Below are 57,671 nucleotides of genomic sequence, written 5' to 3'. Positions count from 1 at the left end.
ATCCAAGCACGCTCAAACGTGCGCTCATAGGTTTTAGAGCTGTGTTGTTTCGAATGGTTCCAAAACCGGAGATGTAGCAGAAGCCGAAAGAGAAGCGTTTTAGAGCTGTGTTGTTTCGAATGGTTCCAAAACTTTCAGATGGTTCTGTAGTGGCTCCAGAAGGTTTTAGAGCTGTGTTGTTTCGAATGGTTCCAAAACGGAATGACATTAAATATTCAATTTGGTCTGGTTTTAGAGCTGTGTTGTTTCGAATGGTTCCAAAACAGCTGACAACACGGTTAATCATCAGATTAAGTTTTAGAGCTGTGTTGTTTCGAATGGTTCCAAAACTTATTCATTCACAGTTAGAGCGGATGGATTGTTTTAGAGCTGTGTTGTTTCGAATGGTTCCAACCCACATTAAAAGCTACTCATTTTTTAAGTAGCTTTTTTCTTATTCAAGTTTACATATTAGTCATTACAATCCCATTCCCCTGTAGAAAAGCAAAACTGCGAGTCCTACGAACAAGACTAACGCTACCAGTCTTTGACTAGCGCTATACATCCGTCTTTCTCCTCTAACTGGAAAGATAACTGCTAGAAATGCGCCACCAACTGCACCTCCGATATGACCTGCTAGACTGATTCCTGGAATCAGAACACTTCCAATAATGTTAACCACAAAAAGTGTCAGATAGGATTGCCCCAACTGCTGGATATAAGGATTACGCGTTGCATAGCGAAGAACAATAATTGCAGCAAATAGCCCATAGAGAGAAGTCGAGGCTCCTGCTGCTAAGGATTTGGGACTAAATACAAAAACAAAGAGATTGCCCATCATTCCAGATAAGAGATAGAGAAAGAAAAACTTCTTGGATCCGAAAATTTCCTCTACTTGCCTACCAAGGTAATAAAGCGAAAGCATATTAACAATGAAATGCTCCCACCCAATATGAACAAAAATAGCAGAGAAGAGACGCCAAATCTGCTCAGGAAAGAGGCGAATGGCAGGCCCGTACATGGCTCCAAATCGAAATAGGGTATCTGCCCTGTAAAAGTTTCCTCCTGTGGTCACCAACATTAGTAGAAATACCAAGGCCGTCACTAAGAGGAAGAAACTCGTCACAGGGTAACGCCTATCAAAGATTTCTTTCATCAATCAGTACCTCCTGAACAGGAATATCATGATTTTCAGGGCTAAAGTCCTGAATTTGACAAGGATATATCGTACTCAAAGTATGACCAGTAATATGTTTCAGATAGCGATCATAATAACCTCCACCGTATCCAATCCGATATCCTTCCGTCGTAAAAGCCAAGCCAGGAACATGAATCAAATCAATCTGAGAGGCATCCACCACTTCCAAATCTCCCTGTGGTTCCAGTAAGCCAAAGGAAGTTTTGGCTAGTTGTTGCGGATTATAGACTACAAAGTCCATGCGCCCCTTGGGATAAGTTTTGGGTATCAGAACCTTCTTGCCGTCCCTCAGCGCCTGGTCAATCAGTTCCTGAGTTTGAAACTCATGAGGAAAAGAGAGGTAGCTTGCGATGACCTTGGCTTCTTGGTAAAAGGGGTGTTGTAAAAGTCGCTCAGTTAAAGCTTGGTCTATAAACTGTTTTTGCTCTCGAGGGATAGCCTTCATTTCGTGCAAGACTTGCTTGCGTAATTCCGATTTCATAGACAAGCCCTCTACTCTACTGCCTTCTTTTTCAGGAAACTAGAGACCGCATCTACCCCAATGGCTAAGGCTTCTTCCTTAGGACTCATCTGAGGGTGATGAAGGGCGTAGGGACTATCTATACCAAGCCAGAACATAACGCCATCAACTTTTGAAAGGAGATAACCAAAGTCTTCACCTGTCATAGCAGGCTCGATATCAATCAACTCAATTCCGTCTTTTTCTTCAAAGAAATCCATCAGTTCACGCGCCAAAGCTGGATTATTCTCAACAGGCAGATAACCACCTTGCTTGAGTTCCACTTCGACTTCCATATCAAAGGCTGCTGCAACTCCTTCTGCAACTGTTTTGACCCTCTTTTGCACCAAGAGACTCATATCCTGTGTCAAAGCCCGAATGGTTCCATGCAAAAAGGCTGTGTCTGTGATAACATTGTTGGTTGTTCCAGCCTGAAAAACACCAAAGGTCACCACTGCTCCCTCGATTGGGTTAACATTGCGGCTGACAACTGACTGCACCTGGGTCACAAAGTAACTAGCAGCCACCAAGGCGTCATTAGCTTCATGTGGAAAAGCTGCGTGGCCACCTTTGCCTTTGAAACGAATCTTCACCTCGCAAGTTCCTGCAAAGAGAGTGTGTGTATTGGTCGCAATCTGACCAACCTTCAAATCTGGTCGAACATGGAGGCCATAAAACTGATCTGGCAACCAGTCTCCAAAAGCGCCATCCTCATACATGAGCATGCCACCAGCTTCATTTTCTTCAGCAGGCTGAAACAGAAAGAGCAGATTGTTCTTTGGTTGCTCCTCAAGGGCTCGCTCAAGACAGCCCAAAGCAATAGTCATGTGGAAATCATGGCCACAAGCATGCATACGACCTTGATGTTGAGAAGTGAAAGGAAGTCCTGTTTGTTCGACGATAGGCAGGCCATCAATATCTGTTCGCCAACCAATAGTACGTTCTGGCTGACTTCCCTGCAAATAAACCAAAATACCTGTCCGCCAAGTCCGAACTTGGACAAACTCCTTACCTTCAATCAATTTCTCAATCACATCCAACAGATAAGCCTGAGTCTTGAACTCCTCCAAGCCAATCTCTGGAATCTGGTGTAAATCTCGTCTAGTCTGAATCAAATCTAACATCTATCTGTCCTCCTATATAGCAGAAAGAGGCTGGAAGAAGGGTTCCGCCTCTTTATTACTTTTACAATTATAAGGTACGAAGCGCATCCTCTAGCGCTGTTTTTTGTTGGGTTTGGGCATCAATCTCTTTGATGATACGAGCTGGAACACCTGCTACCACCACGTTTTCTGGGACATCTTGGGTAACAATAGCTCCTGCTGCGACAACTGAACCACTACCGATTTGAACTCCTTCGATGACCACTGCATTAGCGCCGATAAGAACATTATCTCCAACACGGACTGGTTCTGCGCTAGCTGGCTCAATCACACCTGCAAGAACGGCACCTGCACCAACGTGACTGTTTTTCCCAACGATAGCACGGCCACCAAGGATAGCCCCCATGTCAATCATGGTTCCTGCACCGATTTCAGCACCGATATTGATAACGGCTCCCATCATGATAACAGCATTGTCACCAATTTCAACCTGATCACGGATAATAGCACCTGGCTCGATACGAGCGTTGATAGCACGTTTATCTAGCAAAGGAACTGCTGAATTACGAGCATCTTGTTCAACAACATAGTCTTGATTTTCTACCAAACCTTCGAGAAGCGGAGCAACGTCCTTCCAGTCTCCAAATAGGACATTTCCTAGTTTGACAACAGAGCTTGGTACAGCAGTTGCGAGTTCTCCTTCAAAGGTTACTTTAACACTGGTTTTCTTTTCAGCATTGGCGATAAATTGGATAATTTCTTGAGCGTTCATTTTTGTGGCAGTCATAGGCGCCTCCTAGTTCATTTTAATGATACCTATTCTACCAAAAAAGACCTCAAATTTGAAGCCTTTTTGTTTGTTTTTAGGTATGATTTTTAGGGATGTGAGATAAAACGTGCTGTCGGTAAAAGCAAGCCCCTACCGATACAACCTAAAAACACTCTTCACAACTATCTCCCCGTGTTTTATTGACTATTCTAGTATAGCACACTTTTAGAATTAAGAAAAGACTTTTTATTTACTTTCTTTCGCTTCTTCTATCGATAGGAAAATCATAGGCAAAATAATCAAGGCCATAGCTAGAAGAAGGGACCAATCCACTACCAATCCTAAAAACAAAACACTCAAAAGGGCAGAAGAGAGAGGTTCACTGGCACTGATAACGGAAACCACCAAGGGAGAAACCAAAGACACAGCCTTCATGGAAATGAAAAAGGCAAAAGCTGTACCGAAGAAAGCGATAATGAGGCAAATCAAGATACTCCAAATATCAAGAGTAAAGGAAAGCTGATAAATCGGAGAGAGGACATTGCTAAATAAACCGGCCAAAATCATCCCCCACCCAACCGTGGGTACAAAACCATAGCGCTTCGCAAAAGGCTGAGGCAAGATAACATTAAACATGACCCCCATGGCACTCAGCAGACCTGTTATAAGAGCTAGCGGTGTCATGGATAACTGAGAGAGATCCCCCTTTGTCGCCATCAGGCAAACACCCAGCATGGCAATCAAAACATAGAAAATAGCGCTTTTTGACGCTCGTTTTTTATAAACCAAGCGATTGTAAAAGAGGATAAAGACAGGACTGATAAACTGTAAAATAGTCGCTGTAGCAGCATTAGAAAATTCTACACAGAGATAGAAAAAATACTGGACTGAGAAAATTCCCAAAATAGCATAGGCCAAAAAGGGAAGGTAATTTTTCTTATCTCGCCAAATATCTAACACTTGCGATTTTAATTGCATTGCTGACCAAATGAGCACAAGACTCCCTGCCAGTGTCAAACGCATAGAGGTAATCCAGCCCGAAGACACCTGGTAATGAGTAAAGAAGTACTCTCCTAAAATCCCACAGATTCCCCATATCAAGCCGGATAGGAGCGAATAAATGGTTCCTTTAACAATCTTTTTCTGATACTGATTCATACCTTTATTGTAACACGAAAGGAAAAAAGAAAAAAGTGGCAATCAATTGATTAGCCACTTCATTTAGCACAATTTATAGAACTTATCGTCTCGTCCTTGAAGAAGAAGGTCTAGTAGCGCTTGAATTGCTACTGTTGTTAGAACTACTACTTGAACTGCTGGAGCTTGATGGAGTTGGTAGACTCCCCATAATGCTAGACCAAGCATTCTGATAATCCGCATCACTTCCACCAATAGCAAAGCGATAACTGGTCGTTGGCGCTCCTGCCTTATTAGCCCAATAGCTGGTAACAGTCGAACCTGTGACCTCTACCTCTTTTCCTTCAACAGAAACCTTCCCTGGTTTTTGACCTGTTGATTTCAAGACTTCGGATTTTACGACACTAGGATCTAAAGCGAAGCGCTCGTTCCCCCAAATGCTTGGGGAGGCTTGCTGAATCGCATTTACCAGATGAGCCATGTAATTAGAATTATTAGAATAACCTGCTCTACGTGACAGTGAATGATTATCATCATGCCCAATCCAGCCACCCAGAGTTAATCTAGGTGTCGAAAGCATGAGCCACATATTTTCGTCTTGGTTGGTTGTACCAGTCTTCCCAATCCAATCTGCATTAGCCAGAGTAGGATTTAAAGAAGTCAGATTCGTCTTGAAGGTTGTTGTCACACGAGAGGATAGAACTTCTCGCAGCAATCCCTGCATAATCGTCGCAGTAGCTTTTGAATAGACTTGAACTGGTTTATCCTGATATTCATACACCACTCTACCATCTGCTGCTTCAATTTTAGAAATCACATGTTTTTTATGATATAAACCATTATTTGCTAAGGTTTGATAGCCATTGGTATGCTGGGCAACTGTAACTTCAATACCACCACCCATTGGCAAGCTCTCAATACCGTACTCAGGAATCTCGTAACCCATCTTTTCCATATAACCCTTGACATCAACACCCTTCTCACGAAGCATACGATAGGTCCAGTAAGCAGGGATATTCCATGAATAGTTCAGAGCTTCTCCCAAAGTCATCATTCCTGTCCCCTTGCTATTAGCATACATAATCGGGTTGCCATTAGCAAAGTTTGTTGGATAGTTAGATAGAATCGTTTCACTTCCCATCAAGCCCTGGTCAATAGCAATACCATAGGCCAGCAAAGGCTTGGTAGTAGAAGCTGGCGAACGTTTGGTATCAAAGGCATGATTATTTTGATTTTCTTGATAATTACGACCACCTACAAAGCCTAGAATAGCACCTGTTTGGTTGTCCATCAGGACATTCCCTACTTCTACACGACCTGTTCCATCGTCTAAAAGATAGCCATAGTCAGCAACTGCATTTTGCATGGCAGAATGAATTTTCTGGTCTATGGTAGTAGTAATCTTATAACCACCATTTTCAATTTCCTTGGCTGCCAAATCGCGATAAAACTTCTGAGTTGCCTCATTTTTCAACTCCTTAGCGGAGACATTGTCTCTCTGAGCAAGGTAGTCATACATACGTTCTTGAGCTTCTCCCAAGGCTGTAAAGTATAAATAGCCGCGTGACACACCTGTGACTGTAGCTGAAGGGAGAAAGTCCTGTTTAAGATTGTAATCCTTATATTGAGAATACTCGTCTTTGCTTAAGGCACCTGTACGATACATACTGTAAAGAACTGCCTTAGCCCGTCTCAAGCCTATTTCTAAGTCTTCATCACTCTTCAACTCCCCAGTATTTTCATAAGGAGAATAGGTAATGGGACTCTGTGGAAGTCCCGCTAAAAATGCTGCTTGAGGAACCGTCAACTGACTGGCATCTACACCGAAAATCCCCTCAGCTGCCTGCTGAGCTCCTGCAATATTCTGCCCCTTATTATTTCGACCAAACGGAGCCACATTGAGATAGGTCGTTAAAATCTCATCTTTATTCATGGCGCGTTCCAAGGCAAGAGCATCCACAATCTCTGTCGCCTTACGAGCCAAAGTCGGTGCATCCCCAACCACCTGCTGTTTAATCAGTTGCTGGGTCAAAGTTGAACCCCCACTAGAGGAACCCAAACCTACAAATTTCCCCAAGGTCGCACGAATCACCGCCTTGGGCACTACACCCTTATGTTCTTTAAAGTGTTCGTCTTCCGTCGCAATGATAGCCTTCTTCAGATTTTCCGAAATTTGCTCAGATGAGATAGAAGTGCGCAACAAATCACTCTCTATGGAAGCAATCACCGTCCCATCCGCATAGGTAATCTCTGAAATAGAAGAGATGTCCTTGACCTGATGTACCAATTCTTCTGTCTGAGGCACCCGCACCTTGTCAAACAAGGCCACCCCGTACCCCAAAGCAATCCCAGCTCCCAACATTCCCCCTAGAAAACCGAGAATAAAGAGTAGATTAAAAATAGCCTTTATACTCAGTAAAATAGCTGGAAAAATGGCTGGCTTCTCTAAGGATTTAGATTTTTGGGCACTTGAGCCTTTCTTGCCAGATCTAGCTGATTTTTTATTTTTTTGTTTTTGCTGGAAAAATTCCAGCATTTTTCGTTTTAATTCATTTAATTGATTTTGCATGGATTTCCTCACTCTATCTATTATACCATAAAAAGGTAAACTTTCAATAAAATAGCCACTTTCTTCCCTATTCTACTAGGCTATTGCCCAAGTTTGTGATACAATAGTTAGAAACAATATTTTTAAAAAGGAGAAAAGACACATGCACATTTTTGATGAGCTAAAAGAGCGTGGTTTGATTTTTCAAACGACTGATGAAGAAGCTTTGCGTAAAGCCCTAGAAGAAGGTCAAGTTTCTTATTATACTGGCTACGATCCAACTGCTGACAGCCTTCACCTAGGCCACCTTGTCGCAATCTTGACAAGTCGTCGCTTGCAACTAGCAGGTCACAAACCTTATGCGCTCGTTGGCGGTGCTACAGGTCTCATCGGAGATCCGTCCTTCAAAGATGCTGAACGTAGTCTCCAAACAAAAGACACAGTAGATGGCTGGGTCAAGTCTATCCAAGGACAACTTTCTCGTTTTCTTGACTTTGAAAATGGCGAAAATAAAGCTGTCATGGTCAACAACTACGACTGGTTTGGCAGCATCAGCTTCATTGATTTCCTCCGTGATATCGGAAAATACTTTACTGTCAACTACATGATGAGCAAGGAGTCTGTGAAAAAACGGATCGAAACAGGAATTTCTTACACTGAGTTTGCTTACCAAATCATGCAAGGTTACGACTTCTTCGTCCTGAACCAAGACCACAATGTGACGCTACAAATCGGTGGTTCTGACCAGTGGGGAAATATGACAGCTGGTACTGAATTGCTTCGTCGTAAGGCTGATAAAACTGGTCACGTTATCACTGTTCCACTGATCACAGATGCAACTGGTAAGAAATTTGGTAAATCAGAAGGAAACGCAGTCTGGCTCAATCCTGAAAAGACTTCTCCATACGAAATGTACCAATTTTGGATGAACGTTATGGACGCTGACGCTGTTCGCTTCTTGAAAATCTTTACTTTCTTGTCACTTGATGAGATTGAAGACATCCGTAAACAATTTGAAGCAGCGCCACACGAACGCTTAGCTCAAAAAATCCTCGCTCGTGAAGTCGTCACACTTGTTCACGGAGAAGAAGCCTACAAAGAAGCCCTCAACATCACTGAGCAACTCTTTGCAGGGAACATCAAAAACCTTTCTGTCAAAGAGCTCAAACAAGGACTTCGTGGAGTACCAAACTACCAAGTACAAGCAGACGAAAACCACAATATCGTGGAACTGCTCGTCTCATCTGGTGTGGTTAACTCAAAACGCCAAGCCCGTGAAGACATCCAAAACGGAGCTATCTACGTCAACGGCGACCGTATCCAAGACCTTGACTATGTCTTGAGTGACGCAGATAAGTTAGAGAACGAACTGACTGTTATCCGTCGTGGTAAGAAAAAATACTTTGTATTGACTTACTAAATTATTCAATATTTACCTATAAACAAAGGAGTTAACCTCGAGAAAGGTAACTCCTTTTTGCTGTGAATAGTCCCCCACCTATCCCTTAATAGACAGGCTACGCAGTACAATACGTAAGGTTGTTAGATTATGTAAGATAGAGAGATTTGAAGGACTGAGCCAATTAAACAAGCCAAAGCCAATCAAACTACTATTTACGACAACGGTATCTTGAATATTCTTCTTGATGAGTGTTTGCAAAGATGATGATAGCGAATCCAACTCTTGGAAGAAATCCAAGCGATTATCTAACAATAAGATATCACTCATCTGCTTAGAAATATCTGCACTCTCATTCATCACCACACCGATATCTGATAGGGTTAGAGCAGCTGAGTCATTCAATCCATCCCCAACCATCAAAATAGTGTGACCTGCTTTCTGTAGTTCCTCTACTAACTCAAATTTCCCATCAGGTTTCAAGTCTGTATAGACCTGATCAAAGGGCAAATCTTTGACTAATTCCTCTGTTCTAACCAAGGTGTCCCCTGTTGCCAGAATCAATTTTTTCCCTTGTGCCTTAAGTTTCTCCAAGGCTGCTTTTGCTTCTTTTCTCAAAGGAGTATGAATGCAGAACATTCCAATTAATTCATTCTGGTAGGCTAAGAATAAGAGATTGTAGTGACTCTTGTACTCTTCAATTAAAGCATTTTGTTCTGAACTGATATGAATTTGCTCATCCTGCATCAAAACATAATTCCCAATAAAAACTGGTTGCCCATCTATATGAGATTTGATCCCCTTGCTTGCGATATATTGGAGCTTCCCATGCATTTCCTCATGTTCAATTCCCTCTATCTCAGCTTGCTTGACGATGGCATTAGCGATAGGATGATAGATGTGTTCCTCAAGACAGGCACTGATTCTGAGAATATCTTCCTCACTATAGTCTCCAAAAGGTAACACCTTTTCAACTATCGGATAGCTAGTTGTGATTGTTCCCGTCTTATCAAACAAGAAAGTATCAATTTCCAGATATTTCTCTAGAACATCTCCATCCTTAATCACCATTTCACGGTTCAACCCCTCCTTGATAGCTGTCAAATAAGCTACAGGAGTAGAGATTTTCAAAGCGCAGGAGAAATCGACTAATAGGAAAGAAATAGCCTTAGAAAAAGAACCTGTTAATAGGTAAGTCAGACCAGCCCCCAAGAAATTATATTTGACGACCTTGTCCGCCATCTTGATGAAATAGCGTTGTTTCGTTTTCTTGTTTTCTTCAGATTTCTTCATCAACTCAATCAGTTGTAAAACCCGGCTGTTCATCTGATTATCGGTTACACGAATGCGTAACTCTCCAGTTTCTAATACTGTATTTGCACAAACCAAATCAGACTCTCTTTTTTCAACCGGAAAACTCTCTCCCGTCAAGGAACTTTCGTTGACCATACCTAAACCTGAAACTACTTGTCCATCAAACAGAATTTCATTTCCTTGAGATAGGACCAAGACATCTCCTATTTGAACATCGGAACTCTTGATACTAACGACCGTATCGCCCTGTACTAGGAATACATCGTTCTCTTTTGCAAGAAGACTCTGTTCTAAATCTGTTGCCGTTTTTTTCAAGGACCACTGATCTAAATGATTCCCCAAATCAAGCATAAACATGATATTGCTAGCTGTCTTGGATTGGTTCATAAACAAGGACAATAAAATCGCCGAACAGTCCAAGACTTCCATCGTTAGTTCCTTACGCGCTAGTGTTTGATAGGCTTCTCTAATATAGCCAAAAGCCTGATAACAAGTCCATATATAGCGAATAGGATACGGCACAAAACTACGAAAAAGCACACGCTTAATCGCTGCACCTGAAACAATAGAATAAGCACTCTCTTCTCTACGAATGGGAAGAGTCATCAACTCAGAAACTTTCCCTTTATCAATTTTTTTTAAAAAGGCTTCTGCATTATCTAATACAGAAAAGCCTTCTTTTATGCGTAGAGTAAAGTGCTGTTGATCCATGTAAAACTGGATGGACTCAATCCCCTTTTCATCTCTCGCCAAGGAACGAAGATAGTCTTGAATATCCAAGGTGAGTGAAAAAGAAGATGATAGTCGGATATGTTGGTATCCTCTATGTAGCACTTTAAAAGACATATTATTCTCCTATAAGGCTATCTAATTGCTCTTCTTTTTTCTCTTGCTCGTACAAATATTTGGCATCTTGCAAGACATCGTCTCCATGTTGTTTCACAACAGAAACAGATGCATCTAGCTCGTCTTTCAACTTGTAAGCCTTAGCCAAAGCTTTAGAATAACCTTTTTTAGCTTCCTTACTTGCTAAGATTTTCAAACCAAGGGTACCAAATGCGACACCACCCAAAAAGAGTGATGATTTTTTCGCAACTTTTGCAACGGTTAGTACTTCTTTTAACATACTTATTTCCTCCTTATCATTATTATATAGCAATTTAGATATAAAAGCAATTTCATTCCATAAATTGGAGAATTAGTTTTATTTCTACTGAATCTCCCATCTACTTATTCCTAAAGTTGCTTTCATTTGCCTCTTTTGATACACTTAAACTATGAATACAAACCTCAAACCCAAACTCCAACGCTTTGCTTCTGCGGCTGCCTTTGCCTGTCCTATCTGTCAAGAAAATCTGACTCTGGTAGAGAGCAGTCTCAAGTGCTGTAATCGCCATTCTTTTGACTTGGCTAAATTTGGCTATGTCAATCTGGCACCTCAAATCAAGCAATCTGCTAACTACGACAAGGAAAATTTTCAAAACCGCCAACAAATCCTAGAAGCTGGCTTTTACCAAGCTATCTTAGATGCTGTATCTGACTTGCTTGCAAGCTCAAAAACTACCACAACAATCTTGGATATTGGTTGTGGTGAAGGTTTCTATTCTCGTAAACTCCAAGAAATCCATCCTGACAAAACCTTCTATGCCTTTGACATCTCCAAAGATTCAGTCCAAATCGCTGCCAAGAGCGAACCCAACTGGGCAGTCAATTGGTTCGTTGGTGACTTGGCTCGTCTTCCTATAAAAGACGCCAGCATGGACATCCTGCTTGATATCTTTTCGCCTGCCAACTATGGAGAATTTCGTCGCGTTTTATCCAAAGACGGTATCTTGATAAAGGTTATCCCAACTGAAAATCATCTCAAAGAAATCCGTCAAAGGGTACAGAACCAGCTGACAAACAAGGATTATTCTAACCAAGATATCAAGGAGCATTTCCAGGAACACTTTACCATCCTATCTAACAAAACTGCCTCTCTGACTAAGACTATCACAGCAGAACAACTCCAAGCCCTACTCAGCATGACGCCCCTACTCTTTCACATCGACCAGACTAAGATTGACTGGAGCCAACTGACAGAGATTACCATTGAGGCAGAGATTCTGGTTGGGAAAGCATTCTAAACCAGACTTCCCAAAGGTACAAAACTTACCGAAAATCTTCAATATTACGAAAACGCATAAGAACAGGTACTCAAAAACCTTAATCTTATGCGTTTTGTTATGCAAAAATCACTGGAGTTTCTATACACATTAAGTGGAAATCTTTGAAACTAGTTCTTTTAATAACCATTGAATACCATATATTACATTTACCCCAAATATGATATAGGCCGTATAAATCAAGTATTTCGATTTCTTCTGCCTCAAAGAATAGATTTTGTACAAGATAAACAAATTTAAAATAATAAATAATAGAGACAAAATCTTCCCCCAAAAATCAATCTTAAAAGTACACAGTCAAGCATAGCTCTAAACTTTATTTTCGATTCGAGATAACAAACTTATCAATAAACAGTAAGTGATATAAGGCCAGTACCAAACCCCAAATGCTACCACGAAAAGAGATTTCTTGATGATTGAGAGGAAGCAAATCGTGGTTACCTATATAGAGGCAGGTCAAAATAACAAATAGTATCCAAAATAAATCCGTCCATTTATATTTTGAAAAATATTTTTTCCACATAAAAACACCTTCTTTCCTACAATCATATTATAATACTTTGTGTAAGCGAATACAAGGGATATGAGGTAATCAACTAAAGAAGAAGCATGAGACAGAAAAATAGTAAAAACCAGCATTTAAAGCCTTCACTGTATCTAGGATTTCCCTATTTTTAGACAAAATTGATCCAAATCCACAGCATTCAAAAAAAAAAGCGAATTTCAATCGAAACTCGCTTTTTTACAAAATGTATTAATATAAACTTGTATCTTAGTTCAAGTGCCAGATATCTTCGTTATACTGAGCGATTGTACGGTCAGATGAGAAGAATCCTGCTTTAGAAATGTTAACGATAACTTTGTCCAACCATGCGTCACGGTCTTCATAGTCAGCCAACATTTGCTCTTTGACTTTGATGTAGTCTTCCAAGTCAAGAAGAGTCATGAACCAGTCTTTGTTGATCAATTCATTGTAAAGACGTTCCAAACGCTCTTTGTTTCCAGCTGCAAGAACTGCATCGCTAACGATGAAGTCAACCAATGGTTTGATAGCTTTACGAGCGTAGAATTCGCTTGATTTGTAAGCTGCTTTTGCGTAAAGGTCGATAACAGTTTCTGAATCTTCACCAAAGATGTAGATATTTTCGTCTCCAACCAACTCAGCGATTTCCACGTTAGCGCCGTCCATAGTACCAAGAGTCAAAGCTCCGTTCAACATGAATTTCATGTTACCAGTACCTGAAGCTTCTTTAGAAGCAAGTGAAATTTGTTCTGAGATATCACATGCTGGGATAAGGAAGCTTGCTGCAGTAACGTTATAGTTTTCAACCATAACTACTTGCAAGTGTGGAGCTACTGCTGGATCGTTAGCAATAACTTCTGACATGCAAAGGATTAAGTGGATGATGTCTTGAGCGATTGTATAGGCTGGAGCTGCCTTACCACCAAAGAAGATTGTGATTGGACGAGCAGGGATGTTACCAGCTTTGATGTCAAGGTATTTGTGGATCACGTACAAGGCGTTCATTTGTTGGCGTTTGTACTCGTGAAGACGTTTGATTTGGATATCAAAGATAGAGTTTGGATTGATTTCTACACCTTGGTGTTCTTTCAAGTGACGAGCCAATTTACGTTTGTTGTGAGCCTTGATGCTTTCCAATTTTTCTTTGACAGCTGCTTTGTCTTCATAAGACAAGAGTTTTTCAAGCTCATCTGCTTCATGGTGCCAACCTTCTCCAAGAATCTCATCCAAGTAGTGAGACAATCGTGGGTTAGCATGCATGAGCCAACGACGGAAAGTAATACCGTTTGTTTTGTTGTTGAATTTTTCTGGGTAAAGGTCGTAGAAGGCTTTCAACTCAGAGTTCTTCAAGATTTCAGTGTGGAGTGCCGCTACCCCGTTAACACTGTATCCGTAGTGGATATCCATGTGAGCCATGTGAACACGTCCGCTCTCATCGATAATTTGAACAGCTGGATCTTTGTATTCTGCTTTCACGCGACGGTCCAATTCTTCGATGATTGGTACCAAGTGAGGAACCACTTCTTGCAAGAATTCAAGAGGCCATTTTTCAAGGGCTTCAGCAAGGATTGTGTGGTTAGTGTAGGCAGTCATGCTACGAACGATTGAGATTGCTTCGTCAAGCTCGATACCACGTGCAGTCAAAAGACGGATCAATTCAGGGATAACCATTGATGGGTGAGTATCGTTGATTTGTACAACTGCGTAATCAGCAAGGTCATGCAAGTTGCTTCCTTTTTCGATTGCTTCGTCGATGATCAATTGCGCACCGTTTGAAACCATGAAGTATTGTTGGAAGATACGGAGCAATTCACCTTGACGGTCACTATCATCTGGGTAAAGGAAGAGAGTCAAGTTGCGAGCGATATCTGTCTTGTCAAAGTTGATACCATCTTTAATAATAGAAGAATCAACTGAATCCAAGTCAAACAAACGCAAGCGGTTTTTAGTTGCTGTTTCATAACCAGTAACATCAATATCGTAAAGAGTTGATGTCAAAGTAAAATCTGCAAATGGTACTTGGTAGCTACGGCTTGAGCGAACCAACCAGTTTTGCTCTGTCAACCATGCATTTGGAATTGTTTCTTGTTGGTTGTTTTTAAGAACTTGTTGGAAAAGACCAAAGTGGTAGTTAAGACCAACACCGTCACCATTCAAACCAAGAGTCGCAATTGAGTCGATAAAGCAGGCAGCCAAACGTCCCAAACCACCATTACCAAGAGATGGTTCCAATTCAACTTCTTCGACTTCGATCAAGTCTTTACCTGCAGCTGCAAGTTCTTTTTTGACATCGTCGTAAAGACCAAGGTTGATCAAGTTGTTTGACAAGAGTTTACCAATCAAGAACTCAGCTGAGATGTAGTAAACTTTTTTCTTACCAGTGTTAACTGGTTTTTGGCTGCTTGCAAGCTTGCTGTAGTTAAGAAGAGCAAGGTAAAGCTCTTCATTGCTACATTCTGCAATGGTTTTATTGTAACGATTTTGTACAAATTCTTGTAGTGATAACATGTTTAAGGTGTCTCCTGATATTGTATTATTTCTTTAATTCTACCAAATTTTCATTGATTCGGCGATAGATTGTTGTCAAGTCAAGCAAACCTTCCTCGACAGCTGGTGTCAATTGATCTTCAGTCATACGCCAAGACCAGTTTCCACCAAGGGTAGATGGGAAGTTCATACGAGCTGTCTCATCCAATTCAAGCAAATCTTGCATAGTTGCAATTGCCATGAAGCTAACTGATGAAAAGACTGTACGAAGCATAGCGTGTGGCACTGTTTCGTATTCTTTACGGTTCGTGTAGCGAGCCATGTACTCACGAGTCGCATCATCGATCTCGTTACGGTACCAACCAAGGACCGTGTTGTTATCGTGTGTTCCTGTGTACATAACTGAGTTAGCAGGTGCCAAGTGTGGGCTATCGATACTTTCGTCTTCTGGGTTGAAGGCAAATTGAAGAATCTTCATTCCTGGGAATCCAGTACGTTCACGCAACTCAATAACTTCATCTGTCATGAAGCCAAGGTCTTCAGCGATGATGTTTAGCTCACCAAGTTCTTCCTTAACGGCTGCAAAAAGCTTGTAGCCAGGACCTTTGACCCACTCACCAGGTGCTGCCGTATCGGAACCAGCAGGGATTTCCCAGTAAGATTCGAAACCACGGAAGTGGTCGATACGAACGATGTCGTAGATTTTGAAGCTTTCACGCAAGCGTTCAATCCACCATTTGTAACCATCTTTGTCCATTGCTTCCCAGTCATAGATTGGGTTACCCCAAAGCTGACCAGTTGCAGAAAACTCATCTGGTGGGCATCCTGCGATGCAAGTTGCCTTACCGTTGACATCTGTCTTGAAGAGATGTGGATTTGCCCACATATCGCTTGAATCTTCCGCTACGTAGATTGGCATGTCTCCAACGATTTCGATGTGGTTGTCGTTAGCGTAAGCTTTCAATTTCAACCATTGTTGGAAGAAGAAGTATTGAGTCACACGGTGGTAAACCAACTTGTCTGCCAATTTCTCACGATAGCTTTCAAGTGCTGAAGCTTTACGAACGCGAGCATCAGCATCTGGCCATTCAGTCCAAGCAAGATTGTCAAAATGCTCTTTGATAGCCATATACTCAGCAAAGAGCTCAAGCCATGATTGGTTGTCTTGAGCAAATTTCTCAAAATCTTTAACATCTCCGACTTCAAAGAAACGTTTCACCGCTTTTTCTAAAAGAGGACGACGTGCATAGTAAATCTTAGCATAGTCAACTTCAGACGCATCGCTACCAAAGTCAACTCCTTCAAGGTCACTTGCTTCCAACAAACCTTGCTCCACCAAGATATCCAAATCGATAAAGTGAGTGTTTCCCGCGAAGGCTGAGAAAGATTGGTAAGGAGAATCCCCGTAACTAGTTGTTCCTAGCGGAAGGATTTGCCAGTAACGTTGTTTTGTACGGACCAAGAAATCAACGAAGTCGTAAGCACTTTGACCAAATGATCCGATTCCGTAGGCTCCTGGAAGAGAAGAGATGTGCATCAACACACCACTTTGACGTTTTTTCATAAACAACACCTCGTGTATTTGTAGTTTAAATTTTCATTTTTGGGCGCAAACGTTTGCGTTAAGATAATTATAGCGTATTTCCCCGACAATTGCAAGCGTTTTTAAAAAACTTTTTGATTATTTTTTTAAAAAAAGTTGTCCTTCTTTATGTATACATATACATTTTCCTTTTCTATTTACAAAATCTTCTTCAACTACAAATAGAAGGCCCAACTTAGCTTACTTTTGGTCTAGAGCAATTTATTTTTTGCTCAAAATTTAGGCAATCGTTTCCCTAAATAATTTCAGTAAAATCATGAAAATATATTTTCCGACTTTTCTTCTATTATAAACAAATAAAACGCTTACCATTCTCGTGAAATTTTTTTAAAATTTTTACAAAAAACACTTGCAACCGTTTTCTATTTGTGCTATACTAGTCCCATAAAGGAAAACGTTTGCGTTTCCTCATTATAAAATTTGTTATTCTTTAGGAGGAATACACTATGTCATCTAAATTCATGAAGAGCGCTGCTGTGCTTGGAACTGCTACACTTGCTAGCTTGCTTTTGGTAGCTTGCGGAAGCAAAACTGCTGATAAACCTGCTGATTCTGGTTCATCTGAAGCGAAAGAAATCACTCTTTACGTTGAGGACCAATACAAAGCTTATGCTGAAACAGTAGCTAAAGCTTATAAAGAACAATCAGGAACAACAGTTAACATCAAATCTGGTGACCAAATGGGTGGGCTTGACAAACTTTCTCTTGACAACCAATCAGGTCAAGCTCCTGACGTTATGATGGCTCCATACGACCGTGTAGGTAGCCTTGGTACTGACGGACAACTTTCAGAAGTGAAATTGAGCGACGGTGCTAAAACAGATGATAAAACTAAATCTCTTGTAACAGCTGCTGACGGTAAAGTTTACGGTGCTCCTGCCGTTATCGAGTCACTTGTTATGTACTACAACAAAGACTTGGTAAAAGAAGCTCCAAAAACATTTGCTGACTTGGAAAACCTTGCTAAAGATAGCAAATACGCATTCGCTGGAGAAGATGGAAAAACTTCTGCTTTCCTAGCTGACTGGACAAACTTCTACTTTGCATACGGACTTCTTGCTGGTAACGGCGGTTACGTATTCGGACAAAACGGTAAAGACGCTAAAGACATCGGTCTTGCAAACGACGGCGCTATCAAAGGTGTAGAATACGCTAAAACTTGGTATGAAAAATGGCCTAAAGGTATGCAAGATACTGAAGGAGCTGGAAACCTAATCCAAACTCAATTCCAAGAAGGTAAAACAGCTGCTATCATCGATGGACCTTGGAAAGCTCAAGCCTTCAAAGACGCTAAAGTAAACTACGGTGTTGCAACTATCCCAACTCTTCCAAACGGAAAAGACTACGCAGCATTTGGTGGTGGTAAAGCTTGGATCATCCCATCAAGCACTAAGAACCTTGAAGCTGCTCAAAAATTTGTAGACTTCCTTGTTTCAACTGAACAACAAAAAGCCTTCTACGATAAAACTAATGAAATCCCAGCTAACACTGAAGCTCGTTCATACGCTGAAGGTAAAAATGATGAGTTGACAACAGCTGTTATCAAACAGTTCAAGAACGCTCAACCAATGCCAAACATCTCTCAAATGTCAGCTGTTTGGGACCCAGCTAAAACAATGTTGTTTGAAGCTGTAAGTGGTAAGAAAGATGCTAAAACAGCTGCTAACGATGCTGTAACATTGATCAAAGAAACAATCAAACAAAAATTTGGTGAATAAGAAATTTGTTCAAGGGGGGTGGAAATCAAATCCCCCTTTGAATTTATCAACAAAAACACAAATAGTTTAGGTTTTATCTAGAAACCAGTATCCTATGAAAGGAGTTATTATGGAAAAGCAACAACCTAGTAAAGCAGCTCTGCTGTCTATCATTCCTGGGTTAGGACAGATTTACAATAAACAAAAAGCCAAAGGTTTTATCTTCCTTGGTGTAACCATCGTATTTGTCCTTTATTTCCTAGCACTTGCAGCCCCTGAATTGAGCAATCTCATCACTCTTGGTGACAAGCCAGGTCGTGATAATTCCCTCTTTATGCTGATTCGTGGTGCCTTCCATTTAATCTTTGTAGTCGTTTATGTACTCTTTTATTTCTCAAATATTAAAGATGCACATACAACTGCTAAACACATTAACAATGGTATTCCAGTAGCACTTACCTTTAAAGAAATGATCAAAGGAATCTATGAAAATGGCTTCCCTTACCTCTTGATCATTCCATCTTACATTGCTATGACCTTTGCAATCATCTTCCCAGTTATCGTAACCTTGATGATCGCTTTTACCAACTACGACTTCCAACACTTGCCACCAAACAAATTGTTGGACTGGGTTGGTTTGACAAACTTTACAAACATTTGGAGCTTGAGTACCTTCCGTTCTGCCTTTGGTTCTGTTCTTTCTTGGACTATCATCTGGGCTTTATCTGCCTCAACTTTACAGATCGTGATTGGTATCTTTACAGCTATCATTGCTAACCAGCCATTTATCAAAGGAAAACGTATCTTTGGTGTTATTTTCCTTCTTCCTTGGGCTGTCCCAGCCTTCATCACTATCTTGACATTCTCAAACATGTTTAATGATAGTGTCGGTGCTATCAACACCCAAGTCTTGCCGATCTTTGCTAAATTCCTTCCTTTCCTTGATGGTGCTCTTATTCCTTGGAAAACAGACCCTACTTGGACAAAGGTTGCCTTGATTATGATGCAAGGTTGGCTTGGATTCCCATACATCTACGTTTTGACTTTAGGTATCTTACAATCTATTCCTAACGACCTTTACGAAGCAGCTTATATTGACGGTGCTAATGCTTGGCAAAAATTCCGCAACATCACTTTCCCAATGATCTTGGCTGTTGCAGCACCTACTTTGATTAGCCAATACACCTTCAACTTTAACAACTTCTCTATCATGTACCTCTTCAATGGTGGAGGACCTGGTAGTGTCGGAGGGGGAGCTGGTTCAACCGATATCTTGATCTCATGGATCTACCGTTTGACAACAGGTACATCTCCTCAATACTCAATGGCGGCAGCTGTTACCTTGATTATCTCTATCATTGTCATCTCAATCTCTATGATCGCATTCAAGAAACTACACGCATTTGATATGGAGGATGTCTAAGATGAATAACTCAATTAAACTCAAACGTAGACTGACTCAAACCCTTACTTACCTCTACTTAATTGGCCTATCAATCGTTATTATCTATCCACTTTTGATTACTATCATGTCAGCCTTTAAAGCAGGTAACGTCTCAGCCTTTAAACTAGATACTAATATCGACCTCAATTTTGATAACTTTAAAGGCCTCTTCACTGAAACCTTGTACGGTACTTGGTACCTCAATACTTTGATTATAGCCTTGATTACTATGGTTGTTCAAACAAGTATCATCGTACTTGCTGGTTATGCCTACAGCCGTTACAACTTCTTGGCTCGTAAACAAAGTTTGGTCTTCTTCTTGATTATCCAAATGGTGCCAACCATGGCCGCTTTGACAGCCTTCTTCGTTATGGCACTTATGTTGAACGCCCTTAACCACAGCTGGTTCCTCATCTTCCTCTACGTTGGTGGAGGTATCCCGATGAATGCTTGGCTCATGAAAGGCTACTTCGATACAGTGCCAATGTCTCTAGACGAATCTGCAAAACTAGACGGTGCAGGACACTTCCGTCGCTTCTGGCAAATTGTTCTTCCACTTGTTCGCCCAATGGTTGCCGTACAAGCTCTCTGGGCCTTCATGGGACCTTTCGGGGACTACATCCTCTCTAGTTTCTTGCTTCGTGAGAAAGAATACTTTACTGTTGCCGTAGGTCTCCAAACCTTCGTTAGCAATGTGAAAAACATGAAGATCGCCTACTTCTCAGCAGGTGCTATCCTCATCGCCCTTCCAATCTGTATTCTCTTCTTCTTCCTACAAAAGAACTTTGTTTCAGGACTTACAAGTGGTGGCGACAAGGGATAATTTATCCCCGCCACCCTTTTTTCATTTTATACTCTTCGAAAATCTCTTCAAACCACATCAGCTTTTATCTGCAACCTCAAAGCTGTTCTTTGAGTAGCCTACGGCTAGCTTCCTAGTTTGCTCTTTGATTTTCATTGAGTATTAGCGATTGTTACTGTAAGTAATATCCTTACAACAAGCAATTTTTCTCCTAGACTTGAAATAAAGCGCATTTCTCTATATAATAATACTCATATAGAAAACACCTTTTAGAAAGATACCTATGCTTCCATATCCATTTTCCTATTTTTCAAGTATTTGGGGATTTCGTAAGCCCCTGTCCAAACGTTTCGGGCTCAACTGGTTTCAACTTCTCTTTACCAGTATCTTCCTTATTAGCTTGTCTATGGTACCAATTGCCATTCAAAACAGCTCCCAGGAGACTTATCCGCTAGAAACCTTTATCGATAATGTCTATGAACCATTGACAAATGAGGTTGTTCAGGACCTCTCTGAACACGCTACAATTGTTGATGGCAAATTAACTTATACTGGAACAGCTAGTCAAGCCCCTTCTCTTTTAATCGGTCCAAGTCAAAGCAAGGAATTACCTAAGGACTTGCAACTGCATTTCGATACGAATGAGCTCGTCATCAGCAAGGAAAGCAAGGAACTGACTCGTATCTCTTACCGGGCGATTGAGACTGAGAGTTTCAAAAGCAAAGACAGCTTGACCCAAGCGATTTCTAAAGACTGGTACCAACAAAATCGTGTCTATATCAGTCTCTTCCTAGTTCTCGGTGCCAGCTTCCTCTTTGGTTTGAATTTCTTTATCGTCTCTCTAGGGGCTAGTCTTCTCCTTTATATCACTAAGAAATCACGCCTCTTTTCATTTAAAACCTTTAAAGAGTGCTACCATTTTATCTTGAACTGTTTAGGATTGCCGACTCTGATTACGCTTATTTTGGGATTGTTTGGCCAAAATATGTCAAACCTCATCACTATACAAAATATTCTTTTTGTCCTTTATCTGGTCACTATCTTTTATAAAACGCATTTTCGTGATCCAGATTACCATAAATAGGAGATTTTTATGCCCGTTACGATTAAAGACGTGGCCAAGGCTGCTGGTGTTTCGCCTTCAACCGTAACCCGTGTTATTCAAAATAAATCAACCATTAGCGACGAAACTAAAAAACGCGTTCGCAAGGCGATGAAGGAGCTCAATTACCACCCCAACCTCAATGCTCGCAGTTTGGTAAGCAGTTATACGCAAGTTATCGGCTTAGTGCTTCCTGATGACTCAGACGCCTTCTATCAAAATCCTTTCTTCCCATCTGTCCTCCGTGGTATCGCTCAAGTTGCTTCTGAAAACCACTACGCTATTCAGATTGCAACAGGTAAAGATGCCAAAGAGCGTCTTAAAGCTATTTCTCAGATGGTCTATGGTAAGCGTGTAGATGGTTTGATTTTCCTCTATGCCCAAGAAGAGGACCCTTTGGTTAAGTTAGTAGCAGACGAGCAATTTCCTTTCCTTATCTTAGGTAAATCTCTATCTCCCTTCATTCCACTTGTCGATAATGACAATGTCCAAGCTGGTTTTGATGCGACAGAGTATTTCATCAAAAAAGGATGCAAGCGAATTGCCTTTATCGGAGGGACTAAGCGACTCTTCGTAACACAAGACCGTCTGACAGGTTACGAGCTAGCTCTAAAACAACACCAACTTCCTCTCGATACTAATCTGACTTACTTTGCTACTGAATTTCTTGAAGATAATGGTTATCGCTTTAGTAGACTTCTCTTCAAACACGATCCAAATATTGATGCTATTATTACCATTGATAGTCTCCTTGCTGCAGGGGTCTGTGATTACATCGCAAAACACCAACTGGATGTCCCTGTCCTCAGCTTCGACTCAGTCAATCCCAAGCTCAACTTGGCAGCCTATGTCGATATCAATAGTTTGGAGCTTGGTCGTGTTTCCTTTGAAACTATTCTCCAGATTATCAGCGATGCTAAAAGCAATAAACAAATTTGTTACCGTCAGTTAATCGCCCACAAAATTATTGAAAAATAAAAACCAGCTCGCGCTGGTTTTTTTATCACTAATTTTCTGTTTCAACGAATCGTCCCAAAATATGAACATTCTCAGATACAGAGACAAAGGCACCTGGATCCACTTGTGTCATAATCTGTTTAAATTCATTAAACTCTGCACGTGTAATGACAGTAATTAAAACTGCCTTTCTCTCGTGATTATAGGTTCCTTCTGCATCGTGGATCATGGTTGCTCCGCGGTGCAATTTTTTATGGATTTTCTCAATTACCTTATCTGGATGATTGGTCACAATCATGGCCTGCATGCGTTTTTGCTTGGTAAAGACCGCATCTGTCACACGGCTAGAGACAAAGATGGTAATCATAGAGTAGAGAGCGTATTTCCAACCAAAGGTCAAACCTGCTATCAGCATGATGGTCCCATTTACCAAGAAAGAAATACTACCGACATTCTTACCTGTTTTCTTGCGAATGGTCAAACTGACGATATCCGTCCCACCACTGGAGATATTGTTGCGAAGAGCAAAACCAATCCCCAAGCCCATAACAACGCCCCCAAAAAGGGCATTGATAATGGGATCCTCCGTCAAGGTTGCCACAGGGACAAACTGGATAAAGAAGGAACTCATGGACACCGTGATAAAGGTAAAGACAGTGAATTTATGACCAATCTGATACCAAGCTAAGACCATCAAAGGGAAGTTAATGGCGTAGAAGGTTAGCGAAATCGGAATATGAAAACCAAACCAGTGATTACTCAAGGCAGAGATAATCTGTGCCAGACCTGTCGCACCACTCGAATACACATGCCCTGGTTGGAAAAAGAAATTGACCGCTACTGCTGATAGAAATCCATAGACCAGAGAGGCCGAAATCTTCTCATCATATTTTTCGCGAGAGATGCTTTGTAAGACACGTAAAATTTTTATCTGATGAGCAAAGCGGCGCAGATAATAGCGCCACCGCTTAATTCGTTTTGCTTGTTTCATCTTCTTCTACTTGTAAGCTGAGTTCCTCTAGTTGTTTAAGAGCGACTGTTGATGGAGCTTGTGTCATTGGGTCAGTTGCCTTGTTGTTCTTAGGAAAGGCAATAACTTCACGGATATTTTCTTCTCCTGCAAGCAACATAACAAATCGGTCAAGTCCGATAGCCAAGCCACCGTGTGGTGGGAAACCATAGTCCATGGCTTCAAGAAGGAAACCAAACTGATCATTAGCTTCTTCAGCTGAGAAACCAAGAGCCTTGAACATGCGTTCTTGAAGGTCTTTTTGGTTGATACGAAGGCTACCACCACCAAGCTCATAACCGTTCAAGACGATATCGTAAGCAATGGCACGAACCTTAGCCAAATCACCTTCTAATTCGTGAGCAGTCTCTTCCTGTGGAAGTGTGAATGGATGGTGGGCGCTCATGTAGCGACCTTCTTCTTCAGACCATTCAAACATTGGCCAGTCAACCACCCAAAGGAAGTTAAATTTATTGTTATCAATCAAGCCAAGCTCTTTGGCAATACGTCCACGAAGGGCACCAAGAGTTGCATTGGCCACTTCAAGCGTATCCGCCACAAAGAGAACCAAGTCCTTATCTTCAAGAGCAAGTGCTGTTGTCAATTCTGCTTGAATGCTAGTCAAGAACTTGGCAACTGGTCCGTTTAATTCTCCATCAACGACCTTGACCCAAGCAAGACCCTTGGCACCATACTGCTTGGCTACTTCAGTCATCTTGTCGATGTCTTTACGTGAATAGTTGTCCGCAGCTCCTTTGACCACAATCGCTTTCACAGCAGGTGCTTCTGAAAAGACTTTGAAGTCTACACCTTTGACCACTGCTGTCAAATCCTGAAGCAACATGTCAAAACGCGTATCAGGTTTATCAGAACCGTAAAGAGCCATAGCGTCATCGTATTTCATACGAGGGAATGGAAGCGTCACTTCGATGCCTTTAGTTTCCTTCATCACGCGCGCAATCAAGCCTTCTGTGATGTCTTGGATTTCTTGCTCAGTAAGGAAGGATGTTTCCAAGTCGACCTGAGTAAACTCCGGCTGGCGGTCTCCGCGCAAGTCCTCATCACGGAAACATTTAACGATTTGGTAATAACGGTCAAAACCAGCATTCATCAAGAGCTGTTTCGTGATTTGTGGACTTTGAGGAAGAGCGTAAAAATGCCCTTTATTGACACGAGATGGCACCAAATAGTCACGCGCACCTTCTGGTGTTGACTTAGAAAGGAATGGTGTCTCCACATCGATAAACTCCAACTCATCCAAATAATTACGGATAGAGTGGGTCACCTTAGCACGAAGTTTAAGATTTTCCAACATTTCTGGACGGCGAAGGTCAAGGTAACGGTAACGCAAACGTGTATCGTCATTGGCCTCAATGCCATCCTTAATCTCAAATGGTGTTGTTTTAGCTGTATTGAGCACTGTCAAAGCTGTTACATTTAACTCAACTGCACCTGTTGACAACTTATCATTGGCTTGTTCACGCGCAACGACTTGTCCAGTCACCTCGATGACAAACTCACTACGAAGGCTTTCAGCTGTTGCCATGACCTCTGCAGATACTTTTTCAGGGTTGATAACCAACTGCATGATCCCTTCACGGTCACGAAGGTCGATAAAGATCAAACCACCAAGGTCACGACGACGGCTAACCCATCCTTTCAAGGTAATTTCTTGTCCGATGTGTTCCTCACGAACACGACCAGCATACATACTACGTTTCATTGTTTCTCTCCTCTTTTATTCTGTTACTATTTTACCATAAAAGCGCAGGCTCTTCATGAAAATCATCAGAAAAGTTTGCCTGTCTTTAAAAATCAAATGAAGGCTCTAAAAATTAGCGCTAATACTCTTCGAAAATCTCTTCAAACCACGTCAACGTCGCCTTGCCGTAAGTATATGTTACTGACTTCGTCAGTTCTATCTCCAACCTCAAAGCTGTGCTTTGAGCAACCTGCGGCTAGTTTCCTAGTTTGCTCTTTGATTTTCATTGAGTATAATACAAAAATCCGATGAACTTCATCGGACTCTCTTATTTTGAATTTTTGCCTGCTTTACGCTTTTCAGCAATTTCGGCTGCCTTTCGAGGCAAGACGATTTCCGTTGTGTAAGCTGTCCCAAAACGCCAGATACCGGCAATAGGGGCAAAGACCACTGCTAAATGGCTATAGAAGAAATCTCCCTTAAAGGCATAAGCTAGCGCTCCAATGATGAAAAATAGAACAACTGCTTGAATCACTGCTAATAAAATTACTCGTTTCATGTGACCTCCTGACTCTATTATAGCATGAGAATCATCAAAAAGCTGACTAAATTATTCAAAGCGTGGAGAGAAATACTGTAGATCAGACCTTTTCGGCTTACATAAGCCAGACCCAAACTCAATCCTAGACTAGCATAAACTAAAAACTGTTGCAAAGTTCCTGGAGAATGAATCAAGGCAAATAGAACACTAGATACCAGAAGAAACAGAACCTGTTTGCTCTTGTCCTGCTTAGGAAAGAGATAACGTGCCAGCATCCCTCTAAAGATAAGTTCTTCCGTCAAAGGAGCAAAGACCACCACCATAAAGAAACCAAATGCAGGCTGTTCCACTGTCAGTTGAGATACGATTTGTTGACTGACCGACGGATCTTCTGGTAAAAAGAACTGGGCTGTAATAGCCACTAGCAAAACCAGAGTAGGCAACCAGATATGACGATTAAAAGCAGTCGTCTGGATGCTAACCTTTTCTGTCTGATACCATCTGTAAATTCCATAAACATAGGCTCCTGACAGGACGACATAAAGTGGTAAAACTCCATATATCGAAGCCCCTAGTCCAAGAGCTGACAGAGCCATACTCTGAACCAGACCATAGCCAAAGAAAAAGGATAGAATGGCTAGAAGAAACCAGCCAATGTTTTTAAGTAGTTTCATATAAATCTCCTATCTTGCTTTATAGCTATTTTTCAATACAAAGAGGTTTGCTATTCCTAACACAAGTACCCAGGCAAGTAACATGCCGATATTAGAAAAAGATATTTCCCCACCTTTTTTATTTAAAAGATTTACAATAGGACCGATGAACGAATAATCCAACACTTTTTGAGCCGTATCATTTTGAAGAGCAATCATAGGTAAAAAAGAGACAATTAACATAGGGAAGATACTATAAACTTGCGCTTTAGATTGAGTATCTGATACCGCACCGATTAGAAGGTTGAGAAAAATAATACAAATCGTTGCTAGGAGCAAATAGATAGCATAGGCAAATAAATAACCAGATACATCTACTTTAAGATAGATGGGAAGTACAATCATAGCAACCAACATTATCAAAATAGGAAGAACGAGCATACTGAAAGTATATTCTGTTGCTGTCACACCACTTAGAATGAGTGATTTAAGATTTCGTTTTTCCTTATCTTCTGCCATCATAATCGATACCATATAACCACTTCCCATGCTCAAGACCATCGTCAAGCTAGCAGATAGTAAAAATAGGCTCAATTGTCCATTCTTATTTGAAAATTCATTATATAGAACAGCAATACCAAAAGGCATCAATAAAGTTGCTAACAAACTTGAATTGCTAATAAGAACTTGTAATCTTAACCATAGTAGGGCATTTAATTTTCTAAACATCTAACTTTTCTCCTGTTAATCTGATAAAGATTTCTTCTAGTGTCGGCTCACAAGAGTGAACCACCATCAAATCTGTCGTGTCTAAATGTGGCAATTCTTCAAATGGAACTATCTGTTCTCGTCCATCGTTATAAACCACATGTACTTTCTTATCCACATGATACTTCTGGATAATATCTTGTGGACTTCCATACTCTATTAAGTTTCCCTTATTTAAAAGAGATAAGCGATCACAAAGCAGAGTTGCTTCATTCATATCATGCGTGGTCAGAAAGATAGTTGTCCCCGCCTGCTTTAATTCTTGAAGTAGGGTATGAATCATCTTAGATGTTGTAGGGTCTAAGCCACTGGTTGGCTCATCTAGAAAGAGAATCTTAGGAGCATTCAGAAGGGCACGAGCCAAGAACATTCGTTGTTTCATTCCTGTAGATAGTTTTTCTGCGATAATATCTCTAGCATCTGCCAATCCAACCTGTTGGAGCACCTGATGTACTCTATCTGCCTTGAGGCCATATAACTTAGCGTAAATGAGCAGATTTTTGTAAAGACTCATCTTTTCATAAAAACCACTGCCATCACTAACAATGCCAATTTGTTCCAAATCATTTGAGGTTAAATCTTGAGAATTCTTGCCTAACAAAACTGTTTTACCTTGATCTGCAGCCAACTGACCTGTCAAGACATTGATCATGGTTGTTTTACCTGAGCCAGAAGGGCCAAGAAAACCAAAGATTTCACCCTCCTTAATTTCAAAAGAAATCTGATGAAGAGCTTTTTTGCTCCCAAAACTTTTGCTTACATTTTCAACACGAATCATAGAAACTCCTTTATTTGAAATAACGTTTCACCATAGGTAACTGCATCACATTAATATAAATATGGATGGCTCCTACAAGCAAGAAGGCTAGTAGCTGAATCTCTCCTGTCAGCAAAGAAAAGAGAGCAATCAGAAAGTAGAGACCTGGCAAGACATAGTTATTTAATTGGAATAAAATCCGAAAACTCTGTTCCAAATTAGCCTTGCGCTCCCCTTCATCGTAAGAATCGAAATGCTCCAAGATATCCTTTGGTGTAGAGAAAAACACCAAACTAATCTGACGAACAATCGCAATAGTCTTAAAAAGATAATTTTGAGCATTGAAAACCAACACTAATCCCAAAAAGGAAAGGGATAAGGTTATATGGCTTATATCGAGTACAATTACTTCACTTCCTGAAATGAAGAGAGCCAATAAAATCGCTACGCTTGCACTATTAAAAGCAATAGTTCCAAACTCGAGATTCCGATACATCTGCACATAATAGGTTTCGTTCAGATCATCATCAATTTCCTCTTGATACAAGGAGTGAAATTTTCTGCTTTTCTTTAGGAAATTGAAAGTCAAAAGAAGACTAATGAAACCTATCAGTAAACAAATACCTGATATCCATGGTATCAAGACTTTCACATCTAACATAATTTCGTGGGATTCAGTACGTGCCTTAAACATCCCTACAAACATGCCCAAGAAACCTCCCAAGACAACAGACATTAAAAATAACAATCCACGTTTCTTATTCTTTTTCATATTCAACCTCTTTCTAAACCAATCCAACTAACCACTGACCAAAGGCTTTACCTGATTCATAAATTGCTGTCAAACCCTCTGTTCCAAGTGATACTAAAATCAAACAAACAGCAAACAAGAGAATAGCTTGGTTTCTTGCTTTTTTCGCCCCTTCTCCTAAAGGATCTCTCCCAAGCCAGCCTGCTAGATAAGCATATAGGATGACTGTTAAAATCCCAAACTCTGTTGACGAAAGAAACAGCAAAATTGCTACTAAACGGATGACGTTAGTCTTGATATTAAAATAATTTCCTAAACCTGCACAGACACCTGCAAGTTCTTTGTTCTCAGTATCTACTTGAAAACCTGCTAAAAACTCTTTCATATTCATTCTCCTTTTTCACTTGCTAGATTTTTTGATTTCTTTTCAATCCATTCAATTACTGGTATGAGGGCAAAATAGGCCCAAACAAATTTGTCACTTTGATAGGGACTAAACCAGCCTAGGTCCATCCCAATCAGTAGAAACACGCTGACTAATAGAGCTATGGCAACTACATAATAGATTACTTTATACTTGTTCATCATCTTTCTCCTTTTTCTTCAACCGATTGAAAATGGACAAGAGGACTAAGTTAATCCAAAACAAATACTTACTTTCAACAAAATAGAACCAACCCAGTAATGTTCCAATCATAGCCAAGGCATTCACAATAAGGGCAAGAACACTCATATAATAAACCACTCTATACATGTTCATCACTCATCCTCCTCCAAGCGAAATACCGATTCGACTGTTTCGTTGAAAATTTGAGATATTTTCAGGGCAATGATAATGGACGGGGTGTACTCATCCCGTTCTAGTAGGCTAATGGTCTGTCTGGAAACCTCTGCTAGCTTAGCTAGTTCGGTTTGATTGAGACCATCGCGAGCTCGAAGCTCTTTTAGACGATTTTTAAGTTGCATGTTACACACCTACTCTCCGTCAAATTCAACTGTCTGGATATCCTCAATGCGTTGTAGTTTGAATTTTTCTTTTCCTTTTTTATTAACACGACGTAGCTTGACCCATTCCTCATCTACATCTACAACTTCCCAGTTATCTGTTCCAAAAACTTGTCCAACGATTGTCGGTGTTTTCCCAATCAATTCTTTTAATAATCTTGACATTTCTTTATTTCCTTTCTGTTTTTGCTCAATTCTTTTGATTTTATTCTCTAATTTCTTGACCCTTTGGGTATGATAGAGATAAAACATAATCACAAGAGGTACAAATCCTAATGCCCACATAATCGTTCCCTGCTCCTTTTCTCTTAACTTGATTATATTGTAACACATCTTTTTCTTTTTGACAATCATATTTGTCAAAAAGTTTATGATTTTTGTCATTTTGCAAAAGAAAAAGGTCAGGAGTAAAATCCTGACCAGTTTATCTACTATTAAAAGCCTAATTTTTCAAAGATTTCTGAGAAGTTTTGGCTGATAGCATCAAGTGATACTTGCACTTCTTCTCGTGTTTGGTTGTTCTTGACCGTCACTTGTCCGCTTTCGACTTCGCTCTCACCTAGAGTGATGAGGGTCTTAGCCGCAAAGACATCGGCTGACTTGAACTGAGCTTTGAGCTTACGGTTGAGGTAATCACGCTCTGCTTTGAAACCTTGTTGGCGAAGAGCCTGTACCAATTCCAAGGCCTTAACATTTGCTCCTTCTCCCAAGACTGCAATATAGACATCTAGGGCATTTTCGATAGGGAGGGCCACACCTTGCTTTTCAAGAATGAGAAGCAGGCGCTCTACACCAAGTCCAAAACCAAAGCCAGCAGTTTCAGGACCACCAAAGTAGGCAACCAAACCATCGTAACGACCACCCGCACAGACGGTCAAGTCATTGCCCTCGATCTCAGTGATAAACTCGAAAATGGTGTGGTTGTAGTAGTCCAGACCACGCACCATATTGGTATCGATGATATAGTCTACCCCAAGATTTTCCAACATCTGACGCACCGCATCAAAATGAGCTTGGCTTTCTTCATCAAGGAAATCCAAGATAGACGGTGCATTCTCCACTGCCACCTTGTCTTCTTTTTCCTTAGAGTCCAAGACACGGAGAGGGTTTTCCTCCAAGCGACGCTGGCTATCCTTAGACAAGGTCTCCTTGAGCGGTGTCAAATAGTCAATCAAGGCTTGACGATAAGCCGCACGGCTCTCAGGATTTCCAAGCGTATTGAGGTGTAGTTTGACACCTTGGATGCCAATTTCTTTCAAGAAATGGGCTGCCATCGCGATGGTTTCCACATCGGTAGCTGGATTGCTAGAGCCAAAACACTCAACACCAATCTGGTGGAACTGGCGCAAACGCCCTGCCTGTGGACGCTCATAACGGAACATAGGTCCCATATAGTAGAACTTACTTGGCTTTTGCACTTCTGGGGCGAAGAGTTTATTTTCCACATAGGAACGGACAACGGGCGCAGTTCCTTCTGGACGGAGGGTAATATGACGGTCACCCTTGTCATAGAAATCGTACATTTCCTTGGTTACGATATCCGTTGTATCTCCGACAGAGCGACTGATAACCTCGTAATGCTCAAAAATAGGCGTGCGCACTTCTGCGTAGTTATAGCGCTTGAAAATCTCACGGGCAAAGCCCTCAACGTACTGCCATTTGGCAGACTCAGCAGGCAAGATATCCTGCGTTCCTTTTGGTTTTTGTAATTTCATAGGGAATCCTCTTTAAACTTAATAGTCTTATTTTACCATAAATAAAAGGATTAAAACAGTAAGAAAAAAATTAGGATTTATACTCAATGAAAATCAAAAAGCAAACTAGGAAGTTAGCCGCAGGTTGCTCAAAACAGTGTTTTGAGGTTGTGGATAGAACTGACGAAGTCAGTAACCATATCTACGGTAAGGCGACACTGACGTGGTTTGAAGAGATTTTCGAAGAGTATTAGATATCATTTTTGAGATTAAGACCTGTCAAAAGAATAGCCAACAAGGAAAGACCAACAAATAGCATCCAAGTCAACTGTATATTCCATACAGCTACAAGTGAAAAACAGGCTGTTCCCACAGGTATGGATAGGGTAAACAATAAACCTAAAAAATTACTGGTACGAGCCAGAACCTCTGGAGCTAGATTTTTCATGAGCATGGCACTAATCTTTGGTGAAACTTTACCAGACACATACAGAGTTAAAAAGAGAAATAGCAAACCAAGCACAACTTGATTAAATACGTTAGCCAGACCAATTAGACTGAGTCCTACAGTAGCCCACATCATCAATCTAGGCAGGGACTGCTTCCCAAAATAATCATTGCCCGTAAGGCTACTGATGATGACTGCTAACAAAGCACAGAATTGACTGATAAATAGTGCCTCTGTGTAAGAAAAATTCAAGAGAGAATGGCTCAAAAAGAAGATATTATAAATTCCACCCAAAGCGCCACCCAAGGCATTGATAAGCAAGACAGCAAAGAGCATAAAACCAAAGTTTTTCTGTCCACCTTTAAGAAAAACGAGACGTAAATTCCGATAAATCGTTAGGAACTGGTCTTTGATAGATAGATTCTCATTTTTAAGTGATTCACCATCAGCAGATGAAATTGACAGGCTTAATTTGCTTTTTCCTAAAAAGAGAATAGAGGCTGATACGAGGAAAAAGCAGGCATTGATTCCCGCAACGAGAGAAAAATTGTTGACCGATAGACCTAAGAGCCAAACTCCAAAAGCTTGACCACCAATAGCTGAAATATAGGTGATAAACTGGGAAAAAGAATAAGCCTCCATCAAATCCTCTTCAGCTACTTTTTCCTTAATAAGAGGCATGCGCAAACCACCAGCAAAATCACTGATGACATCACTAATGACATTGGTTAAACACAGGCTAGAAAAGGCAAAGAGACTAGCTTGCTGAACAACTAGGGCTGCCAGAAAAAATAAAACCGCCTGAAACAAACCGCTATAGACCATCCATTTGACCTTGTTCCTCGTGTAATCTGCCCGAATCCCTACAAAAACTGTAAAGAGAGTCGGAAGAATCATGACAATATTCGCCATAGCAACAGCAAAAGAGGCTTGTGGCAAGGTCGATGCATAGACGATAAATACCAGGTTGAAAATCGAAGCACCAAAAGCATTGAAGAAGCGTGACAAAGTCAAGAGACGATAAGCTTGATTTCTGAACAATACTTTCATAGATAATCTCCCTTCTTGTTCGAAGTTTTATGTGAAGTATGACTATAGTATAGCACTTAGAAATTCTAGAGAAAAACTTTTGAATATATGCAACAAATGAAATGAGCAAAAAGAAACGATAGAATTTCTCCAGTGACACGAGAGAGCCCAACAGTTCTATCGCTTCAAATTTCAAATAATTTTCTTAGTTTGCAGATATTCAAGAATCGGGAGTTTTTCTATAGTAATTGGCAGATTTGTTGCAACCAAGCATCTCAAAAATACGGACAGCATCCTCCATCTTTTTCTGACCTTCCTTGACTCTGCCTTGCTTGCTATCAAGGAGACCTTCCGCCCACAAATAGACAATTCGGAAATAGGTTTCATTTTCATTGTAGAAATGCTCTTTGATAACACGTTTAAAATAAGAGGCATTGGTAAATTCTTCACACTCAATGCTGGCTAAAAAGTCATTCAATAGTATAGTGTGAAACAGGTTTCGATTGCCAGACACTTCCATTAGAAAATCAGATTTACGTACCATCTCTCTAACATACCTAGTGAAAAGAGAAACAGATAAGAATGGTGAACTGACTGAAAATAAATTGAGTTCATAGATTCCCCAAATCTCGGTAGAAAACAGGTAATCATGAAGGACTTTTACTTCCTCTGCCGTTAACTCTACCCTTTCATCCATACTCTTCATATAAGACTTGATAATAATGGCATTTAGAATATGTTTCTGTTTGTTTTGAGAATGGGCATGCTTTTGATACTCCCTGCGATACAAGTCCTCAAGCAGAGCTATATTCTTTGGATCCAAGACATCTATGATTTCTTTTCTCAACTCAGAATCTGTATCATACTGAAAACCTCTCGCCAGAAAGAGGATTTCCTCCACACTGGCAGATATATTTTCTAGGGCAAATAGAAACTTTTCTACCGAAAGTTCACTCTGACCTGTTTCAAAGCGGGATAACATAGACGGCGAAAATTGTCCCCCAGTTGCTTGTCTCAGCGAGATATTTCTTGACTCTCGTAATTGTCTAAAGACTTTTCCAATCTGCTCCATAGGCTTCCCCTTGATTCCGTATTTTCTTCATTTTATCATATTTTTCAGAAAATTCATCAAAAACTTGCCAAATTGTCAGAATTATGAGAAAATAGAGGATATTTATCACGTGGAGGGACTGTAATGAGAGACGATATCAAAATCAATGACCGTGCTTTGGCCATACAAGACCAAATTATCGAAAAACTAGAGAAGGTTTTTGATACAGATGTGGAATTGGATGTTTACAATCTAGGACTTATCTATGAAATCAATCTGGACGAAACGGGTCTCTGTAAGATTGTCATGACCTTCACAGATACTGCCTGTGATTGCGCCGAAAGCCTGCCTATCGAAATTGTTGCAGGTCTGAAACAAATTGAGGGTATCGAAGATGTCAAAGTTGAAGTTACCTGGTCGCCTGCTTGGAAAATCACACGAATCAGTCGCTACGGCCGCATTGCCCTTGGACTGCCACCTCGTTAAGCAGGAAGATCACTTTTGAAGATGAAAAAAAGCAAGCCGAGATTGGCTTGCTTTTTAAGTTTATTTTTTACCTGACTTGTCCATATTCCAGAAGTCTGTCACAGCTCCGCGTGAAGCAGATGATACGATGTGGGCATATTTACCGAGGACACCACGGCTGTAAAGTGGTGGCAAGGTTGTTTCTGCCTTGCGTTTTTCAAGTTCTTCTTCGGATACGGCCATGGAAATTTCTTTGGTATCTTGGTCAACCGTAACGATATCGCCTGTACGGAGATAGGCAATTGGTCCACCATCCTGAGCTTCAGGAGCGATATGCCCAACAACTAGACCATAAGTACCACCAGAGAAACGTCCGTCTGTCAAGAGGGCAACCTTGTCTCCTTGACCTTTACCAACAATCATTGATGAAAGTGACAGCATCTCAGGCATACCAGGACCACCTTTAGGTCCAACGAAACGAACAACGACTACATCGCCATCAACGATTTCATCTGTCAGAACGGCCTGGATAGCATCTTCTTCTGAGTCAAAGACCTTAGCTGGACCAACGTGACGACGCACTTTAACACCTGATACTTTAGCAACCGCACCATCAGGGGCAAGGTTCCCGTTCAAGATGATAAGCGGACCATCCGCACGTTTAGGATTTTCAAGCGGCATAATGACTTTTTGACCTGGTGTGAGGTCTGCAAAGTCAGCTAAGTTCTCAGCAACTGTCTTACCAGTACATGTGATGCGGTCACCATGAAGGAAACCATTTGCCAAGAGATATCTCATAACCGCAGGCACACCACCGACTTCGTAGAGGTCTTGGAAGACATACTGACCAGATGGTTTCAAGTCGGCCAAGTGAGGCACACGTTCTTGGATTGTATTGAAGTCCTCAAGTGACAAATCAACATTAGCCGCATGGGCAATGGCAAGCAAGTGAAGAGTGGCATTTGTAGAACCACCAAGAGCCATAGTTACAGTGATGGCATCTTCAAAGGCTTCACGAGTCAAGATATCTGATGGTTTGAGACCAAGCTCCAGCATCTTAACAACAGCACGTCCTGCTGCTTCGATGTCTTCTTTCTTGTCAGCTGATTCAGCTGGGTGAGATGAAGACCCTGGCAAACTCATACCGAGAACTTCGATAGCGGTCGCCATGGTATTAGCTGTGTACATACCACCACAGCCACCAGGGCCAGGGCAGGCATTACATTCAAGACGCTTCACGTCCTCAGCTGTCATGTCACCGTGGTTCCATTTTCCGATACCCTCAAAAACAGAAACCAAGTCAATGTCTTTGCCATCAAGATTTCCCGGTGCAATAGTCCCACCATAGGCGAAAATAGCTGGAATATCCATATTGGCAATGGCAATCATAGAACCAGGCATGTTCTTGTCACAGCCACCGATAGCGACGAAGGCATCAACGTTGTGACCACCCATAGCCGCTTCGATAGAGTCCGCAATGATATCACGAGATGTTAGAGAGAAACGCATACCAGGCGTTCCCATAGCAATCCCGTCCGCTACGGTAATGGTACCAAACTGTACAGGCCAAGCACCTGCCGATTTGACACCTTCTTTCGCTAATTTTCCAAAATCATGCAAGTGGATGTTACATGGCGTATTTTCCGCCCAAGTTGAAATCACTCCCACAATCGGTGTTTCAAAGTCCTTATCTGTCATACCAGTCGCACGAAGCATGGCACGGTTTGGTGATTTAACCATGCTGTCATAAATGCTACTGCGGTGACGTTTATCTAATTCAGTCATTTGTTCCCTCCCATTTCAGTTTTTACTATTATAGCACATTTTAAAAGCAATGAACAGAAGAAAATTCTTGAATTTTCAGAAAATTCTATATACATATGAAATATTTAAAATTAAAAACAACAAAGCGGATTAGTGCACTTTCTGATGACCAGAATATGCTTTTTAATCCGCTTGCTTTAAATAACATAATGTAATTTTTACAGAAATTCTTTCAGATAAGTGTATTTAACATCTATCTTGCATTATAAAACTCTAGAACTTTCTCTTTTATATTCGATTCACTCAAACCGTACTCATTAAGAAGATAATCCATTTTCCCTACTTGACCAAATCTTTCTTGAACACCCATCCGATGAATTTTTGTTATTCCATCATCAGAGAATAATTCACATAAAGCACTGCCAATTCCACCTATCTGATTGTGGTTTTCTACAGTAAATATAGTTTTTCCACTTAACATTGTTTTTATCTGTTCTGGTATCGGTTTAATTCTAAATAAATCTATCACACCTACTGAATAACCTAATTTAGACAGTTCATCCGCAACTCGAATACTTGGAGCAACCATTATGCCAGAAGCAACTATTACAACATCTTCACCGTGTCTTAACTCAATGTAGCCTTTAGAAAAATCTTCTCCACCTTGATATACAGCCTCTGGAGCCTTTCTAATTGTTCGAATATATTTTAGTCCTTTTAAGTCTAATGTCTGGTTCAAGATTTCACGAAATTGGATATCATCAGTTGCTTCAAAAATGATCGATTTAGGAATTAAACGTAACAATCCAATTTCTTCAAATGGCATATGTGTTCCACCATTCATCTCTGCCGTTACTCCTGCATCTGAGCCAATCACAGTGGCATCCAATTGTGCGTACCCAAGAGAAATAAATAATTGATCAAATACTCTTCGTGAAGCAAAAGGGCCAAATGTATGAAGATAAGGTCTAAACCCCTGAATAGATAAACCTGCTGCAAGCCCGACCATTTCTGCTTCCATTATTCCAACATTCACATAACGGTCTCCAAAGTCCTTTTCAAGATTATTAGTAGCCATAGAACTTGACAAGTCTGCTTCTAAAACTACTATATCAGAATAACTTTGGTTAGCCTCTAGAAGGAAATCTCTATACACATGTCGTAATTCTTTCGTACTTCTCATCATTCTGTTTCCTCCAATTCCTGACTTAATCTTTCTACAACTGAAGTTAACATTTGTCTCTCCTCTACAGTAGGGCGAAGATGATGATTGGATTTCATTTCTTCCAGCTCTTGAACCCCCTGACCTTTAATAGTATCTAATACAATACACTTAGGTGATGAATTATTTGACTGTTTTAATTGAACAATCCCTTCATAAATTTCTCTAATATCTGAACCATTGACCCTAATGGATTCAAATCCAAATGCTGAGAATTTTTCTACAAAATCTCCTGGATTACAAATATCCTTTGTAAAACCATCTAATTGTTTTTTGTTATCGTCTACAAATACAATTAAATTAGATAACTGTTGATGAGAAGCAAACTGTATAGCCTCCCAACATTGTCCCTCATTTAACTCACCATCTCCAACAATGGCATATGTATAAAAGGGACTTTTTCTTATTCTCTGACCATATGCAAGTCCGGTTGCGACACTAATTCCTTGTCCTAGAGAGCCAGTTGTCATATCTATGCCCGGCGTTAGATTTCTATCAGGATGAGACGGTAATTTGGTTCCATTTGTATTTAAAGAATATAATAATTCTTTGTCAAAGAAACCATTCAAATAGAGTGTGCTGTACAAAGCTGGTCCAGCATGTCCCTTGGATAAAACAAAATAATCTCTATCTCGTGATGCAAATATTTCTGGAGTCATCGGCATTATTTCACCATAAAGCACCGCTAAAACTTCTACTATAGACAGACTCCCTCCATAATGGCCAAATCCAAGATGATTCAATGTTCTAAGAGTATTTAATCGGATTTTTGTTGCAAATTTTCTTAACTCATCTTCTCTATTTTCACTTAAAATCATCCCTTATTCCTCCTTTGCAGATGGCTTTTTAATAAAGGATACTCCAAACATAACTGCTAGAATAAGAACAAGACCAATAATAATGCCTGCTTGTGAGCCAAATTGATTCAACATTCCTAAAATAATTCCTGATAGACCAAAATCTGCATCTGAGAAAGTTGATCCTTGGAAACCAAGTCCTCCCAAAACTGGCATTAAAAAGACTGGAAGAAAACTAATTAAAATACCTTGTAAAAATGCTCCAATAGTGGCTCCTCGAACACCACCAGATGCATTCCCAATGACACCTGCAGTCGCTCCACAGAAGAAATGAGGCACAACGCCTGGTAAGATGACAACCGTTCCTGAAGCAATCATAATTGCCATACTTACTAAACCACCAACAAAACTAGAGATAAATCCAATTAGAACTGCATTGGGTGCATAAGTATAAACAATCGGACAATCCAAAGCAGGTTTTGAATTAGGTACAAGACGCTCTGAAATACCTTTAAAGGCTGGAACAATTTCACCCAAAATAAGGCGAACACCTGCTAAAATAACAAATACCCCTGCTGCAAATTGACCTGCTAATTGTAAAGCATAAACTAGACCACTTGTACCACTACTGATTTCTTTTTCTATATATTCTGACCCTGCAAAGATAGCTACAATAATGTAAATAACTGCCATGGATAAAGTAATACTAACAGTACTATCACGTAAAAAAGCTAAACTCTTTGGAAATTTAATGTCCTCTGTTGATTTTGATTTATCACCGATAAGGCTACCAGTAAAACCACTCAACCAATATCCCAAAGAACTGAAATGACCTAAAGCCACCTTGTCATTTCCAGTTAATTGAACCATATATTTTTGCACAAATGCTGGGGAAATACTCATAATAATACCGAGTGCTAATCCTCCTAGTAAGATAAGAGGCAAACTTGTAAAGCCAGCAACTGATAAAATGACCGCAATCATACACGCCATATATAGAGTGTGGTGTCCTGTTAAAAAGATATATTTGAATCGAGTAAAACGAGCAATTAAGATATTGAATACCATACCTGCAAACATAATCATTGCAGTAGCTGAGCCATATGTTGTTAAAGCTACAGCTACAATTGCTTCATTATTTGGTACAACTCCAGATAAATGAAAAGCATGTTCAAACATGGTACCAAATGGATTCAAAGAATTTTGTACAATTCCTGCACCACCAGATACAACTAAGAAACCAACAAAAGTCTTAATTCCACCTTTAATAATATCAGGTAATTTCTTCTTCTGAAGAACTAATCCTAAGATTGCAATTAAAGCTACTAAAATAGCTGGTGTACTAACAATATCCAATATGAACTTCATCATGACTCTAGCCTCCTATATAAGTTCTTTTTCTTCACAAATTTTAGTAATTAATTCTCGTAGCTCGTCCATATCAATAATACTATTTAAGATACGAACATCTCCAAGATGACTAGCTGAATCAGCTAAATCACGACCAACAATCCAAATATCGGCTGCATTTGGATCTGCTCCACCTAAATCATAATGTTCAACTTCTACATCTGAAACATTCAAATCACTCAATACAGATTCAATATTCATCTGTACCATAAAACTTGAACCTAATCCTGAACCACAAGCTGTACCAATTCTTAACATTATCTAATCCTCCTGTTTAATTATCATTTCAATGTCATCATAGTTTTTTGATGATATTAAAGTTTGAACATGATTTTTATCTCTTAAAATTGTTGTTAAATGTGACAAAGCCTTTAAATGACTCTCATTATCAATGGCTGCAATACAAATCAACAATCTTACCTCTTGTTCTGGATTATCCAATAAATAAATCGGTTCTTCCAAAACTAACATTGACATTCCTATTTCATTCACACCTTCATCTGGTCGAGCGTGAGGAATTGCTACTCCCTTCCCTAAATTAATAAAAGGCCCAAACTCTTCTACTTTTTGAATCATTGCCTCAGGGTAGTTCTCAGTTATCTTATCTTGATCCAAAAGCGGTTTAGCTGCTAAACGAATTGCCTCCTTCCATCCTAATTTTTTCGAACTAACCTGATAAGTTTCTTTTGTAATTAATTCTTCTAACAATGGTAACACTTCCTTTCTGTTCATTTCTTGATAGAGATACCTCTTTAATGCTAATTTTAACTCTAATTCTTGTGTGATTATACTATATCGTCTTACTATGCTAATTATCTGATTAAGCTCAATATCTCGATAACCTGTATCTGGGAAATCTTTTGATACCAATTCAACTAACTGCGTTGTTTGTTCTTCCGTCATCATAACAGAAACTAGATAATTTGGCTTCTCTGTTTCCACCTTTATAGTAGAAAAAACCATATCATAGTCACTACTAGTTTTCGCCTGTAAATCATCAATCTTTGAGGTTCCTATAAACTCAATTTGAGGAAATAATGCTAATAGATTCTCTTTTAACATCAATGAAGAACTAATCCCATTAGGACAGATAATTGCTGCTTTATAACATTTTTGAGGCAAAGTATCTGCTTTCTTTAAATAACCTCCAAAATGGATAACAAAATATGCTGTTTCACTATCAGGTATGGGCTTGTCAATAGCGTCCATCAAGGGAGTCAAAGAATCTTTTACTAGTTCAAATAAATCAGGATAATGTTCTTTAACATGCAACACATATTCATTTGAACTAGGTAAGCCGAACTTTAATCTATAGTAAGCAGGTATAAGGTGGCGGCGAAGATTTTCTCTCAATACTTCCCTTTGTTTAAAATGTAACAAAGAAATATCTTCCATTCTACTTATAATAGCCTCTGTTAATTGATTAAAATAAACCGGAGCAACATCTACTTCACCTTCAAAGCAACTTGATAATAAAACTGTGATATAGCGATAATCATCCTCTGAAAACACCGTATCTATAATTCCCAAATCAACTACTGTATCCAATAAAATAGTCGTTATATCTTGAATAATAGGAGATACTAATGTCTCTGAAAGATATACTCTTTCAACATCTCTTTGATACCTACATATAATGAATACTAACCCAAAAAGACAAACTTTTAATTGATTAACAATAGGTACTATCTGTAGCTTTTCATAATAATCTTTAACCACCTGATCAATCAAATCATAAGTTAATGAATACCCCCAACTGGATAAAACATAATCCAAACCCCAAATCCCTATGGAGGATTCCAGCAGCTCACTAACCATTTGAAAAGCTAAACGATGCTTATTCCACTCTGAACCGTGTAAAGTATAACCTTTTGCTCTACTGTACCCTAGCTCCAAATCATTATCTAACATAATCTTTCTTAATGATTGAATATCAGATAAGGTTGTATTCTTACTTACTTTCAAAAAGTCTTGGTAATGATTATTCGATATAAAATCTAATCGGCAAAAAGTGTAAAGATAGATTAATGCTAAGCGAGTCGACTTTGGTAAAACCAATTCATCCGACTTAATAATATCTGTCAAAGACTGCTTCGTACGATTTGATAAACTATAGCGACCTTGTTTTTTATCCAGCACTATCCCTTTATTAGCTAGATAAGGCACTAAATAATCTATTCCTTCTTTGACTTCCTTTATAGGTAAGCTCACCTTAACAGATAATTCATATAATGATAGCTCACAATGATCCATCAAAGTCATCAAAATAACTAGTGCTCTATAATCAAACATTTCTCTTCCTTTCTAACTACAATTATAGTGTAAAAGTTATAAGAATAAAAGAGTATTTCAGCACAATATAATCTCACCTCCTACAAGTAATTATTGGGCTGAAACTTTTTAGTAATTATTTTTCAACTTTCTATTGACTTTTAAAAACAAAGTGATATCATTTAGATATCAAATAACAGGAGGTCATTCTTATGACTGAAAAACTCATCAATTCAAAACCAAATGGTGTATTCGCATTGATTCTCATTGAGTTGACACTCGTACTTGGTGTCTTTATATTTATAATGGGGGCTGGTTCGGAAAACATTTTTGGAATTATTATCGGACTTTTACTAAGCCTAATTGCAGTCCTAGCTCATGCTGGTTTAAAAGTTGTCAAACCTCAGGAAGCTCTGGTTTTGACTCTTTTTGGTAACTATACAGGTACCATCAAAGAACCTGGTTTTTACTTTGTCAATCCCTTCAGCGTAGCAGTTAACCCTGCAAACCACACTCGACTTGGACAAAGTGGTGACGTTAGCACGAAATCTCCTTTTTCAGGGATGAAATCATCAAATGGCAATGATGTAAACCTTGAAATTGGCAAGAAACAGATTTCCCTCAAGGTTATGACCTTAAGTAATTCCCGTCAAAAAATCAATGATTGTCTAGGAAATCCTGTAGAAATCGGTATCGCGGTAACTTGGAGAGTTGTCGATACAGCCAAAGCAGTCTTCAATGTTGATAACTACAAAGAATATCTTTCATTGCAATGTGATAGCGCCCTGCGTAATATTGTCCGCATCTATCCTTACGATGTGTCTCCTAATGTAGATACTACAGGTGACGGGCAAGCAGATGAAGGTAGTCTTCGTGGCTCTAGTGAAATTGTAGCTAACCGTATTCGTGAGGAAATTCAAAGTCGTGTTGAGGATGCTGGCTTGGAAATCCTTGAAGCACGTATTACTTACCTAGCTTACGCTCCAGAAATTGCTGCTGTCATGCTTCAACGTCAACAAGCATCTGCCATTATTGATGCCCGTAAGATGATTGTAGACGGCGCTGTGGGTATGGTTGAAATGGCACTAGAACGTCTCAATGAAGGGGAATTGGTAGAACTTGACGAAGAACGAAAAGCTGCCATGGTTTCAAATCTCCTAGTCGTCCTCTGCGGCAATCATGATGCACAACCAATTGTCAACACAGGAAGTCTTTACTAAAGATGGCTGAAGCTAAAAAAAAGCAGATCCCCCTTCGACTCTCAACAAAGTTATACGCTGCACTCGCATCATGGGCAGAAGACGACTTTCGTTCAGTCAATGGGCAAATCGAATATCTCCTCACAGAATGTGTCAAGCAACGGAAGAAAGACGGAAAATACGTGTCAGAAACCATTGACGAACCATTTGAGATTGATATTTAACACCTTCTCCTGTCTGCTGGGTCGGACAGGAGAATTTTTTCATCTTTTTTTGTCAAGTAACTTTACTTTACAAAAAAAATGTGTTATCCTAGTATGGTTGATGAAAATCAGTAGATTGAATCGAATATAAATACCTAAAGGAGAAATCAAAATGGCAGTACCTGCACGTCGCACTTCAAAAGCGAAGAAAAACAAACGTCGTACACACTACAAAGTAACAGCTCCATCTGTAAACTTTGACGAAACTACTGGGGATTACTCACGTTCTCACCGTGTATCACTTAAAGGATACTACAAAGGACGTAAAATCGCTAAAGCTGCATCAGCTGAATAATAGGAGGGAGATACCATGCGCGTAAATATTACACTTGAACACAAAGAATCTGGTGAACGCTTGTACCTTACTTCTAAAAACAAACGTAACACTCCAGACCGTCTTCAATTGAAGAAATACTCACCAAAACTTCGCAAACACGTTGTGTTTACAGAAGTGAAGTAATTTAACACAGTAAAAGCCTATGAAATCAACATTTCAAAGGCTTTTTTATTTTAATTTTAGCAAAATAACTGAATTTTAACTGATTATATCACTTTAGGAGTGCAATAACAGATATAATGGTAGCAATGATGGAGACTATCGTAGCAACGATAGAACTTATGGTATTTGTCTTTGTGTAATTTATCTCTGTAAGCATATTCAAATAGGAATAATTTTCTTTAATTACATTTCGATAATATAACAAATTTTTATGAAATAAATTTTCTAGCTGAACTTCGTCATTTGATACAAATATAGTCCAAGAATCTTCAAAGTCTTTTTTAAAATTAGAAATATCTATCCTGTTTTCTGACTCCGATAGGCTTTGTATCTTTTTCAAAAGGTTTAAAAAATTCTTATTAAACATTATGTTCTTTCTTCCTGATACATATTTCGAAAAATCTCTTTCAAAAATGTGAAGCTCTCGCTCTCCAAATAATAAGTAATAGAGCTCGTTCCCATATTGCGATATAGACCCTAAAATACTAAATCTAGGAATGAAATTATTTCCTGAGTATAGAACATAATCACTATCATTAAAACTATTTGAAATGTAGTAATTGCCTTTTTTATTATATAAACTATAACTAATATCCCCGAAGTATATTTTATCTATATCAACTTTGTCTTTTCGAAAAGCAACTGTTAGATTAATTAATTTGTTCATTTTCCCATTTTCGCTATATAAAAACGTAGTTATGTAATGTTGACATATCAAAGAAGGAAGTTCATTTGTCATCTGATCAATAGCTAGATAATTAAGCTTATCGTCCTCTTCATCCAGAATATACCAATTAATGTAATCTTTTTTACTCAAGTTTTTGATATTATCAGAAATAAATAATTGAAGATTAGACTCTGTCAATACTTGTTTGAAATGAAATCTATATTGAAAAATAGCATAATAATTATTTACCGTCGTCCAACTTATTTCAATACTGCTGAAAAATTTATCTCCAATTATCTCAATTTCAGCAAAAATTCCGACTCCATGCCTTAAATATTCTAAATGGACATAGTCGTATTTTTTAAATATAGTAGGTTTTTTATAATAATTTTTCACTTTAAATTTCGACTTTGGCAACGAATATAAACGCTTCGTTAATTTATTAACACCCTCATTTGAAAGTGTATCTAAAATAATAAACTCGCCAATTGAGAATTCATCAAAATAGTCTGTCCGTATCCTCCATTCGGGATGTTTTTCTTCAATGTACTTTTTATGAAATTCTAATCCTTCCTGCTCATGTCTTTGATAATCAGATTGATATTCTTCTGTTGCAACTATTTTTAAATAATAATCAAAAAACTTCTTAGCTTGTCTATTTATCATACCTACACCTAATTGATACTTTATATCACTATCATATCATTTTTTGAATGAAACTGAATCAACAACCACAACTATTACTCATTTTATGATTTTAGCTAAATCTATCATGGCTTGTTCAATCTTATGTTTTCCTTTTTGCATGACATGAAGATAGATTTTTTCTATCTCTCTACTATCTTCTGAATGTCCTACAAACTTTCGAATAACGTTTAGGCTTACATTCTTATCAGCCATGACTGAAACAAAACTGTGTCGGAACATATGTGGAACTATGTGAACAGGTCTACCAAAATCGACTAGGTCGTCAATATCCTTATAGGGTTTCCCACTTTTCTTATTATACTTTGCAAACTGACTAGTTCCTCCTCTTAAAAACATTGAAATTTCTGTATGATACAATGGACTCCCCTGCTGATTCTTCCCCTTTATGTATACAGAAGTTAAGTAAGCATTCAATACGAATCAATACAGAAGAAAACGCTGTTCCAAGCGTTTTTTTCTTTTGGTTAATTATCTTATATTTCAATTCAAACTCTACTCGTACTACAATCTTTTTTTGTAAAACTGATTTGAATCAGGTAATTTTAGCACTTTACTGCATTCTACTGCACTCTACTGCACTCTACTTAACCCATAGCATCATTTTTCACCTGTATTATACATGATGTGTAATACAGGTGAAATCCAAAAACACCTCGTACAATTTATACGAGATGTTTTCATTCTTCCCCTACTCTCTAAATTTCTTTCAATTTTTCGAGATAGGCGGTTAATTCTGCTTGGGCTTCTGGTGTTGTGCCTACTAGTTGGCTGCGCATGTGTGCGAGTCTGGTTTCTACCTCTCCAATCTCTTTATCAATCTCTGCGAGCTGGTCGGCGAGATCGACTAGGGGAACTACGGGTTCTTCCTCAAAGGTATCGACATAGCGTGGAATGTTGAGGTTATAGTCATTTTCGACAATCTCTTCAAAGCTGGCTAGATGGGCAAACTTCTCGACATTCCCGCGTTTTTGATAGGTCTCCAAAATCTTGGCAATATGGTCTTCGGTCATATTGTTTTGATTTTTCCCTTTTTCAAACTCTTTTGAGGCATCGATAAAGAAGACATCCTTATTGGTGCGATTCTTTTTAAGGATAATAATAGTTGTCGGGATAGAGGTGTTGTAGAAGATATTTGCTGGCAAGCCGATAACTGTATCAATAGCGCCTTCTTCTAGCAGGTGCTGGCGAATCTTTTGCTCGGCTGCCCCTCGAAAGAGAACTCCGTGAGGAAGGACAATGGCCATGACACCATTATGCTTGAGGTGGTAAAAACCGTGAAGAAGGAAGGCAAAATCTGCTTTTGACTTAGGTGCAAGAACTCCATAACTTGAAAAGCGAGGATCTTGCAGGAAGCCACTATCTGCTGACCACTTCAGTGAATAAGGTGGGTTCATCAAAACCCCATCAAAGTCTGTCGGCTCGGTAGTCGGCCAATCTTCGTCTAAAGTATCGTGGTTGCTGAGGTGATAATTCTCAATCGCGACCCCATGAAGCATCATGTTCATGCGCGCAAGGTTGAAGGTCGAAGTAATCAACTCTTGACCGTAGTAAGAAATCGTCGAAGCTTCCTTACTATAGCGCTTGGCATTGAGCAAGAGAGAACCAGAACCCATAGTCGGGTCATAAACCGACATCCCCTTTTGATGCTCCCACCCTGCAAAGACAATCTGAGTCATGAGGTGAGAAACTGCTTGAGGTGTATAGAACTCGCCAGCCTTTTTCCCAGAATCACTGGCAAACTGGCCAATCAAGTACTCATAAGCATCACCCAAGATATCACCAGCATGACCAGAGACATTGAGGTCGTTGAGCTGTTTCATAACCTCAGAGATGGTCTTGTTTTGCTTTTGTGGGGTGTTGCCTAGCTTTTTCGCATAGAGGTCAATATCTTCGAAAAGATTTTCAAATTTTTCATTGGCCTGCTCGATATCACGGAAACTTTGGGCTAGAGATTCTAGCTGGAAGGTTCCTTCGTGAATAGACTGAACCAGCTTGGTAAAGGTCAGAGAAGGCTCAATCACATAGCCTAGCTCGTCATTTAAGACCTCGATGAGGTCTTCACGGACATCTGCATCCGCAAAGTTTTCCTCATAGAGAAACTGGGCTTGCTGGAAGGACTCAAAGGTCTCGTCCAAGTTATCACAGACAGCTTGGAGGATGTTGTCGGATAGGTACTTGTAGAAAATCAAGCCCAAGAGGTAGGACTTGTATTCATTGGCTTCCATCTGGCCACGCAGGATATCCGCGGCATTCCAGAGGGATTGGTAGAGTTCTCTTGATAAATCTGTTTGTGACATAGGGTCTCCTATCAATTTCTACTTTCATTCGTTTAGTGCAGTTTTTTGCGGTCTTGGTATCTTAGATAATTGAACACGACCTAAAAGCTGGGTAAAAAAGATAAACTGTCTGATTTTCATCGAAGACTGCGCCAGTTTCCTATTTTTACTGGGCTTTTGACGGTCTTGGTATCTTAGATAAACATTTTTCTGAGTAGGGTTTGTTTACTTTCTTTGAGCTGGTTGACTTTTTCCTCTTGCTTGGCAATGGCCTTGTCTAGGTCTTGGAAGAAAGAACCGATTGCTTCTTGTTCAGGAAGGGAGGGAAGAGTTGCAATTACCTTTTTAAAATCTGTCTTATTTATTTTGTCTTGTACACCTGGTGTCTTTCTCATAGTAATTTGATCTTGAATATTTGCTGTCAGCATCATAAAATATAAAAATTGATTATTACTTGAAGTACTTCGTATGAGTACGGAATTGGGAGCTAACGTCATAGGTCTATCTAATTCAGGAACTTGGAAAAATCTCCCAACTGTCCCTACATTTGACATCAATATGTCATCTTTAAACAATCTACTCTTAGATAAAAAATTGTAACCTTTCTCATCTGTATAAAGCCATGGTCCCTTCCAACTATTTGAGGCATCCTGTAATCTAATCATGTATGCGAAATTATCTTTTTCATAAGTTTTCACATTATTTCTTAGAGATTCAAAACTCCCATTGGCTACATAATCAGTAACAATATCAAACACTTCCCCTAACTTCACTTCCTTCCACTCATCTTCAAATCCTGCGAAGCGAAGGGCTGGTTTGGTTTGTCCTTTGGCTGGGAAGAGGAGCTTGAGGTAGGTTTTCTTCTGCTCTTTGAGCACCTCTAACTTACGCTGTTGAAGGCTAATAAGCTGGTCAATATCTTGGAAGAAAGAACCAATGGCAGTTTGCTCGGGGAGGGAGGGGAGGGAAATTGCCTGATTTTTCACTATATCTGAATTTAAATTTACTTGGCTTCCCGGTTGGCCATATTTTTGCCACTGAGGTCGAAACATATCTAACCACTGAAAAAGAAACTCTTGGTCAAATCTAGGTACTAAAAAAATTAAAAAACCATCATGAACGCCAGTTTTAACATAGTTAACTACAGGTTTACCTACAGTAGCCGCAATACTTAAAAGTAGATGAGGTTCAAATAAAACTCTTGTTTTTGCTTGTCCTAGCTTAGAAATACGCTGTTCTAGTTTATAAATTCTTCCATCTTGTTCTGTAACATCTGAAATTCTTAACCATCCTACATCGCTTTCTTTATCAAACCACTTAGAGTCCTGTATTGGCCTTGGACTAGCTCCACGTACTATATCAGCTAACTCACCCAACTTCTTCTCAGACCAAGGTTCATCATAGTCTGTAAAGCGATAGCTTGGTTTCTTTGTCATATTGCTCCTCCTTATAACAATTGATTGTCCCTTGTATCTATCAATCTTAGTTTATATGCTTTATCTGCGCCTAATTTTTTCAGAGTTCTTTTTATTTGTACTATATTTCCAAATCGGTAATAACTATCAAGTAAAATATCTGCGTTTGGAGCCTCCTTAAATATTGCTTTTAAATATGGACTGTCTACCCATCTTTGTTCTGAACGAATTCCAAAACCGATGAAATAAATTTCTTTGACAGAAGATAATCTTTCAAAAAGTTCATTGTAATTAGACAATACATTGTCAACTGGTTTCTTTAACTTTATAACAACTTCTTCAAGATATGCTCCTACATCTAGAGGATTGAAATCACTTACTTCATCATCAAAACCATGTCCAAAAATAAATTTTTCCCCACCAATAACTCCATGTAAATGAAAAACTTGCTCTTCAGGAATTCTATATAAATCCTCTAACGTTTTTGTATAATTGAAATTGATAAATAATGCATCAGAATTTTCCAAAATTATACCTTTTAATAATTTAGAGTGCGATTCTTCACCTTTAGTCAGAATTCTATCCTTCCAATCAGAATATGTTTCTTCTATCCACAATTTAAATAATTTATTTAAAGAATAATCTATATATTTAGCTAGAGTTTCTCCTAACTCATTAGCATTATTAGCCATCAAAGAACCATTCAAATCGCCATCACTATCCAGAAAATCCATGGTATCAATAGACACTTTATTAAAATCTGCTAATTTCGCTTCAAAATCAGACCAAAATTTCTCAGTTTCTGTAATTTGACCCATTAACTGGTACAACAACTTATACAAATCTACATCATCTGGATATAGGTCTTCCCCATCTGGTCCCATTTGCATTTCAGAAATACTATAATCTTCTATTTCTTCTAGCAATATTTCTTCATCAATTCTATTCAGATATAATTTTATGGCATTTTCACTTTGCAACGACTCTAATAAATCATCTTTCCCATAAGCTTGCTGATAAACGAACTTCTTGAAATATAGATAATTAGTCTTTAAATCATGCGCCATGTCAAACCCATTTCCAATAATAAATAATTTTTCCATAATGTTCCTTCTTTCTTTTACTCCATTTTCTTATTTCTACACTTTAGATTTTATTTTTTGATGTCTATTCTTCAATTTTACCTATTTTGAAACAATAGAAGGTAGGATTTGACAAGATAAAGTTAAACATCTAGCAAATAAGAAGAAGTAAATCAGCATTTTATCTCCCCCTTAGTGGTAGGATATCCTCTGAAATCATGCGCATATAGTCCTCTTTGAGGGCTTTTTTGTATTTAAGTTTTGGTAGTGCCTTGTCTCCATGGGCTTCCTTATAGGCCAGATAGTCCTGAGACTCAGTGATGGCTTTTTCACCATTTTGCTTGTCGCGTCCGATACGGTAGTTGTCCACTACGAACTGAAGTTCATCCTCTCCTATCTGCCAATAATCTGCCGTTTCACGAATCTTTTTCTGAGTTGTTAGCTCAATCATCTCATCCAACTTATGGGTTACAGACTGACCCTGATAGCTCTTGGCATCAGCTTGGACATTCTGCCAGAGTTTGGAGATGAGGCTTGATAACTTGGGATTGAATTTGTTCAAATCTTCGATATAGTTATCTACCAGACTCTTTTCCTTTTTACCAATGAGGTTTTCCCGATTTTCAATCAAAGCTTGGATGAGAGAGAGGATATAGTGATAGTTTATCTCGTCGGTGCGGATGGATTCTAGCTCATACTCGATATCCAGTAGGACACCTTCATCTTCTTGGTCTTCTTTTCTGCGTCTGCGGAGCTCTTCGATGACATTTTGATACTGGCCGGCAAAGTTCTCGATATCTTCTAGGCTGAGACCAATCTCTCTGAGGATGACTTTCTCATCATAGTCCGAATAGACTTGTATAGAGGATAGGAGCTTGTCAAATTCTTGAAAGGCCTTGGCAAAGCGTTTTAATTCTGCATCTGTCGCTGTATCCAAATCAGGCACCTGCTCTGGACTTGGAGCGATGGCTAGTAGTTGATGAACCTTCTCAAGAAACTTGGCCTTCTCCTCCTGCCATTCTGGGGCTAAGACACTAGTTTCACCCCCATTTGAGTAGAGGCTCAGAGCTTCATCCACCTTTTCTTTAAAGCGGTCAGGCGTTTGGAAGGTGACGATTTGGCCGAATTTCTTACCTTCATCAAAGAGGCGATTGGTTCGTGAAAAGGCCTGAATGATATGCTGGGGTTTCATGGGCTGACGGTCCATGAACAGAGTCGATAGACAAGGGGCATCAAAGCCTGTCAGCAAGCGGTCCACCACGATAACAAGGTCCAATTGCTCTTCACGGAAGGCAAAGCGTTCTTTCTTACGGGCCAGACGGTCATTGAGGTCACTATTGTAGGAAGCAATGGTCGCTAAGCTAAAGTGGGTACCAAACATGGCATTGTAGTCTTCTAAACTCTCCTCCATGTAGGCTTGGTTGACATAGGAGTCTGCTTCATTTTCTGTCACAGAATAGGTAATGGCAACCTTAGGAAAGTCTGGTAAGACCTTTTTAACATTTTCCGAGATGCTTAAAGACTTCTCTCCATTTTTGACTTGCTTAATCAGGTTATAATAGGCCTGTGCACGGGCAATGCTTTTGACGGTCAAAATGGCTTCATAGGTTTTTCCTACCCCATTTTGGAAGCCGAGTTTGCGTCTTGAGCGATTGAGAATGGCGTCTAAAACGGCAAGCATGTGGCCTTCGTCATCATAGCGCTCCTCGTCAATCTCATCTTCTGCCCAACCAGGCATGGTTGTTTGATACTCTACATTAAAGCCAAGAACCGCCTTGTCATGAATGGCTTCTTTGACAGTATATTGGTGGAGGCAGTCACCGTACTGCTCTTCGGTCGTCTGAGCAAGGTCTCCTTTTTGTTCACGTTTATTTTCCGTAAAGATAGGAGTCCCTGTAAATCCATACCAGAGAGAATTTGTAAAGAAGTGCTCTAGGTGGCGCTGGCGTTCAGGAGTCACTGCGCGATGGCATTCATCGACGACAAAGGCTAGTTTGAGTTGCTTGATACGATTGTAAACCTTTTGGTGACGTCCTTCATCAAACTGACGAATCATAGCATTGATTTTCTGGATGGTCGTCACAACGACACGGCGATCATCAGAAGCCAGATTTTTAACCAATTCCTGTGTATCATCGGTCTCGTCGATATCGATCATATCGTTCTCTGCGTAAGACTGAAAAGAACTGGTCGTCTGCTGGTCGAGGTCTGTCCTATCAATCACAAAGATGGTCTTTTCGATAGATGGAATCTGGAGCAGATTGCGCGAAACCTTATAGGAGGTCAGGGTCTTTCCTGAACCAGTCGTATGCCAGATATAGCCTGACTGGCGCTTGCGACTGGCTTCACGGATGGCCTCAATAGCATGAACCTGATAGGGGCGCAATAAAATCAAGGACTTCTTATCATCATCAATGACAGAATACTGCATGACCATCTCGTGGGCTCTCGGTATGGACAAGACAGACTCAGCAAAGTCAAATAGTTGAGGTTGAGGTCTATTTTCACTATCCACCCACTTGGTCAAGAAGCGTTCATTTAGCTTGTTGGATTTGGCAGCAGCGATGTAGCGGGTGTCTGTGACATTAGAGACGACAAACATCTGCAGACTTGAAAAAATACCTCTGAACTGTCCTTCTTGGTCGTATTTCTTAATCTGACGAAAAGCATCCATATAAGGATGAGAACGGCTTTTCAGTTCGATTTGAATCATGGGCAGACCATTGATTAGCAAAGTCACATCCCCACGGCGCTGGCGAATCCCTTCTCCGCCTGTGATGACTTGGTTGACAACCTCATAGCTGGATTTGCCACCAGCGACATTGTTTCTCCATAAGACTTCCAAGCGAATGGTTCCTAAACTAGCATCTTCACGTTGAACCTGCACCTTGGCAATGCCATTTTCCCCTGCTATCCACTTAGCTGCTTCATAAAAGTTGACAAAATTGAGCTGGTTTTTGATTTGATTTTTCTCTGAATTTGTAAGGGGATGGTCTTGCAAAATGCGGACATTATTAGCTTCCAGCTTGGCAAAAAAGTTTCCCCATAGGAGGTCCTCCGTGTTTAGCTCAGGTCGATACACCCATTGACTTTCTCCCCTTGTCAGCTGATTGATTAAATCCCGCTCGATAGCCAATTCCTGTTTGGTTTTGGCTTTACCTGCTACAGGGATAGCAGTCTCATCTTTGGGAGAGAGTCTCTGGCTGATATGGAAATCCTGCAAGGCTGCTTGATTGAGATGTTGCAATTTTTTGAGAAGATCTTGCTCCGTCCCTTTTATGGCTTGATAGGCTGCCGTCAGATCTTTATCTGCATCTAGGTAGTGATGCGGTTTCTTCTTTATTTGGATATAGCCCTGCACCAAATCTTCTAAACGTCCCAGCTGAATAGTAAGCTGGTTCTGGAGTTCCTGAGAGTTACTTCCAGATGCTTCTTTCTGGTTGATAGCTTCTAGGTATTCTACGATGGCAGCATAACTAGCCTGCAACTCAGGTGCTAAAACGATGAGCTCTTGCTCTAATTCTTTTGATAAGGTGTAAGCCATGTTCATACCCCATTTCTACAACGCAAAAAGCCTACCAAAAAGATTGGTAGGTTTTGAAAATGGGTATGAAAACGCGAGTTTATATATATATATATATATATATATATATGCAAGCTAGTTATTTGCTTAAATCTGAAAACCATGGGGACTCTTCCTTTTCATTCATCCAAGGCGTTGCGGCATCGAAAAAACAGCGCCTTTACTTCCTTCTATTGTATCATAAAAGACTCCTTGGGAAAAGATTTCCCATGCTTTTATCTCTATTTCAGAGTAAACTGACTTGCTGGTCACTAATGATAGTTGGTAAAAACTCCTAGACCAAGCAAAATCCCCTGCAAATCTACATTACAAGGGACTTGTGTGTTATTCTTGTACTTCTTTCTGGGCGGCCTTTCCTTGGTCGAGAAGGGCTTGGACGATTTTCTCATCGCGTAGTTTGACAGAATCGTTGATCATTTCTGCGGACTTGACGATAGTTGTTTCTAGTTGGGCACGTTTCTGGCGTCCCAATTCAATTGCTGCGACGATACCTTGGTTTTGAGCGACCAGACTTTCAGCCAGTTTGGTAACAGACTCAACAGCGACTGTCGGACTTTGGGCAATTCGTTCCATCTGCGGAATCACTTCCTTACTGGTTTCAGCTAGCATCTGAAGGGCAGCATTATTGGCATTGACAATGGCATCTGCCACGACACCTGATTTCATTGATTGTTGCAAAATACCAAGTTGGGCAATGGAAAGCTTCATTGTTGGAATCGTATTACGACGAAGCATGCCCAATTTTTGGCGCATATCAGATGACACCTTCACAAGATTGCGCATCTGAGGTGTTGTTGCCCAGGCAACATAGAGACGGCTGACATACTCAGTGTGCTGTTGTTCCAGTGTATTGACTACTTCAGCCATGCGGGCCAATTCTTGTGACTTGGTCTGGTATTCTACCGTACTTGTATCGAGTTGATCAGCTTGAGCTTTCAGTTCGGCAGCGCGCTTGCCAGCTTCTGTCTGGCTGGCTTCGATAAAGGAAATCACTCCCACTAGATTTTCAATAGATTTGGTATTGTCCTCAATCAACATCTCAGCAGAGACGATATTTCGAGCTAGCACATCTTCTTGCTTGACCACTGCGGCTGCCATACCATCGAGCTTTTGCTCTACTGTTTTTGAATCAAAGTAAAATTCCTGTAGGGTATTTTTACTCTTGTTAAACAATCGTTGCAAAAAGTTTGGCTTTTCTTCTAACTCAGCAATCTCAGCGTTCTTGTATTTAACTACAAAGCCTTGCAACTCACGGTTGGTATTCTTGAGTAAATCATCCACTTGGGGAATCTGCAGTTTCTTTTGCTCTGACAAGATACGATTGACCGTATTGTTCACACCTTCTACAGCAGATTGGCCAAAATCCAAAAGAGAATTTTGATTGGTAACAAACTGGTCTACTAGCTGGGGCACGTGCGCCTTGATCCCTTCTTGTTGCTCAGGGCTCAACTTTTCAAGGAAGGTCAAGGTCTTGTCCGAGCCAGTATTGGTCTCGATGATTTGGGTTGTTTTATCCACCTTAGCTACCGTATTATTGGCAATCTGGTCAATATCAAAATTAAATTCTGTCATGGTTACTCCTTTGTTTCTAACCTATTCTTTACGATCTTTTTCTAGGATACGCAGACTGATATCAAAATCACGCATATCTGTTTCATTGAGTTCTCTCAAGACTTGGTCCAGCTCAAGGTCAAATTGTTCGATAGCTGCTTTAGCTTGCTGCAAACGTTCTTCTGCCCGATTATAGTTCTTCGGATTGGCCTTAATCTTTAAATAACCTTCTAGAATCGTTTGGAATTTCTCCATCTTCAAACTATGAATGGCAGTCAATTCTTCCTTATCCCCCTCGGCAGAAGTGGCAATCTTGTCTAAAATGGCCTGATGGTCAATGGCAATATTAGCCAAGGTCTGGGATAATTCTGGAGCTAATTCCTCTGGCTCCGCATTTTCAAGGTCTACCTGACTTTCTCTATCCAAACGTTCTAGCTGAACATCGATGTTTGCCCTTACTGTACGAACCTTTTTATCAATACGATTATAGACATCAGCATCGATATAGGACTTGAGACGATCCGCCTCCTGATGGATTTCCCGCAGTTCGATTAATACTTGATTGGCCAGACTCTTATAGGACTCTGAACCTTTCTCTACCAAGACTCCCTCTAACTGCTGAATATCTTTGTCCGCCTGACGAATCCGAGCTTTTAAAAGCTCAATCCGATCGTCGAGCGAACGATCCTGCAAAAGAGGATAGCGCCAACGTTTATAGAGGCGATAACCACCATAGCCTAGCAGGACACAAGCCGCAAGCGGAAGAGCATATTGGACCAACAGGCCCAATAAGAACAAGAAGCCCCAAAAATAGAGACAGCCTTTCCAAAAACCATTACCTGATTTCATAAACATTCCTTATTTTCAATTTATAAGTCTATTTTAGCACAAAAGAGCAAAATGAGGGCGGAAATCCCCTAGAAAAGAGTTGATTTCTTTGCTGTAGAATGGAGGCTAGAAGCGTGTGTGCTAATTTCAGTGAAGCGGACTCAAACCACAAACACACTCTGGGAAAATATCAAAACAAAAGCTTGAAAAATCAGAGGGGGTGTGTTAGAATGAAAGCATAAAGGGAAAATAATGCTTCTAGCATATATAACTAAAAAAGCCCCACCGTACCACCGATGGGGTTTTTTGCTACCCTCTAAAAGGGTTAAATGCTACTTGCTACGTCTCTTTATCCATAGCTTGAAAAGCTCAGATAGTAAGTTAACAAGTAACGGAGCTAGAAAAAGGGAAAATAACTCTAGCATATATAACACCTCCCTTCATTAAAGTGAGGGGGCCAAAATATTATATCATACCAGATTTATATCATCAACATCGCGTCATTATTGGCATAGATAGACTCAGATACACCAATAACCTTACTAGCAAATCTCTAAACAAACCCAGAGATCAACATTTTAAGACAAAACAAAAAGCCCACTGTTGTAGGCTTTCTGTAAGATATTTCTTAAAATTAAAGCATCTTGTTGTAGAATTCAACGACAAGTGCTTCGTTGATTTCTGGGTTGATTTCGTCGCGTTCTGGTAAACGAGTCAATGAACCTTCCAATTTTTCAGCGTCGAATGATACAAATGCTGGACGTCCAAGAGTAGCTTCTACTGCTTCAAGGATTGCTGGAACTTTCAATGATTTCTCACGAACTGAGATCACTTGACCTGGAGTTACGCGGTATGATGGGATATCAACACGTTTTCCGTCAACAAGGATGTGACCGTGGTTTACGAATTGACGAGCTTGACGACGAGTAGTCGCAAGACCAAGACGGTAAACAACGTTATCCAAACGACGTTCCAAAAGAAGCATGAAGTTGAAACCTAGGATTCCGCCTTTGATTTTTGTAGCTTGTACGAACAAGTTACGGAATTGTTTTTCACCTACACCGTAAGTGAAACGAAGTTTTTGTTTTTCAGCCAATTGCAAACCGTATTCTGACAATTTTGAACGGTTGTTTGGTCCGTGTTGTCCTGGTACGTAGTTACGACGTGCCAATTCTTTACCTGTACCTGTAAGTGAAAGGCCAAGGCGACGAGCTTGTTTCCAAGATGGTCCTGTATAACGTGACATGTGAATGTCCTCCTGATATAAATAATATTTCGGTGGAAATAGTCACTTAGAAAGCCCTGATTCGTGCAGATGCCCTTCGCCTAAACAGCCAAGGTTACTTATCATAAGACACCTGTTGACGAGCTTCATGCTTTCCTGCTGATATTTCGCACAAAATCCATTCTACCATGAATGGCTAGATTTGTAAAGGGGTTTTAAGCTTTATTTTCACTACGGTAACTTCTCAAAGTAACTTCCACTTGCCTTGCCAAAGTGGAAATTAGTTTAAAACGGATTTTTATGGTGGAATTA

General features: G+C 39.9%; 54 protein-coding genes and 1 CRISPR repeat array (1 of these 55 running past the window's edge). Of the genes, 13 read left to right on the top strand and 41 right to left on the bottom strand.

The annotated features are described in order from the left end of the window. Window positions 1-396: direct repeats of the CRISPR family, unit length 36 nt; unit sequence GTTTTAGAGCTGTGTTGTTTCGAATGGTTCCAAAAC (it extends 631 nt beyond the left edge of the window). A 61-nt stretch (window positions 397-457) separates the two neighbouring features. From N8M09_RS06930 to pbp1b, 6 genes are all read right to left on the bottom strand, one after another. Further along, the gene (locus N8M09_RS06930; RefSeq protein ID WP_261064678.1) at window positions 458-1,135 is read right to left on the bottom strand and encodes a rhomboid family intramembrane serine protease; all 678 of its coding nucleotides are present in this window, start codon (window positions 1,133-1,135) and stop codon (window positions 458-460) included. After that, window positions 1,119-1,658: a 5-formyltetrahydrofolate cyclo-ligase gene (locus N8M09_RS06925; RefSeq protein ID WP_261064677.1), complete on the bottom strand. Its 540-nt coding sequence runs from the start codon at window positions 1,656-1,658 to the stop codon at window positions 1,119-1,121. The genes N8M09_RS06930 and N8M09_RS06925 overlap by 17 nt, the downstream gene beginning before the upstream one ends. Before the next feature lie 11 nt (window positions 1,659-1,669). After that, window positions 1,670-2,800: an N-acetyldiaminopimelate deacetylase gene (locus N8M09_RS06920; protein WP_261064676.1), complete on the bottom strand. Its 1,131-nt coding sequence runs from the start codon at window positions 2,798-2,800 to the stop codon at window positions 1,670-1,672. A 67-nt stretch (window positions 2,801-2,867) separates the two neighbouring features. After that, the gene (gene dapD / locus N8M09_RS06915; protein WP_000127447.1) at window positions 2,868-3,566 is read right to left on the bottom strand and encodes a 2,3,4,5-tetrahydropyridine-2,6-dicarboxylate N-acetyltransferase; all 699 of its coding nucleotides are present in this window, start codon (window positions 3,564-3,566) and stop codon (window positions 2,868-2,870) included. A 228-nt stretch (window positions 3,567-3,794) separates the two neighbouring features. Further along, window positions 3,795-4,706: a DMT family transporter gene (locus N8M09_RS06910; RefSeq protein WP_261064675.1), complete on the bottom strand. Its 912-nt coding sequence runs from the start codon at window positions 4,704-4,706 to the stop codon at window positions 3,795-3,797. Between the two features lie 82 nt (window positions 4,707-4,788). Next, window positions 4,789-7,254, bottom strand: coding sequence for a penicillin-binding protein PBP1B (pbp1b, locus tag N8M09_RS06905; protein ID WP_261064674.1), 2,466 nt, complete (start codon window positions 7,252-7,254; stop codon window positions 4,789-4,791). Window positions 7,255-7,396: 142 nt separating this feature from the next. On the opposite strand from pbp1b, the gene tyrS reads away from it, so the two are divergent. Beyond that, on the top strand, window positions 7,397-8,653 hold the full coding sequence (gene tyrS, locus N8M09_RS06900) for a tyrosine--tRNA ligase (RefSeq protein WP_261064673.1): 1,257 nt from the start codon (window positions 7,397-7,399) through the stop codon (window positions 8,651-8,653). A gap of 78 nt (window positions 8,654-8,731) precedes the next feature. Here tyrS and N8M09_RS06895 read toward each other — a convergent pair whose 3' ends face one another. Both N8M09_RS06895 and N8M09_RS06890 read right to left on the bottom strand, forming a co-directional pair. Beyond that, window positions 8,732-10,792, bottom strand: coding sequence for a heavy metal translocating P-type ATPase (locus tag N8M09_RS06895; RefSeq protein WP_261064672.1), 2,061 nt, complete (start codon window positions 10,790-10,792; stop codon window positions 8,732-8,734). A gap of 1 nt (window position 10,793) precedes the next feature. Beyond that, entirely contained in the window at window positions 10,794-11,072 is a 279-nt protein-coding gene (locus N8M09_RS06890; RefSeq protein ID WP_000910909.1) for a DUF6110 family protein, read from the bottom strand. 151 nt (window positions 11,073-11,223) lie between these two features. Here N8M09_RS06890 and N8M09_RS06885 point away from each other — a divergent pair, with 151 nt between their 5' ends. Continuing rightward, on the top strand, window positions 11,224-12,072 hold the full coding sequence (locus N8M09_RS06885; RefSeq protein WP_261064671.1) for a putative RNA methyltransferase: 849 nt from the start codon (window positions 11,224-11,226) through the stop codon (window positions 12,070-12,072). Window positions 12,073-12,427: 355 nt separating this feature from the next. Here N8M09_RS06885 and N8M09_RS11240 read toward each other — a convergent pair whose 3' ends face one another. The 3 genes from N8M09_RS11240 to malQ form a co-directional block, all read right to left on the bottom strand. Continuing rightward, complete coding sequence (locus N8M09_RS11240; RefSeq protein WP_314726059.1) at window positions 12,428-12,634, bottom strand: hypothetical protein; 207 nt, start codon at window positions 12,632-12,634, stop codon at window positions 12,428-12,430. 249 nt (window positions 12,635-12,883) lie between these two features. After that, window positions 12,884-15,142 (bottom strand): glycogen/starch/alpha-glucan family phosphorylase, encoded by a 2,259-nt coding sequence (glgP, locus tag N8M09_RS06880; protein WP_261064670.1) that lies wholly within the window; start codon window positions 15,140-15,142, stop codon window positions 12,884-12,886. A gap of 25 nt (window positions 15,143-15,167) precedes the next feature. Beyond that, window positions 15,168-16,685 (bottom strand): 4-alpha-glucanotransferase, encoded by a 1,518-nt coding sequence (gene malQ / locus N8M09_RS06875; protein WP_261064669.1) that lies wholly within the window; start codon window positions 16,683-16,685, stop codon window positions 15,168-15,170. A gap of 485 nt (window positions 16,686-17,170) precedes the next feature. Here malQ and N8M09_RS06870 point away from each other — a divergent pair, with 485 nt between their 5' ends. The 5 genes from N8M09_RS06870 to N8M09_RS06850 all read left to right on the top strand — a co-directional run bounded on the left by N8M09_RS06870 (window position 17,171) and on the right by N8M09_RS06850 (window position 22,747). Continuing rightward, window positions 17,171-18,442, top strand: a complete 1,272-nt coding sequence (locus N8M09_RS06870) for an extracellular solute-binding protein (RefSeq protein ID WP_000095466.1) — start codon at window positions 17,171-17,173, stop codon at window positions 18,440-18,442. Between the two features lie 109 nt (window positions 18,443-18,551). Then, a complete protein-coding gene (locus N8M09_RS06865) occupies window positions 18,552-19,844 on the top strand; it encodes a sugar ABC transporter permease (protein ID WP_061759676.1) in 1,293 nt (430 codons plus the stop codon). A gap of 1 nt (window position 19,845) precedes the next feature. Next, entirely contained in the window at window positions 19,846-20,688 is an 843-nt protein-coding gene (locus N8M09_RS06860; protein WP_001065648.1) for a sugar ABC transporter permease, read from the top strand. Window positions 20,689-20,950: 262 nt separating this feature from the next. Beyond that, on the top strand, window positions 20,951-21,751 hold the full coding sequence (locus N8M09_RS06855) for a DUF1189 domain-containing protein (protein ID WP_261064668.1): 801 nt from the start codon (window positions 20,951-20,953) through the stop codon (window positions 21,749-21,751). Between the two features lie 9 nt (window positions 21,752-21,760). Beyond that, complete coding sequence (locus tag N8M09_RS06850) at window positions 21,761-22,747, top strand: LacI family DNA-binding transcriptional regulator (RefSeq protein WP_112444810.1); 987 nt, start codon at window positions 21,761-21,763, stop codon at window positions 22,745-22,747. 28 nt (window positions 22,748-22,775) lie between these two features. Here the strand turns inward: N8M09_RS06850 and N8M09_RS06845 are convergent, their stop codons facing one another. The 13 genes from N8M09_RS06845 to hisS all read right to left on the bottom strand — a co-directional run bounded on the left by N8M09_RS06845 (window position 22,776) and on the right by hisS (window position 31,627). Then, window positions 22,776-23,717, bottom strand: a complete 942-nt coding sequence (locus N8M09_RS06845; protein WP_049524721.1) for a YitT family protein — start codon at window positions 23,715-23,717, stop codon at window positions 22,776-22,778. Beyond that, the gene (gene aspS / locus N8M09_RS06840; protein WP_261064667.1) at window positions 23,695-25,458 is read right to left on the bottom strand and encodes an aspartate--tRNA ligase; all 1,764 of its coding nucleotides are present in this window, start codon (window positions 25,456-25,458) and stop codon (window positions 23,695-23,697) included. Before aspS ends, N8M09_RS06845 begins: the two co-directional genes overlap by 23 nt. Before the next feature lie 307 nt (window positions 25,459-25,765). Continuing rightward, window positions 25,766-25,996, bottom strand: coding sequence for a hypothetical protein (locus tag N8M09_RS06835; RefSeq protein WP_033682917.1), 231 nt, complete (start codon window positions 25,994-25,996; stop codon window positions 25,766-25,768). A gap of 17 nt (window positions 25,997-26,013) precedes the next feature. Further along, window positions 26,014-26,652, bottom strand: a complete 639-nt coding sequence (locus N8M09_RS06830; RefSeq protein ID WP_261064666.1) for a CPBP family intramembrane glutamic endopeptidase — start codon at window positions 26,650-26,652, stop codon at window positions 26,014-26,016. Window positions 26,653-26,661: 9 nt separating this feature from the next. Beyond that, window positions 26,662-27,360, bottom strand: a complete 699-nt coding sequence (locus tag N8M09_RS06825; protein WP_261064665.1) for an ABC transporter permease — start codon at window positions 27,358-27,360, stop codon at window positions 26,662-26,664. Next, entirely contained in the window at window positions 27,353-28,177 is an 825-nt protein-coding gene (locus tag N8M09_RS06820) for an ABC transporter ATP-binding protein (protein ID WP_261064664.1), read from the bottom strand. Before N8M09_RS06820 ends, N8M09_RS06825 begins: the two co-directional genes overlap by 8 nt. 10 nt (window positions 28,178-28,187) lie before the next feature. Beyond that, window positions 28,188-28,928: a DUF3169 family protein gene (locus N8M09_RS06815; protein WP_261064663.1), complete on the bottom strand. Its 741-nt coding sequence runs from the start codon at window positions 28,926-28,928 to the stop codon at window positions 28,188-28,190. Window positions 28,929-28,941: 13 nt separating this feature from the next. Beyond that, window positions 28,942-29,292, bottom strand: a complete 351-nt coding sequence (locus tag N8M09_RS06810) for a PspC domain-containing protein (protein ID WP_049524716.1) — start codon at window positions 29,290-29,292, stop codon at window positions 28,942-28,944. 2 nt (window positions 29,293-29,294) lie between these two features. After that, window positions 29,295-29,492 (bottom strand): hypothetical protein, encoded by a 198-nt coding sequence (locus N8M09_RS06805; RefSeq protein ID WP_049524715.1) that lies wholly within the window; start codon window positions 29,490-29,492, stop codon window positions 29,295-29,297. Further along, window positions 29,479-29,667 (bottom strand): hypothetical protein, encoded by a 189-nt coding sequence (locus N8M09_RS06800; RefSeq protein WP_023944022.1) that lies wholly within the window; start codon window positions 29,665-29,667, stop codon window positions 29,479-29,481. Before N8M09_RS06800 ends, N8M09_RS06805 begins: the two co-directional genes overlap by 14 nt. After that, window positions 29,667-29,873: a helix-turn-helix transcriptional regulator gene (locus N8M09_RS06795; RefSeq protein ID WP_020900531.1), complete on the bottom strand. Its 207-nt coding sequence runs from the start codon at window positions 29,871-29,873 to the stop codon at window positions 29,667-29,669. Before N8M09_RS06795 ends, N8M09_RS06800 begins: the two co-directional genes overlap by 1 nt. A gap of 9 nt (window positions 29,874-29,882) precedes the next feature. Then, window positions 29,883-30,347: a hypothetical protein gene (locus N8M09_RS06790; protein WP_261064687.1), complete on the bottom strand. Its 465-nt coding sequence runs from the start codon at window positions 30,345-30,347 to the stop codon at window positions 29,883-29,885. Then, entirely contained in the window at window positions 30,347-31,627 is a 1,281-nt protein-coding gene (hisS, locus tag N8M09_RS06785) for a histidine--tRNA ligase (RefSeq protein WP_070479542.1), read from the bottom strand. The genes N8M09_RS06790 and hisS overlap by 1 nt, the downstream gene beginning before the upstream one ends. Before the next feature lie 86 nt (window positions 31,628-31,713). Between hisS and N8M09_RS06780 the strand changes: the two genes are divergently transcribed. Beyond that, a complete protein-coding gene (locus tag N8M09_RS06780; protein WP_000694304.1) occupies window positions 31,714-31,860 on the top strand; it encodes a hypothetical protein in 147 nt (48 codons plus the stop codon). Here the strand turns inward: N8M09_RS06780 and N8M09_RS06775 are convergent. Then, the gene (locus N8M09_RS06775) at window positions 31,857-33,104 is read right to left on the bottom strand and encodes an MFS transporter (protein WP_261064662.1); all 1,248 of its coding nucleotides are present in this window, start codon (window positions 33,102-33,104) and stop codon (window positions 31,857-31,859) included. The genes N8M09_RS06780 and N8M09_RS06775 overlap by 4 nt on opposite strands. A gap of 199 nt (window positions 33,105-33,303) precedes the next feature. Then, the gene (locus tag N8M09_RS06770) at window positions 33,304-34,155 is read right to left on the bottom strand and encodes a helix-turn-helix domain-containing protein (RefSeq protein WP_261064661.1); all 852 of its coding nucleotides are present in this window, start codon (window positions 34,153-34,155) and stop codon (window positions 33,304-33,306) included. 123 nt (window positions 34,156-34,278) lie between these two features. On the opposite strand from N8M09_RS06770, the gene N8M09_RS06765 reads away from it, so the two are divergent. Continuing rightward, entirely contained in the window at window positions 34,279-34,620 is a 342-nt protein-coding gene (locus N8M09_RS06765) for a metal-sulfur cluster assembly factor (protein WP_023944033.1), read from the top strand. Between the two features lie 60 nt (window positions 34,621-34,680). On the opposite strand, the gene ilvD is transcribed toward N8M09_RS06765, so the two are convergent. The 6 genes from ilvD to N8M09_RS06735 form a co-directional block, all read right to left on the bottom strand. Beyond that, window positions 34,681-36,384 carry a dihydroxy-acid dehydratase gene (ilvD, locus tag N8M09_RS06760; RefSeq protein ID WP_000137346.1) on the bottom strand — a complete coding sequence of 568 codons (1,704 nt, stop codon included), beginning with the start codon at window positions 36,382-36,384 and terminating at the stop codon, window positions 34,681-34,683. 232 nt (window positions 36,385-36,616) lie between these two features. Continuing rightward, window positions 36,617-37,549, bottom strand: a complete 933-nt coding sequence (locus N8M09_RS06755) for a transketolase family protein (protein WP_112444836.1) — start codon at window positions 37,547-37,549, stop codon at window positions 36,617-36,619. Next, on the bottom strand, window positions 37,546-38,403 hold the full coding sequence (locus tag N8M09_RS06750; RefSeq protein WP_261063955.1) for a transketolase: 858 nt from the start codon (window positions 38,401-38,403) through the stop codon (window positions 37,546-37,548). The genes N8M09_RS06755 and N8M09_RS06750 overlap by 4 nt, the downstream gene beginning before the upstream one ends. 3 nt (window positions 38,404-38,406) lie before the next feature. Next, a complete protein-coding gene (locus N8M09_RS06745; RefSeq protein ID WP_261064660.1) occupies window positions 38,407-39,753 on the bottom strand; it encodes a PTS ascorbate transporter subunit IIC in 1,347 nt (448 codons plus the stop codon). A gap of 12 nt (window positions 39,754-39,765) precedes the next feature. Further along, window positions 39,766-40,050, bottom strand: coding sequence for a PTS sugar transporter subunit IIB (locus tag N8M09_RS06740; RefSeq protein WP_261064659.1), 285 nt, complete (start codon window positions 40,048-40,050; stop codon window positions 39,766-39,768). Window positions 40,051-40,053: 3 nt separating this feature from the next. Further along, window positions 40,054-42,084 carry a BglG family transcription antiterminator gene (locus N8M09_RS06735; protein WP_261064658.1) on the bottom strand — a complete coding sequence of 677 codons (2,031 nt, stop codon included), beginning with the start codon at window positions 42,082-42,084 and terminating at the stop codon, window positions 40,054-40,056. A gap of 191 nt (window positions 42,085-42,275) precedes the next feature. Here N8M09_RS06735 and N8M09_RS06730 point away from each other — a divergent pair, with 191 nt between their 5' ends. The 4 genes from N8M09_RS06730 to rpmG all read left to right on the top strand — a co-directional run bounded on the left by N8M09_RS06730 (window position 42,276) and on the right by rpmG (window position 43,985). Further along, window positions 42,276-43,283 carry an SPFH domain-containing protein gene (locus N8M09_RS06730; RefSeq protein ID WP_261064657.1) on the top strand — a complete coding sequence of 336 codons (1,008 nt, stop codon included), beginning with the start codon at window positions 42,276-42,278 and terminating at the stop codon, window positions 43,281-43,283. A 2-nt stretch (window positions 43,284-43,285) separates the two neighbouring features. Further along, a complete protein-coding gene (locus tag N8M09_RS06725; RefSeq protein ID WP_000796544.1) occupies window positions 43,286-43,486 on the top strand; it encodes a type II toxin-antitoxin system antitoxin in 201 nt (66 codons plus the stop codon). 151 nt (window positions 43,487-43,637) lie between these two features. Beyond that, window positions 43,638-43,820, top strand: coding sequence for a 50S ribosomal protein L32 (gene rpmF, locus N8M09_RS06720; protein ID WP_000290417.1), 183 nt, complete (start codon window positions 43,638-43,640; stop codon window positions 43,818-43,820). A 15-nt stretch (window positions 43,821-43,835) separates the two neighbouring features. After that, on the top strand, window positions 43,836-43,985 hold the full coding sequence (rpmG, locus tag N8M09_RS06715) for a 50S ribosomal protein L33 (protein WP_001265622.1): 150 nt from the start codon (window positions 43,836-43,838) through the stop codon (window positions 43,983-43,985). 88 nt (window positions 43,986-44,073) lie between these two features. On the opposite strand, the gene N8M09_RS06710 is transcribed toward rpmG, so the two are convergent. The 9 genes from N8M09_RS06710 to rpsD form a co-directional block, all read right to left on the bottom strand. Further along, the gene (locus tag N8M09_RS06710) at window positions 44,074-45,357 is read right to left on the bottom strand and encodes a hypothetical protein (RefSeq protein ID WP_261064656.1); all 1,284 of its coding nucleotides are present in this window, start codon (window positions 45,355-45,357) and stop codon (window positions 44,074-44,076) included. 78 nt (window positions 45,358-45,435) lie between these two features. Next, window positions 45,436-45,756 (bottom strand): tyrosine-type recombinase/integrase, encoded by a 321-nt coding sequence (locus tag N8M09_RS06705; RefSeq protein WP_261064655.1) that lies wholly within the window; start codon window positions 45,754-45,756, stop codon window positions 45,436-45,438. A 338-nt stretch (window positions 45,757-46,094) separates the two neighbouring features. After that, window positions 46,095-47,696: a type I restriction-modification system subunit M gene (locus tag N8M09_RS06700; protein ID WP_261064654.1), complete on the bottom strand. Its 1,602-nt coding sequence runs from the start codon at window positions 47,694-47,696 to the stop codon at window positions 46,095-46,097. A gap of 173 nt (window positions 47,697-47,869) precedes the next feature. Then, the gene (locus tag N8M09_RS06695; protein WP_261064653.1) at window positions 47,870-49,111 is read right to left on the bottom strand and encodes a restriction endonuclease subunit S; all 1,242 of its coding nucleotides are present in this window, start codon (window positions 49,109-49,111) and stop codon (window positions 47,870-47,872) included. An 11-nt stretch (window positions 49,112-49,122) separates the two neighbouring features. Then, window positions 49,123-50,193 (bottom strand): bacteriophage abortive infection AbiH family protein, encoded by a 1,071-nt coding sequence (locus tag N8M09_RS06690; protein WP_261064652.1) that lies wholly within the window; start codon window positions 50,191-50,193, stop codon window positions 49,123-49,125. Between the two features lie 160 nt (window positions 50,194-50,353). After that, complete coding sequence (locus tag N8M09_RS06685; RefSeq protein ID WP_261064651.1) at window positions 50,354-53,722, bottom strand: type I restriction endonuclease subunit R; 3,369 nt, start codon at window positions 53,720-53,722, stop codon at window positions 50,354-50,356. 357 nt (window positions 53,723-54,079) lie between these two features. After that, entirely contained in the window at window positions 54,080-55,327 is a 1,248-nt protein-coding gene (locus N8M09_RS06680) for a toxic anion resistance protein (RefSeq protein WP_261064650.1), read from the bottom strand. A gap of 21 nt (window positions 55,328-55,348) precedes the next feature. Then, the gene (locus tag N8M09_RS06675) at window positions 55,349-56,155 is read right to left on the bottom strand and encodes a coiled-coil domain-containing protein (RefSeq protein WP_261064649.1); all 807 of its coding nucleotides are present in this window, start codon (window positions 56,153-56,155) and stop codon (window positions 55,349-55,351) included. Window positions 56,156-56,768: 613 nt separating this feature from the next. Then, a complete protein-coding gene (gene rpsD, locus N8M09_RS06670) occupies window positions 56,769-57,380 on the bottom strand; it encodes a 30S ribosomal protein S4 (protein ID WP_000092756.1) in 612 nt (203 codons plus the stop codon). Window positions 57,381-57,671: the final 291 nt, after the last annotated feature.

It is taken from the genome of Streptococcus mitis (genome assembly GCF_946190375.1).
Taxonomy (GTDB): Bacteria; Bacillota; Bacilli; order Lactobacillales; family Streptococcaceae; genus Streptococcus; species Streptococcus mitis_CJ.
This window is presented reverse-complemented; position numbering and strand designations above follow the sequence as displayed.

Bases quoted from the DNA above. Each gene is read 5' to 3' on its own strand.
- N8M09_RS06755 (WP_112444836.1), bottom strand. From the start codon at position 37,549: ATGATGAGAAGTACGAAAGAATTACGACATGTGTATAGAGATTTCCTT.
- N8M09_RS06865 (WP_061759676.1), top strand. From the start codon at position 18,552: ATGGAAAAGCAACAACCTAGTAAAGCAGCTCTGCTGTCTATCATTCCT.
- N8M09_RS06870 (WP_000095466.1), top strand. From the start codon at position 17,171: ATGTCATCTAAATTCATGAAGAGCGCTGCTGTGCTTGGAACTGCTACA.
- N8M09_RS06700 (WP_261064654.1), bottom strand. From the start codon at position 47,696: ATGTCACAAACAGATTTATCAAGAGAACTCTACCAATCCCTCTGGAAT.
- rpsD (WP_000092756.1), bottom strand. From the start codon at position 57,380: ATGTCACGTTATACAGGACCATCTTGGAAACAAGCTCGTCGCCTTGGC.
- N8M09_RS06860 (WP_001065648.1), top strand. From the start codon at position 19,846: ATGAATAACTCAATTAAACTCAAACGTAGACTGACTCAAACCCTTACT.
- rpmG (WP_001265622.1), top strand. From the start codon at position 43,836: ATGCGCGTAAATATTACACTTGAACACAAAGAATCTGGTGAACGCTTG.
- N8M09_RS06890 (WP_000910909.1), bottom strand. From the start codon at position 11,072: ATGTTAAAAGAAGTACTAACCGTTGCAAAAGTTGCGAAAAAATCATCA.
- N8M09_RS06925 (WP_261064677.1), bottom strand. From the start codon at position 1,658: ATGAAATCGGAATTACGCAAGCAAGTCTTGCACGAAATGAAGGCTATC.
- N8M09_RS06685 (WP_261064651.1), bottom strand. From the start codon at position 53,722: ATGAACATGGCTTACACCTTATCAAAAGAATTAGAGCAAGAGCTCATC.
- tyrS (WP_261064673.1), top strand. From the start codon at position 7,397: ATGCACATTTTTGATGAGCTAAAAGAGCGTGGTTTGATTTTTCAAACG.
- N8M09_RS06780 (WP_000694304.1), top strand. From the start codon at position 31,714: ATGAAAATCAAAAAGCAAACTAGGAAGTTAGCCGCAGGTTGCTCAAAA.
- malQ (WP_261064669.1), bottom strand. From the start codon at position 16,685: ATGAAAAAACGTCAAAGTGGTGTGTTGATGCACATCTCTTCTCTTCCA.
- N8M09_RS06765 (WP_023944033.1), top strand. From the start codon at position 34,279: ATGAGAGACGATATCAAAATCAATGACCGTGCTTTGGCCATACAAGAC.
- N8M09_RS06910 (WP_261064675.1), bottom strand. From the start codon at position 4,706: ATGAATCAGTATCAGAAAAAGATTGTTAAAGGAACCATTTATTCGCTC.
- N8M09_RS06835 (WP_033682917.1), bottom strand. From the start codon at position 25,996: ATGAAACGAGTAATTTTATTAGCAGTGATTCAAGCAGTTGTTCTATTT.
- rpmF (WP_000290417.1), top strand. From the start codon at position 43,638: ATGGCAGTACCTGCACGTCGCACTTCAAAAGCGAAGAAAAACAAACGT.
- N8M09_RS06690 (WP_261064652.1), bottom strand. From the start codon at position 50,193: ATGGAAAAATTATTTATTATTGGAAATGGGTTTGACATGGCGCATGAT.
- N8M09_RS06740 (WP_261064659.1), bottom strand. From the start codon at position 40,050: ATGTTAAGAATTGGTACAGCTTGTGGTTCAGGATTAGGTTCAAGTTTT.
- N8M09_RS06730 (WP_261064657.1), top strand. From the start codon at position 42,276: ATGACTGAAAAACTCATCAATTCAAAACCAAATGGTGTATTCGCATTG.
- N8M09_RS06810 (WP_049524716.1), bottom strand. From the start codon at position 29,292: ATGAAAGAGTTTTTAGCAGGTTTTCAAGTAGATACTGAGAACAAAGAA.
- hisS (WP_070479542.1), bottom strand. From the start codon at position 31,627: ATGAAATTACAAAAACCAAAAGGAACGCAGGATATCTTGCCTGCTGAG.
- N8M09_RS06725 (WP_000796544.1), top strand. From the start codon at position 43,286: ATGGCTGAAGCTAAAAAAAAGCAGATCCCCCTTCGACTCTCAACAAAG.
- N8M09_RS06775 (WP_261064662.1), bottom strand. From the start codon at position 33,104: ATGAAAGTATTGTTCAGAAATCAAGCTTATCGTCTCTTGACTTTGTCA.
- N8M09_RS06830 (WP_261064666.1), bottom strand. From the start codon at position 26,652: ATGAAACTACTTAAAAACATTGGCTGGTTTCTTCTAGCCATTCTATCC.
- N8M09_RS06675 (WP_261064649.1), bottom strand. From the start codon at position 56,155: ATGAAATCAGGTAATGGTTTTTGGAAAGGCTGTCTCTATTTTTGGGGC.
- N8M09_RS06770 (WP_261064661.1), bottom strand. From the start codon at position 34,155: ATGGAGCAGATTGGAAAAGTCTTTAGACAATTACGAGAGTCAAGAAAT.
- dapD (WP_000127447.1), bottom strand. From the start codon at position 3,566: ATGACTGCCACAAAAATGAACGCTCAAGAAATTATCCAATTTATCGCC.
- N8M09_RS06815 (WP_261064663.1), bottom strand. From the start codon at position 28,928: ATGAAAAAGAATAAGAAACGTGGATTGTTATTTTTAATGTCTGTTGTC.
- N8M09_RS06845 (WP_049524721.1), bottom strand. From the start codon at position 23,717: ATGAAACAAGCAAAACGAATTAAGCGGTGGCGCTATTATCTGCGCCGC.
- N8M09_RS06710 (WP_261064656.1), bottom strand. From the start codon at position 45,357: ATGATAAATAGACAAGCTAAGAAGTTTTTTGATTATTATTTAAAAATA.
- N8M09_RS06930 (WP_261064678.1), bottom strand. From the start codon at position 1,135: ATGAAAGAAATCTTTGATAGGCGTTACCCTGTGACGAGTTTCTTCCTC.
- N8M09_RS11240 (WP_314726059.1), bottom strand. From the start codon at position 12,634: ATGTGGAAAAAATATTTTTCAAAATATAAATGGACGGATTTATTTTGG.
- N8M09_RS06795 (WP_020900531.1), bottom strand. From the start codon at position 29,873: ATGCAACTTAAAAATCGTCTAAAAGAGCTTCGAGCTCGCGATGGTCTC.
- N8M09_RS06695 (WP_261064653.1), bottom strand. From the start codon at position 49,111: ATGACAAAGAAACCAAGCTATCGCTTTACAGACTATGATGAACCTTGG.
- N8M09_RS06735 (WP_261064658.1), bottom strand. From the start codon at position 42,084: ATGTTTGATTATAGAGCACTAGTTATTTTGATGACTTTGATGGATCAT.
- N8M09_RS06855 (WP_261064668.1), top strand. From the start codon at position 20,951: ATGCTTCCATATCCATTTTCCTATTTTTCAAGTATTTGGGGATTTCGT.
- pbp1b (WP_261064674.1), bottom strand. From the start codon at position 7,254: ATGCAAAATCAATTAAATGAATTAAAACGAAAAATGCTGGAATTTTTC.
- N8M09_RS06800 (WP_023944022.1), bottom strand. From the start codon at position 29,667: ATGAACATGTATAGAGTGGTTTATTATATGAGTGTTCTTGCCCTTATT.
- N8M09_RS06745 (WP_261064660.1), bottom strand. From the start codon at position 39,753: ATGATGAAGTTCATATTGGATATTGTTAGTACACCAGCTATTTTAGTA.
- N8M09_RS06820 (WP_261064664.1), bottom strand. From the start codon at position 28,177: ATGATTCGTGTTGAAAATGTAAGCAAAAGTTTTGGGAGCAAAAAAGCT.
- N8M09_RS06750 (WP_261063955.1), bottom strand. From the start codon at position 38,403: ATGATTTTAAGTGAAAATAGAGAAGATGAGTTAAGAAAATTTGCAACA.
- N8M09_RS06850 (WP_112444810.1), top strand. From the start codon at position 21,761: ATGCCCGTTACGATTAAAGACGTGGCCAAGGCTGCTGGTGTTTCGCCT.
- N8M09_RS06805 (WP_049524715.1), bottom strand. From the start codon at position 29,492: ATGAACAAGTATAAAGTAATCTATTATGTAGTTGCCATAGCTCTATTA.
- N8M09_RS06895 (WP_261064672.1), bottom strand. From the start codon at position 10,792: ATGTCTTTTAAAGTGCTACATAGAGGATACCAACATATCCGACTATCA.
- aspS (WP_261064667.1), bottom strand. From the start codon at position 25,458: ATGAAACGTAGTATGTATGCTGGTCGTGTTCGTGAGGAACACATCGGA.
- N8M09_RS06825 (WP_261064665.1), bottom strand. From the start codon at position 27,360: ATGTTTAGAAAATTAAATGCCCTACTATGGTTAAGATTACAAGTTCTT.
- N8M09_RS06885 (WP_261064671.1), top strand. From the start codon at position 11,224: ATGAATACAAACCTCAAACCCAAACTCCAACGCTTTGCTTCTGCGGCT.
- N8M09_RS06680 (WP_261064650.1), bottom strand. From the start codon at position 55,327: ATGACAGAATTTAATTTTGATATTGACCAGATTGCCAATAATACGGTA.
- N8M09_RS06920 (WP_261064676.1), bottom strand. From the start codon at position 2,800: ATGTTAGATTTGATTCAGACTAGACGAGATTTACACCAGATTCCAGAG.
- glgP (WP_261064670.1), bottom strand. From the start codon at position 15,142: ATGTTATCACTACAAGAATTTGTACAAAATCGTTACAATAAAACCATT.
- ilvD (WP_000137346.1), bottom strand. From the start codon at position 36,384: ATGACTGAATTAGATAAACGTCACCGCAGTAGCATTTATGACAGCATG.